At 45.3% G+C, this 57,671-nt stretch carries 54 protein-coding genes and 6 tRNA genes (2 of these 60 only partly in view); 45 read left to right on the forward strand and 15 right to left on the reverse strand.

What is annotated here, in order from left to right; translation table 11 throughout:
- The 5 genes from ACDE64_RS05870 to ACDE64_RS05890 all read right to left on the reverse strand — a co-directional run.
- Positions 1-1,264, reverse strand: partial view of an arabinan endo-1,5-alpha-L-arabinosidase gene (locus ACDE64_RS05870; RefSeq protein WP_411349323.1) — the 5' portion only. The gene continues 113 nt to the left of window position 1, outside the view; 1,264 of the gene's 1,377 nt are visible here — the first part of the coding sequence; the start codon lies at positions 1,262-1,264; the stop codon falls past the left edge of the window.
- The gene (locus ACDE64_RS05875; RefSeq protein ID WP_411349324.1) at positions 1,261-2,103 is read right to left on the reverse strand and encodes a carbohydrate ABC transporter permease; all 843 of its coding nucleotides are present in this window, start codon (positions 2,101-2,103) and stop codon (positions 1,261-1,263) included. The genes ACDE64_RS05870 and ACDE64_RS05875 overlap by 4 nt, the downstream gene beginning before the upstream one ends.
- Before the next feature lie 70 nt (positions 2,104-2,173).
- Entirely contained in the window at positions 2,174-3,112 is a 939-nt protein-coding gene (locus ACDE64_RS05880) for a carbohydrate ABC transporter permease (RefSeq protein WP_411345555.1), read from the reverse strand.
- A 247-nt stretch (positions 3,113-3,359) separates the two neighbouring features.
- On the reverse strand, positions 3,360-4,724 hold the full coding sequence (locus tag ACDE64_RS05885) for an ABC transporter substrate-binding protein (RefSeq protein WP_411349325.1): 1,365 nt from the start codon (positions 4,722-4,724) through the stop codon (positions 3,360-3,362).
- A gap of 132 nt (positions 4,725-4,856) precedes the next feature.
- Positions 4,857-6,371 (reverse strand): alpha-N-arabinofuranosidase, encoded by a 1,515-nt coding sequence (locus ACDE64_RS05890; RefSeq protein WP_411349326.1) that lies wholly within the window; start codon positions 6,369-6,371, stop codon positions 4,857-4,859.
- Positions 6,372-7,106: 735 nt separating this feature from the next.
- On the opposite strand from ACDE64_RS05890, the gene ACDE64_RS05895 reads away from it, so the two are divergent.
- The 5 genes from ACDE64_RS05895 to ACDE64_RS05915 all read left to right on the forward strand — a co-directional run bounded on the left by ACDE64_RS05895 (position 7,107) and on the right by ACDE64_RS05915 (position 12,549).
- The gene (locus tag ACDE64_RS05895; protein ID WP_411346715.1) at positions 7,107-7,592 is read left to right on the forward strand and encodes a Fur family transcriptional regulator; all 486 of its coding nucleotides are present in this window, start codon (positions 7,107-7,109) and stop codon (positions 7,590-7,592) included.
- A gap of 518 nt (positions 7,593-8,110) precedes the next feature.
- Complete coding sequence (alr, locus tag ACDE64_RS05900) at positions 8,111-9,292, forward strand: alanine racemase (protein ID WP_411349327.1); 1,182 nt, start codon at positions 8,111-8,113, stop codon at positions 9,290-9,292.
- A 224-nt stretch (positions 9,293-9,516) separates the two neighbouring features.
- Positions 9,517-9,798: a CopG family ribbon-helix-helix protein gene (locus tag ACDE64_RS05905; protein ID WP_411345562.1), complete on the forward strand. Its 282-nt coding sequence runs from the start codon at positions 9,517-9,519 to the stop codon at positions 9,796-9,798.
- A gap of 3 nt (positions 9,799-9,801) precedes the next feature.
- Complete coding sequence (locus ACDE64_RS05910) at positions 9,802-10,152, forward strand: type II toxin-antitoxin system PemK/MazF family toxin (protein ID WP_411345563.1); 351 nt, start codon at positions 9,802-9,804, stop codon at positions 10,150-10,152.
- 171 nt (positions 10,153-10,323) lie between these two features.
- Complete coding sequence (locus tag ACDE64_RS05915; RefSeq protein ID WP_411349328.1) at positions 10,324-12,549, forward strand: Tex family protein; 2,226 nt, start codon at positions 10,324-10,326, stop codon at positions 12,547-12,549.
- 356 nt (positions 12,550-12,905) lie between these two features.
- On the opposite strand, the gene ACDE64_RS05920 is transcribed toward ACDE64_RS05915, so the two are convergent.
- The gene (locus ACDE64_RS05920; RefSeq protein WP_411345565.1) at positions 12,906-13,271 is read right to left on the reverse strand and encodes a hydrolase/acyltransferase; all 366 of its coding nucleotides are present in this window, start codon (positions 13,269-13,271) and stop codon (positions 12,906-12,908) included.
- 218 nt (positions 13,272-13,489) lie between these two features.
- Here ACDE64_RS05920 and ACDE64_RS05925 point away from each other — a divergent pair, with 218 nt between their 5' ends.
- The 3 genes from ACDE64_RS05925 to ACDE64_RS05935 all read left to right on the forward strand — a co-directional run bounded on the left by ACDE64_RS05925 (position 13,490) and on the right by ACDE64_RS05935 (position 14,173).
- Positions 13,490-13,975, forward strand: a complete 486-nt coding sequence (locus ACDE64_RS05925) for a SprT family protein (RefSeq protein WP_411345566.1) — start codon at positions 13,490-13,492, stop codon at positions 13,973-13,975.
- A 24-nt stretch (positions 13,976-13,999) separates the two neighbouring features.
- Positions 14,000-14,075 (forward strand) — tRNA-Asn (locus tag ACDE64_RS05930).
- Between the two features lie 6 nt (positions 14,076-14,081).
- Positions 14,082-14,173 (forward strand) — tRNA-Ser (locus ACDE64_RS05935).
- Positions 14,174-14,452: 279 nt separating this feature from the next.
- Here ACDE64_RS05935 and ACDE64_RS05940 read toward each other — a convergent pair.
- Both ACDE64_RS05940 and ACDE64_RS05945 read right to left on the reverse strand, forming a co-directional pair.
- Positions 14,453-15,328, reverse strand: coding sequence for a Cof-type HAD-IIB family hydrolase (locus tag ACDE64_RS05940; RefSeq protein WP_411349330.1), 876 nt, complete (start codon positions 15,326-15,328; stop codon positions 14,453-14,455).
- Complete coding sequence (locus ACDE64_RS05945; protein WP_411345568.1) at positions 15,325-16,110, reverse strand: DeoR/GlpR family DNA-binding transcription regulator; 786 nt, start codon at positions 16,108-16,110, stop codon at positions 15,325-15,327. The genes ACDE64_RS05940 and ACDE64_RS05945 overlap by 4 nt, the downstream gene beginning before the upstream one ends.
- Positions 16,111-16,350: 240 nt before the next feature.
- Between ACDE64_RS05945 and ACDE64_RS05950 the strand changes: the two genes are divergently transcribed.
- The 3 genes from ACDE64_RS05950 (at position 16,351) to ACDE64_RS05960 (ending at position 16,614) form a co-directional block, all read left to right on the forward strand.
- Positions 16,351-16,422 (forward strand) — tRNA-Glu (locus ACDE64_RS05950).
- Positions 16,423-16,441: 19 nt separating this feature from the next.
- Positions 16,442-16,514 (forward strand) — tRNA-Lys (locus ACDE64_RS05955).
- Between the two features lie 17 nt (positions 16,515-16,531).
- Positions 16,532-16,614, forward strand: a tRNA-Leu gene (locus ACDE64_RS05960).
- A gap of 255 nt (positions 16,615-16,869) precedes the next feature.
- Here ACDE64_RS05960 and ACDE64_RS05965 read toward each other — a convergent pair.
- On the reverse strand, positions 16,870-17,073 hold the full coding sequence (locus ACDE64_RS05965) for a helix-turn-helix domain-containing protein (RefSeq protein ID WP_411345569.1): 204 nt from the start codon (positions 17,071-17,073) through the stop codon (positions 16,870-16,872).
- Between the two features lie 222 nt (positions 17,074-17,295).
- Here ACDE64_RS05965 and ACDE64_RS05970 point away from each other — a divergent pair, with 222 nt between their 5' ends.
- On the forward strand, positions 17,296-17,664 hold the full coding sequence (locus ACDE64_RS05970; RefSeq protein ID WP_411345570.1) for a helix-turn-helix domain-containing protein: 369 nt from the start codon (positions 17,296-17,298) through the stop codon (positions 17,662-17,664).
- Between the two features lie 103 nt (positions 17,665-17,767).
- Here ACDE64_RS05970 and ACDE64_RS05975 read toward each other — a convergent pair whose 3' ends face one another.
- The gene (locus ACDE64_RS05975) at positions 17,768-18,427 is read right to left on the reverse strand and encodes an urease accessory protein UreF (protein WP_411349331.1); all 660 of its coding nucleotides are present in this window, start codon (positions 18,425-18,427) and stop codon (positions 17,768-17,770) included.
- 501 nt (positions 18,428-18,928) lie between these two features.
- On the opposite strand from ACDE64_RS05975, the gene ACDE64_RS05980 reads away from it, so the two are divergent.
- Positions 18,929-19,011: transfer RNA gene (locus ACDE64_RS05980), tRNA-Leu, on the forward strand.
- A 66-nt stretch (positions 19,012-19,077) separates the two neighbouring features.
- Here ACDE64_RS05980 and ACDE64_RS05985 read toward each other — a convergent pair.
- The gene (locus ACDE64_RS05985) at positions 19,078-19,554 is read right to left on the reverse strand and encodes a glutathione peroxidase (protein WP_411349332.1); all 477 of its coding nucleotides are present in this window, start codon (positions 19,552-19,554) and stop codon (positions 19,078-19,080) included.
- 173 nt (positions 19,555-19,727) lie between these two features.
- Here ACDE64_RS05985 and ACDE64_RS05990 point away from each other — a divergent pair, with 173 nt between their 5' ends.
- From ACDE64_RS05990 to ACDE64_RS06000, 3 genes are all read left to right on the forward strand, one after another.
- Positions 19,728-20,156, forward strand: a complete 429-nt coding sequence (locus ACDE64_RS05990; RefSeq protein WP_411346716.1) for an organic hydroperoxide resistance protein — start codon at positions 19,728-19,730, stop codon at positions 20,154-20,156.
- A 399-nt stretch (positions 20,157-20,555) separates the two neighbouring features.
- A complete protein-coding gene (locus ACDE64_RS05995; protein ID WP_367054624.1) occupies positions 20,556-20,831 on the forward strand; it encodes a hypothetical protein in 276 nt (91 codons plus the stop codon).
- 131 nt (positions 20,832-20,962) lie between these two features.
- Positions 20,963-21,442, forward strand: coding sequence for a thiol-disulfide oxidoreductase DCC family protein (locus ACDE64_RS06000; RefSeq protein WP_411349334.1), 480 nt, complete (start codon positions 20,963-20,965; stop codon positions 21,440-21,442).
- A 191-nt stretch (positions 21,443-21,633) separates the two neighbouring features.
- Here the strand turns inward: ACDE64_RS06000 and ACDE64_RS06005 are convergent, their stop codons facing one another.
- On the reverse strand, positions 21,634-22,878 hold the full coding sequence (locus tag ACDE64_RS06005) for a hypothetical protein (protein WP_411349336.1): 1,245 nt from the start codon (positions 22,876-22,878) through the stop codon (positions 21,634-21,636).
- Between the two features lie 276 nt (positions 22,879-23,154).
- Here ACDE64_RS06005 and ACDE64_RS06010 point away from each other — a divergent pair, with 276 nt between their 5' ends.
- The 10 genes from ACDE64_RS06010 (at position 23,155) to ACDE64_RS06055 (ending at position 34,305) form a co-directional block, all read left to right on the forward strand.
- A complete protein-coding gene (locus ACDE64_RS06010) occupies positions 23,155-24,306 on the forward strand; it encodes a ParA family protein (RefSeq protein ID WP_411349337.1) in 1,152 nt (383 codons plus the stop codon).
- Positions 24,303-25,568 (forward strand): CpaF family protein, encoded by a 1,266-nt coding sequence (locus ACDE64_RS06015; RefSeq protein WP_411349338.1) that lies wholly within the window; start codon positions 24,303-24,305, stop codon positions 25,566-25,568. Before ACDE64_RS06010 ends, ACDE64_RS06015 begins: the two co-directional genes overlap by 4 nt.
- Positions 25,569-25,585: 17 nt before the next feature.
- Positions 25,586-26,446, forward strand: coding sequence for a type II secretion system F family protein (locus tag ACDE64_RS06020; protein WP_411350240.1), 861 nt, complete (start codon positions 25,586-25,588; stop codon positions 26,444-26,446).
- Between the two features lie 115 nt (positions 26,447-26,561).
- Complete coding sequence (locus tag ACDE64_RS06025; RefSeq protein ID WP_411349339.1) at positions 26,562-27,455, forward strand: type II secretion system F family protein; 894 nt, start codon at positions 26,562-26,564, stop codon at positions 27,453-27,455.
- A gap of 14 nt (positions 27,456-27,469) precedes the next feature.
- The gene (locus ACDE64_RS06030; protein WP_411345579.1) at positions 27,470-27,667 is read left to right on the forward strand and encodes a Flp1 family type IVb pilin; all 198 of its coding nucleotides are present in this window, start codon (positions 27,470-27,472) and stop codon (positions 27,665-27,667) included.
- On the forward strand, positions 27,648-28,334 hold the full coding sequence (locus ACDE64_RS06035; protein WP_411349340.1) for a TadE/TadG family type IV pilus assembly protein: 687 nt from the start codon (positions 27,648-27,650) through the stop codon (positions 28,332-28,334). Before ACDE64_RS06030 ends, ACDE64_RS06035 begins: the two co-directional genes overlap by 20 nt.
- 40 nt (positions 28,335-28,374) lie before the next feature.
- The gene (locus ACDE64_RS06040) at positions 28,375-30,711 is read left to right on the forward strand and encodes a hypothetical protein (RefSeq protein WP_411349341.1); all 2,337 of its coding nucleotides are present in this window, start codon (positions 28,375-28,377) and stop codon (positions 30,709-30,711) included.
- On the forward strand, positions 30,680-31,669 hold the full coding sequence (locus ACDE64_RS06045) for a TadE/TadG family type IV pilus assembly protein (RefSeq protein WP_411349343.1): 990 nt from the start codon (positions 30,680-30,682) through the stop codon (positions 31,667-31,669). The genes ACDE64_RS06040 and ACDE64_RS06045 overlap by 32 nt, the downstream gene beginning before the upstream one ends.
- Positions 31,670-31,730: 61 nt before the next feature.
- The gene (locus ACDE64_RS06050) at positions 31,731-32,243 is read left to right on the forward strand and encodes a prepilin peptidase (protein ID WP_411349344.1); all 513 of its coding nucleotides are present in this window, start codon (positions 31,731-31,733) and stop codon (positions 32,241-32,243) included.
- A gap of 46 nt (positions 32,244-32,289) precedes the next feature.
- Entirely contained in the window at positions 32,290-34,305 is a 2,016-nt protein-coding gene (locus ACDE64_RS06055) for a DUF6382 domain-containing protein (protein ID WP_411349345.1), read from the forward strand.
- Positions 34,306-34,601: 296 nt separating this feature from the next.
- On the opposite strand, the gene ACDE64_RS06060 is transcribed toward ACDE64_RS06055, so the two are convergent.
- Positions 34,602-35,531: a TIGR01777 family oxidoreductase gene (locus ACDE64_RS06060; protein ID WP_411345585.1), complete on the reverse strand. Its 930-nt coding sequence runs from the start codon at positions 35,529-35,531 to the stop codon at positions 34,602-34,604.
- Between the two features lie 436 nt (positions 35,532-35,967).
- Here ACDE64_RS06060 and ACDE64_RS06065 point away from each other — a divergent pair, with 436 nt between their 5' ends.
- On the forward strand, positions 35,968-37,086 hold the full coding sequence (locus tag ACDE64_RS06065) for a deoxyribonuclease IV (RefSeq protein ID WP_411345586.1): 1,119 nt from the start codon (positions 35,968-35,970) through the stop codon (positions 37,084-37,086).
- A 261-nt stretch (positions 37,087-37,347) separates the two neighbouring features.
- Positions 37,348-38,244 carry a formyltetrahydrofolate deformylase gene (purU, locus tag ACDE64_RS06070; RefSeq protein ID WP_411349346.1) on the forward strand — a complete coding sequence of 299 codons (897 nt, stop codon included), beginning with the start codon at positions 37,348-37,350 and terminating at the stop codon, positions 38,242-38,244.
- A 198-nt stretch (positions 38,245-38,442) separates the two neighbouring features.
- Here the strand turns inward: purU and ACDE64_RS06075 are convergent, their stop codons facing one another.
- Positions 38,443-38,874: a hypothetical protein gene (locus tag ACDE64_RS06075; RefSeq protein WP_411349347.1), complete on the reverse strand. Its 432-nt coding sequence runs from the start codon at positions 38,872-38,874 to the stop codon at positions 38,443-38,445.
- Between the two features lie 239 nt (positions 38,875-39,113).
- Between ACDE64_RS06075 and tkt the strand changes: the two genes are divergently transcribed.
- From tkt to ACDE64_RS06110, 7 genes are all read left to right on the forward strand, one after another.
- The gene (gene tkt / locus ACDE64_RS06080; RefSeq protein ID WP_411349348.1) at positions 39,114-41,171 is read left to right on the forward strand and encodes a transketolase; all 2,058 of its coding nucleotides are present in this window, start codon (positions 39,114-39,116) and stop codon (positions 41,169-41,171) included.
- Positions 41,172-41,375: 204 nt separating this feature from the next.
- Complete coding sequence (locus tag ACDE64_RS06085) at positions 41,376-41,687, forward strand: pyrimidine/purine nucleoside phosphorylase (protein ID WP_411349349.1); 312 nt, start codon at positions 41,376-41,378, stop codon at positions 41,685-41,687.
- A 285-nt stretch (positions 41,688-41,972) separates the two neighbouring features.
- Positions 41,973-43,328, forward strand: coding sequence for a glucose-6-phosphate isomerase (locus ACDE64_RS06090; protein ID WP_411349350.1), 1,356 nt, complete (start codon positions 41,973-41,975; stop codon positions 43,326-43,328).
- Positions 43,329-43,521: 193 nt separating this feature from the next.
- Positions 43,522-44,166, forward strand: coding sequence for a YigZ family protein (locus ACDE64_RS06095; RefSeq protein ID WP_411349351.1), 645 nt, complete (start codon positions 43,522-43,524; stop codon positions 44,164-44,166).
- 165 nt (positions 44,167-44,331) lie between these two features.
- On the forward strand, positions 44,332-44,913 hold the full coding sequence (locus ACDE64_RS06100) for a TetR/AcrR family transcriptional regulator (RefSeq protein ID WP_411349352.1): 582 nt from the start codon (positions 44,332-44,334) through the stop codon (positions 44,911-44,913).
- 784 nt (positions 44,914-45,697) lie between these two features.
- Positions 45,698-46,318, forward strand: a complete 621-nt coding sequence (locus ACDE64_RS06105) for a hypothetical protein (protein ID WP_411349353.1) — start codon at positions 45,698-45,700, stop codon at positions 46,316-46,318.
- A 24-nt stretch (positions 46,319-46,342) separates the two neighbouring features.
- Positions 46,343-46,744: a hypothetical protein gene (locus tag ACDE64_RS06110; protein ID WP_411349354.1), complete on the forward strand. Its 402-nt coding sequence runs from the start codon at positions 46,343-46,345 to the stop codon at positions 46,742-46,744.
- Between the two features lie 69 nt (positions 46,745-46,813).
- Here the strand turns inward: ACDE64_RS06110 and ACDE64_RS06115 are convergent, their stop codons facing one another.
- Positions 46,814-47,215 (reverse strand): secondary thiamine-phosphate synthase enzyme YjbQ, encoded by a 402-nt coding sequence (locus ACDE64_RS06115; protein WP_411345595.1) that lies wholly within the window; start codon positions 47,213-47,215, stop codon positions 46,814-46,816.
- 404 nt (positions 47,216-47,619) lie between these two features.
- Here ACDE64_RS06115 and cysT point away from each other — a divergent pair, with 404 nt between their 5' ends.
- The 10 genes from cysT to ACDE64_RS06165 form a co-directional block, all read left to right on the forward strand.
- On the forward strand, positions 47,620-48,438 hold the full coding sequence (gene cysT / locus ACDE64_RS06120) for a sulfate ABC transporter permease subunit CysT (RefSeq protein ID WP_411345596.1): 819 nt from the start codon (positions 47,620-47,622) through the stop codon (positions 48,436-48,438).
- The gene (locus ACDE64_RS06125) at positions 48,435-49,232 is read left to right on the forward strand and encodes a sulfate ABC transporter permease subunit (protein ID WP_411345597.1); all 798 of its coding nucleotides are present in this window, start codon (positions 48,435-48,437) and stop codon (positions 49,230-49,232) included. The genes cysT and ACDE64_RS06125 overlap by 4 nt, the downstream gene beginning before the upstream one ends.
- A gap of 1 nt (position 49,233) precedes the next feature.
- On the forward strand, positions 49,234-50,298 hold the full coding sequence (locus tag ACDE64_RS06130; protein ID WP_411349355.1) for a sulfate/molybdate ABC transporter ATP-binding protein: 1,065 nt from the start codon (positions 49,234-49,236) through the stop codon (positions 50,296-50,298).
- Between the two features lie 22 nt (positions 50,299-50,320).
- Positions 50,321-51,403, forward strand: a complete 1,083-nt coding sequence (locus ACDE64_RS06135) for a sulfate ABC transporter substrate-binding protein (protein WP_411349356.1) — start codon at positions 50,321-50,323, stop codon at positions 51,401-51,403.
- A 387-nt stretch (positions 51,404-51,790) separates the two neighbouring features.
- Complete coding sequence (locus tag ACDE64_RS06140) at positions 51,791-52,606, forward strand: MBL fold metallo-hydrolase (protein WP_411345600.1); 816 nt, start codon at positions 51,791-51,793, stop codon at positions 52,604-52,606.
- A gap of 315 nt (positions 52,607-52,921) precedes the next feature.
- Complete coding sequence (locus tag ACDE64_RS06145; protein ID WP_411345601.1) at positions 52,922-53,650, forward strand: amino acid ABC transporter ATP-binding protein; 729 nt, start codon at positions 52,922-52,924, stop codon at positions 53,648-53,650.
- 494 nt (positions 53,651-54,144) lie between these two features.
- On the forward strand, positions 54,145-54,990 hold the full coding sequence (locus tag ACDE64_RS06150) for a glutamate ABC transporter substrate-binding protein (RefSeq protein WP_411349357.1): 846 nt from the start codon (positions 54,145-54,147) through the stop codon (positions 54,988-54,990).
- A 115-nt stretch (positions 54,991-55,105) separates the two neighbouring features.
- Positions 55,106-55,759, forward strand: a complete 654-nt coding sequence (locus tag ACDE64_RS06155) for an amino acid ABC transporter permease (RefSeq protein ID WP_411345603.1) — start codon at positions 55,106-55,108, stop codon at positions 55,757-55,759.
- Positions 55,760-55,854: 95 nt separating this feature from the next.
- Positions 55,855-56,520, forward strand: coding sequence for an amino acid ABC transporter permease (locus ACDE64_RS06160; protein ID WP_411345604.1), 666 nt, complete (start codon positions 55,855-55,857; stop codon positions 56,518-56,520).
- Positions 56,521-56,618: 98 nt separating this feature from the next.
- On the forward strand, positions 56,619-57,671 hold the 5' portion of the coding sequence (locus tag ACDE64_RS06165) for an ATP-binding protein (RefSeq protein ID WP_411349358.1). Its footprint extends 339 nt past the window's final position; the window shows 1,053 of its 1,392 coding nt (coding positions 1-1,053); its start codon is at positions 56,619-56,621; the stop codon falls past the right edge of the window.

Consider the following 57,671-nt stretch of genomic DNA (forward strand, 5'->3'; position numbering starts at 1 on the left):
ATATCGTATGTCCGACCGGTACAAAGCCTGCTTGTCCGTCTTGAGCAGCTGCCGGCGCACTGTTCCATTCCAGCACGAGTGTACGTGCATCATCGAGAATCCATGTACCATGTCGCTTTCCAGCAGAAACAGTTCCATCACCGTTCAGGGTAAAAGCAACAGCTTGTGCCAGATCGGATTGCTGCGGGTCAAAGGTAATCCATTCCCAATGACCAATCAAGGCTGTTGCATCAAAATCCTGTTCCTGCTCGCCAGCATATCGCTCTGGGGAAACGACAGGCCAACCGTCTTCTGTCCACAGCATTTTTCGGATATGCAGATACGGCCAGCTTTTGTCCTGTTCACCGCGTGCGTGATGCACGATGTAATAATCATCTCCATCGCACAGCACGGAGTTATGCCCCGGTGCAATCCAGCCTTCGCCTTCGCTAAAGCGATAGCCACCAACGATTTTGCGTCCAATATCGTGCTGCGGGCGATAATCCAGATCACTCATCACTCGCCCATGCTGATCGATATAAGGCCCGTCAATATTGTCAGCCCGTGCCACGCGTACATTGTAATCCTTGAACAACGAGTCATACGATACAAACAAATAATACTGCTTAAACTCTGGATGATACACAATATACGGTCCTTCAACCGCACCATCCACCGTTTGTTTGTCACGTCGTGCCAGCAGCGTACCGAATCCCTCTACAGACGGCTTACCCGTCTGTTCATCCAGCGGCAAAATATGAATGCCGCCGAAGAACGAGCCGTATACCATCCATTGCTGACCATCAGCATCGCGCAACACTTGAGCGTCGATCGCATTGGGACCATCACCCGGCTCTGTGCGAATGACAGAACCACGGTCGATCCACGGACCTTCCGGTGAATCACTTTCCATCAATCCGATCATAGAGCGAGTACTGCCAAACGTAGAAGCCGAGTAATACATCCGATACAGATCGCCGACCTGCACGACATCTGGCGCCCATAGATTCACAGATTGTGCCCATTCAGCGGCGATTTCTGGAATACCCGGCAGCGCATAACCAACCCATTCCCAGTGAATCAGATCCTGAGAGCGACGTACCATCACGCCCGGTGTTAATTCACCGCCAACTCGCACATCGGTCGAATAAATATAATATCCGTCTTTCGTTTTTAAAATGCCCGGATCATGGGCGTTATTAATGTTCCAACGGGACTCATCATCCAGAATCGATTGATCATACAGCTTGTATGATGGTGGAGCAGAAGGAAACAAAATACTCATCCTTTCACTCCAGAAATCGCAACCGATTCGATAATTTGACGCTGGAAGATCAGGAAGATGATCAGAATCGGCAGCAACGATACAACAGATGCCGCCATGATCAGCGGATAGTCACTTTGAATCGCATAGCTGGCGTTAAAGTTAGCGATAACGAGCTGCAATGTTTGAATTTCCGGCGAGTTCAAATACAGAATCGGCGGCAAATAATCATTCCAGATTCCCATAAACCAGAGGATCAATTGGGCAGCAATCGCTGGTTTGATCAGCGGTACGATAATGCGTGCATAGATACCAAAGTAAGACGTGCCGTCAATTTTGGCGGCTTCAATGATCGCATTGGGAATGCTGTACAAATATTGACGTAGGAAGAAGATCATGATGATATTCCCGAACAATCCCGGTACGATCAGTGGCAGTAGCGTATCTACCCAGGTCCATTGCGAGAACATAATAAACTGCGAGATCATAACTGCCGGATATGGAATCATCATCGCGGACAGCAGCATCAGGAAGATGTGATTTTTGTAAGGAAAACGTAGTTTGGCAAACGAGAACGCCGCCAGACTGGATGTCAGCGTACCGACCACGGTCACACTGACAGCAACGATCAGACTATTGATAATCCCGTTCATCAATGGACCAGCTGTCCAGATTTCCGCGTATTTAACAAAATTGAATGTTTCCGGGATCCACTGTGGCGGCAGGGCGAAGACGGCTTCGCGATCCTTGAGCGAGGTGGAGATCATCCAGAGCAGCGGCAAAATCATAAAGACGGCACCGAGGCATAACGCGATAAAGATGATAACATTGGTTATTTTATGCTGTTTGCTGTATACCATGTGTACACACTCCTTCTCAATCCATGCTTGTGTTGTTTATGCCAGTAGCCTTGTATCTATACACTTCCAATCAATCCACATCAAAGGAAGAGCTTTCGTTCATTTTGAACTGTACTAGCGTAACGATGAAAATAAACAGTCCGAGTACAACCGCCATTGCGGAAGCGTAGCCCATTTGCAGATTTTCAAATGCTTTTTGCCAGATATAGAATACGACCGTTGCGGAGGAGTATTCTGGTCCACCGGTTGGTGTCATGATGTTGATTTCAGTAAAGATTTGCGATCCGCCGATGATGTTAGTCACGACGAGGAAGAACGTAACCGGACGTACCATAGGCCAGGTGATATGACGGAACATACTGAATCCGCTAGCACCATCCAGTTCGGCAGCTTCATAGTACGAACGCGATACACTTTGCAGTGCTGCCAAATACAGCAGCATGGAGTAACCAAGACCTTTCCAGATCGTCATCAGGATAATCGCTGGTTTTACGGTCGATGTGTTGGCAAGCCAGTTAGGGCCTTTGATGCCGAACAGCTCAAGGAATTGATTGACCAGACCGTAGTCACCGTTGTAAGCCCATTGCCACAGGATGGAGATAGCAGCGAGTGAAGAGATAACTGGTACATAATAAATCACGCGGAAAGCCGTTGTCCCCGGAATTTTGCGATTTAAACCAAGTGCAAGCAGCAGAGAGAGCAGCAGCCCGATCGGAATTCCGATCATCAGGAAAAATGTATTGTACATGGATGTATAGAAGAAGTTGTCGGTAAACAATACTTTATAGTTGTCCAGACCGATAAAGTTCATCTGACCCAATCCGTTCCAGTCGGTAAACGAACCATAAATTGAATATAGTGCCGGATACAGCGTGAACAGCAAGAAACCAATGACAGGCGGGAGGATAAACAGATAGCCGTAAATTTTTTCTTTGCGGTATAAACTGGAGCCTTTTTTCATCACACGAGTTTTGCTGCCTTCCTGAAACAGATCAGAAGTCGCTTTCATCAATTTCACCTCTACTATTCTGAAATATTATTTCCTCATGAGTCACCGTAGCGGAATACAAATGAGGTTAGCTTTCCGCCTTGCTCTAAGTATGTTGTCATAACCCGTTTTGCCGAAAACTAACGTCATGTGCACTCCTTGCACAACATAGTTGCGGATGATGTGTCACTTCAAATGACGGAAAGGAAAAGACGGTCATGCCTGCATGATGGAAGCTGCGCACGCACGGCATGACCGATGGAAATTATTACTTGCTTGCTTTTGCCTTAGCTTCTTTGGCTTTGGTTTCTGCGGCAACTGCTTGATCCAGCAATGCCTGCATTTTTGGTTGTTCTTGTTTCACGTAATCGGCAGCAGTTACTTTGCCGTCCAGTACAGGTTGCAAGTCGGTAAAGAACAGGTCATACCATTCTGCGTTGTACGTGTACTGTCCTGGCAGTGGTCTGCCGTACTCGTTGACGATTTGCAGGTATTCTTCTTTGTTTGCAGGCGGCTCGGATGTGTTGGATGCCCATTCTTTTGCCATGTCTTGCAAGTTCGGAATTTGTACGCCTGAATCGACGAGTGATTTTTGTCCTTCTGGTGAAGCGGACAGGTACGTTACCAATTTGGCAGCCAGCTCAGGCTTGGTCGTTTTGTTAGAAACGCCGATACCGAGACTTCCTACCCATGAAGCGGTTTTGCCAGTGGAACCGGCAGGGAATGGAATAATGTCATAGTCGAATTTCAATTCACGTTTGAATGTGCTCAGATCCCAAGGTGCTACCGGGAAGAAGGCAAGTTCGCCTCTCATCCAACGTTGGTACGTATCGAGTGTTTGGGCTTGTTCAATCGCTGGTGTGATTTTGTATTTGTTTTGCATATCAGCGAAGAATTGCAATGCTTCAACGAATTTTGGATCGTCGATTGTTACTTTCGTATGTGTGTTATCCAACCAGTCTGCACCGTTGCTCCATACGAATGGTTGCAATGTCCATTGTGCGTTCAGACCAGTACCGAATTGATCGAGTTTGCCGTCGCCATCAGTATCCTTAGTCAGCTGTTGGTTGACTTTGATAAACTGATCCCATGTATACGGTTTGTCTTTGTCAGGTATCGGGATTCCCGCAGCTTCGAACATCGTTTTGTTGTAGCCGAGTGCGAAGGGACCCAGATCTTTTGGCAGACCATAGATCGCGCCTTTGCCGACTTCGGTGCCATCATAACGGTACATGTTTACGCCGTCTGGCCACATGTTAGCAAGATCCACATTGTCTTTGTTCTCGATATACTGTGTAATATCAAGCAGAATATTGTTGTTCACATAAGCTTTCAGATCAGCTGGATTGTAGAAAAATACGTCCGGAATGCTGTTACCTGTGATCGCAGCTTGCAGCTTGGCAGCGTACTGATCGGGGTTTGTTTGAATGACTTTCACGCTTACACCAGGGTTATCCTTTTTGAATTGCTCAACGACAGCGGTATACGCTTTTTGCTCATCTGGTCCGCCGCGGAACATAAAGGTGAGCTGATTCGGATCGGAGCTTCCTCTGGTGCCGCCACAACCAGCTAGTGCTAGTGAGAACAGCAGCAGTGAGGCCAGAATGATAAAAGCACTTTTTTTGCGAAACATAAAACGACCTCCTCATAATTGGTGAATCATTCCGTACGATAGATCATTCATTGCAATAGGATAAATCAATCTAAATAAGCAAGATCAGGAAAAAAAGATAATGATAACGCATACATAACTGATCTGAAAGGATTAGGCTTTACGCAAACGAATCACATTCCACGATGCTTTTGGCAGACGGGCTGTTAGGATACCATCGTCCAATGTAGATTGACCACGGTTATGCGGTTTGACTTTTTCTTCGTCAGCCGTATTGACCGCTTTCAGATCATCATTTTCTAGTACGAGATATTCTTCAACCGTATAGCCTTCAAAGGAACATACATCAATCGTGACATCAAGCGCATCGGTCAGATGACGATTGACAGCAAAGATCGTCAGATAATCGTTCTCTTCATCATGCACAACCGCGCTGTCTAAGTAAGGCACATCCGTATAATCTTTGGCATCGTATGCCGGAGAATTGATTACCGGTTTGAGCGATACACCGCGTCCATAAACGGAAGCATGCATATAAGGATAGAAAATCGTCTGTCTCCACGAACGTCCGCCAGTTTCGGTCATAATCGGTGCGATGACGTTGACCAGCTGGGCGAGACATGCCATTTTGACACGATCCGCACGACGGAGGAAAGTAAGCAGCATACTGCCAACCAACAGCGCATCTTCAAAGTTATAAATGTCTTCCAGCTGCGGTGGTGCAATGCTCCAAGGGTCCATTTTGCTATCCGCTTCGTTGGAGTGATACCAGACATTCCATTCATCAAAGCTCAGATACATCGTTTTTTTGCTGCGCTTTTTCGCTTTGATATAGTCGCAGGTCGAGATAACAGTATGAATGAAATGATCCATATCGACCGAGCGTGCCAAATAGTTGGCAGGATCATTGTCCTGATTGCCATAATATTGGTGCAAGGAGATGTAATCGACTTCATCATACGTGTAATCCAGTGTAGTCGCTTCCCATTGTGGGAATGTTGCCATACCGGTGTTGGAACTGCCGCAGGCGACAAGTTCGATAGAAGAATCAACTTGGCGCATCGCTTTGGCTGTTTCCAGTGCGAGTTTGCCGTAATCTTCTGCGTTTTTATGTCCGATTTGCCAAGGACCGTCCATTTCATTGCCCAGACACCATGTTTTGATGTTATGTGGATCGGAGTAACCGTGCTGCTTGCGCAGATCGCTGTAATATGTACCGCCGGGATGATTGCAATATTCGAGCAGGTTGCGAGCTGCATCAATACCGCGTGTTCCGAGATTGACTGCCATCATAACGTCAGAGCCGATCTCTTTTGCCCATCTGGCAAATTCATTCGTTCCGACTTCATTTGGTTCTATCGTTCTCCATGCGAGTTCCATACGTTTCGGACGCGATTCTACCGGTCCGACGCCATCCTCCCATTTGTAACCGGATACAAAATTGCCACCCGGATAACGAATGATCGGCACCTGAAGCTCGCGGATCATTTGTTTTACATCGTCACGGTAGCCATGCTCGTCTGCCTGCGGATGGGAAGGATCATAAATGCCCCCATATACAGCGCGACCGAGATGTTCAATAAACGAGCCATAAATCCGTTTGTCCACTTCGGCAATGCGAAAAGATTTGTCAATAATCATGTTGGCTTTGATACTGGATTGCGACATGTCGTTCATCCTTTCATTTAACCTCATGCAATACTGGATGACTGAAGATCAAGGCTTGTTAGGGATATACAGTTTTTACATTCCGAATGTATCACACAATCATTTATCAGTCAATAATAATATTAATTATTAACATTTATATTAACTAAAAGTGAAATGTAAAGGATAGCATGTTAGATGCCGGGAAGAGGAGAGTAATTGGGAGTTTTTTGAAGGGACGACCATTGTATGGAAGGATGAATTAAACATAGCCGGAATTGCTTGTAACGTCTGTACGATAATATGGAAGAAGAATGAATAGTGTAAACCACGATTTGTAAAGTGAATTCCTTGCATCTGTATTAAAAAAATGACGTCTTAAAAACGAAACTTTTGCAGGAGAACGATTATTTTTCTTCTTTAAATAAGAGAAATCATATGGCAACGTTCCATATGCCTATTTACAAACAGATGATACTTTGGGTATTATAGACTTATAATTATTCTAAGTATAAATCTGATCATGAACACTTAGAATAAACACAGCCTTACGCCCTGTGCGTGAATATACAGATGCCCATCTTCATTTATAGTATAATTGTCAGACATGACCGATACGTCAGAATGGTAGTTTACTTGCCGGTACAATGACCTATCGTAAATAGAAACAATGAAATGACGAATATGGTGAATACACAATCAATCATTGGACGGACTGTGCAAAATAAACCGGAAGGTGTGAATAACATGATGATGCTGACGGAACAGATCGACCGGATTAAGGAACGTTTGAAATCCAAAGGTTATAAACTGACGCCACAGCGCGAGACGACAATCCGGGTATTGCTGGAACACCAAAAAGACCATTTGAGCGCAGAAGAAGTCTTTTTACTCGTAAAGGAGAGATTCCCGGAGATTGGTATGGCCACCGTCTACCGGGTACTCGATTTGCTTAATGAACTGCAAATCGTACAGAAGGTCAATTTTGGCGACGGTGCCGCTCGTTTCGATCTGCGTGCAGCCAATAGCCCTCATTTACACCATCATCTGATCTGCACACGCTGCGGGAATGTGGAAGAGATTATGGATGACTGGCTGCTGGCGCTGGAAAAACGAGTAGAGCGTGAATACGGCTTTACCGTTACCGATCATCGGCTTGATTTTCAAGGTGTATGCTCTGCCTGCCAAGCAAAAGAACGCGAAAAAAATAAAGGCGGTAAAAACTGCCAAGCAGTATCCTGAAAGTAAAGGTAGGAGCGCCGATTATATTGGCGCGACTTCCATAGGTACGTCATCAAAGAGCCTGTACAGGCTCTTTTTTGCTGTGGTGGTTACAATTTTCAGTTATATAGCCGACATATAGATGAAAAGACTATTTTTGACATGATAGATGATAGATCAATCATAAAATCAATTCTGCTCAAACGCTGGCACCGCAGCAGAGCCGCGAATGTGAATATTGCGGTACCATGGTCGCTTACAAATGATTTCAGGATACTTTAGCACTTTAATGTAAATTTCCTAAATTGCAAAATACCCGCTTCTATTCTGAAAGAAGCGGGTAAATACTACAAACAAGGCGAAACCGCACAGACATCTGCTGGACGGCTGTTCGCCTTTTCTAGGTGGAATTTGAAATGTAGTACCAATAACGGTTAAGCTTTTGTTGTAGGCTCTGATGCAATTGACAGGTATCCGACTTCCGCATTAACATAGTGATATTGCCCGGATGGGCAAAAACGGATAGAAGGTGACTGTAAGTGCAACAGCAATATCGACCAACAAGAGCCGAAATTAATCTGGATGCGTTGCGTATCAACTACGAGGCGTTCCGTCAAGCTTTACCGGATACGACTTTATTGATGCTTTGCGTCAAAGCGAGTGCCTATGGGCATGGAGCTGTCGAAGTATCCAGAGAGCTGGAACGACTTGGGGCAGATTATTTAAGCGTTGCGTTTCTGGATGAAGCGATTGAGCTGCGTCAGCATGGCATCAACCTGCCCATTCTCGTGCTTGGGTATACCGGGCCAGAAGCGGTGGCGGTCGCTTATGAGTATGACGTTACATTAAATGTATTTACGGAAGACGTGCTAGAAGCGATTGCCGGACTGTCTGTGGAACCTTCCGGACGCAAGCTCAAAGCTCATATCAAAATTGACAGTGGAATGGGACGACTGGGACTGTTTCCAGATGAAGCGCCTGCTTTTATCGCAAAAGCATTTCAGGTGCAGACGTTGGAAGTCGAAGGCATGTTTACCCATTTTGCTAGAGCAGATGAGCACAACAAAGATTATACACTGATGCAATACGAAAATTTTCAACGAGTGGACCGGGAATTGCGGAACATGGGTTATACTATCCCTGTAATACATACGGGGAACAGTGCTGCCGCGATGGACATGCCTGAATTATCTCCACAGATGATTCGGCTCGGAATTGCATTGTATGGGCTGTATCCTTCGACCGAAGTGAACCAGCAGGCGATAGAATTAGCCCCGGTCATGACACTTAAAACGGGAATATCGTATGTGAAGACACTGCCGACCGGTGCGGGTATCAGCTATGGCACTCGCTATTTTACCGACGAGCCGGAAGTCATCGCTACACTCCCAATCGGTTATGCCGACGGATATTCACGCTTAATGAGCGGAAAAGCCGAAGTGCTGATCCGCGGACGCCGTGTTCCAGTCGTTGGCACCATTTGTATGGATCAGTGTATGGTATCACTCAAATCTTTTGCTGATGAAGCAAAAGAAATCCAAATCGGCGATGAGGTTGTCTTAATCGGCCGTCAGCAGGATGAATTCATTCACGCTGATGTGCTTGCTTCTTGGCTCGGAACCATCAATTACGAAGTCGTCTGCATGATTGCTTCCAGAATACCACGCCTGTATTACCGCGATGGTATACCCGTTAGTCGCTGTAACCCCCTTCTAGGATAGAAAATATTTTTCGTCTAATGGAAGGAAACGGAAATTTCAGCGCGAATCTTACATAATGTGATGAAAAGTCTGTACGAGCGCCTTCATTGTGGTTTATAATGATGGCAGCAAAGTAGCCATATGCACTGTGCCTATGGTCAGACCATAAACTTGGATTCGCATTATGAAAATGCCGTTACACAGCTAAGGGGTATAGCTGAAAAGGTTTTGGGGGTGCTGGACAGTTGGACAACATGCAGAACGTGCAAGGGATTACGATCCATTTACCGGATCAGCTTTTGCAGGAAGTCGATGGGATCGCAGCTTTGGATAATTCCGACCGCAATGAGGTTATCAGAAAGGCAACGAAAGTGTATCTGACGGAGCGCAAGAAACGGATTGTCCGTGAATCGATGCAGCGTGGGTATATGGAAATGGCCAAGATCAATCTGAGAATCGCTTGTGAAGCATTCTATGCGGAGGAAGAAGCGGACATCACTCTGGACCGCTTAGTTAGCGGGGTGTAGACATTGATCGTAAAGCGTGGCGATGTATTTTTTGCAGATTTATCGCCCGTCGTCGGTTCTGAGCAGGGTGGCGTGAGACCGGTTCTGGTAATCCAGAATGATATCGGTAATCGCTTCAGTCCGACGGTCATTGTGGCGGCGATTACGGCGCAGATTCAAAAAGCCAAATTGCCGACGCACGTGGAGATCGACGCGAAGTCCCATGGGTTTGACCGGGATTCCGTCATTTTACTAGAGCAGATTCGTACCATTGATAAGCAGCGTTTGACTGACAAAATCACACATCTGGATGAGGAGACCATGCGTAGAGTGCATGATTCTCTCCAGATCAGTCTGGGCCTGATAGATTTCTAAAGGCTTATGGCGAGCAATTAGACCCGGTGGATGCACCGGGTTTTTTGCGTCTTCCCATGCAGGGTAACAGGAAGATAAGGTATGGTTTGAGATCATGCTCAACTTTTGAGATAATATATCTATTGAACACTTGGTTCTCCGCATGATCGGAGAGTGGAAAGAGGGATCAGATTGTCTGAACAAAACGTAATTAGTGAAGCACAGGCGAAAGTCAGTGAGCAGCAGGTTCGTGAACGGATTGTCCGGCAGATTGCCGACGAGCTGCACATTTCGCAAAAACAAATTCGTACAACCATCGATCTGCTGTCGGAAGGCAATACGATTCCGTTTATCGCCCGTTACCGTAAGGAAATGACTGGCGAATTGGATGAAAATCAACTGCGCGATATTGAAGAACGTCATCAATATTTGCGTAATTTGCAGGAGCGCAAGGAAGAAGTACTGCGTATTATTAGCGAGCAAGGCAAGCTGACAGAAGAGCTGGCTGCTAGCATTCAGAACGCTGCCAAATTGCAGGAAGTAGAAGATCTGTATCGTCCGTATCGACAAAAGCGCAAAACGCGCGCTAGTGTTGCCCGTGAGAAAGGTCTGGACCCGCTTGCAGAATGGATCATGAGCCAGCCCAAGGCGCCAGAAGCATTGGTGAAGGCTGCTGACTATATTGATGCTGACAAAGGCGTAAAAGACGCTTCACAGGCGTTACAGGGAGCTATGGATATTATCGCGGAAAACATCTCTGACGATGCTGCTATTCGTACATGGGTGCGTCGCTACACGATGGATCATGGACTGCTCGTAACCGAAGCGCGCAATGCGGATGAAGAATCCGTATACGAGATGTATTACAGCTATCGCGAGCTGGCGAAAAAAATGCCACCGCATCGTATTCTGGCAATCAATCGCGGAGAACGCGAAAATGTGCTGAAGGTACAGCTGGAAGTAGCGCCGGAATCTATTCACCGCTATATCGAAAAGCGGATCGTCAAGGGACCCTCTGCTGTGCAACAGCTGCTTGGACATGTAGTCGAAGATGCGTACAAACGTCTGATCGCACCTTCGATTGAGCGCGAAGTACGTACTGAATTGACTGAAAAAGGCGATGAGCAAGCGATCTCGATCTTTGCTGGCAATCTGCGTAACTTGCTGCTGCAAGCACCGATCAAAGAAACGCGCGTACTCGGCGTCGATCCAGCATTCCGTACCGGTTGCAAACTCGCTGCTGTCGACGAAACCGGCAAACTGCTGGAAGTAGCAGTGACCTATCCAACACCACCAGTGAACAAAAAGCGTGAAGCAGCAGATATTTTCCGCCGAATGATTGATCAGTACGAGGTAGAATTGATTGTCATCGGCAATGGTACTGCTTCCCGTGAAACAGAGCAGTTCGTCGCTGAGCTTATTCAGGAGATCAACGAGCGCAAGCTGGCTTACCTGATCGTCAGTGAAGCCGGAGCAAGTGTATATTCTGCATCCAAGCTGGCGCAAGAAGAGTTCCCAGATCTGGATGTGGCACAACGCAGTGCGGCTTCAATCGCCCGTCGTGTGCAAGACCCGCTCGCTGAACTGGTCAAAATCGATCCAAAAGCGATCGGCGTCGGTCAATATCAGCATGACGTATCGCAAAAAAATCTGGAAAACTCGCTCAAAGGCGTGGTTGAATCCGCAGTAAACCATGTCGGTGTCGATGTGAATACAGCGTCGCCATCGCTCTTGTCTTATGTGGCAGGGGTGAACGCGACGATTGCCAAAAACATCGTGAAATACCGCGAAGAGAACGGCCGCTTCACCAGTCGCAAGCAATTGCAAAAAGTACCGCGTCTTGGTGCCAAAACATTGCAGCAGTGCGTCGGTTTCCTGCGTATCAAAGGCGGCGACAATCCGCTTGATTATACCGGCATTCACCCGGAAACATACGATGCTACACTGAAGCTGCTACAATCACTGAATATCCAGCCAGAGCAACTGGGCAGCAGTGAAGCTGTATCTGCACTTGCGAGTGTGGACGCGGAGCAAACTGCCGCTGCACTGGACATCGGTGTACCAACGCTGCGCGATATTCTGGACAGTCTGCAACGTCCAGGTCGTGACCCGCGTGACGAGCTACCATTGCCGATTTTCCGTACCGACGTGCTGAAGATCGAAGATCTGACACCGGGTATGGAGCTGCAAGGGACGGTACGCAACGTGATCGACTTTGGTGCCTTTGTCGATATTGGTATCAAAAATGACGGTCTAGTGCACATCTCGCAGCTGAGCGAAGGATTTGTCAAACACCCGATGGACGTTGTTTCGGTCGGAGATAACGTAACGGTCTGGGTACTGAATGTTGATCTGAAAAAAGGCAGAGTCGGTCTGACCATGCGCAAATCGTCTGCCGGGCAAGCTTCAGGACAATAACAACCATAAACGTATAAGTACAGCGTACGTAGTAAGATTGTTTCGAGCGCCAAGAGTATGTCAAGTAACCGAAGCGCGAACAACACCATAAATCGTGCCCCGTACCCTATGTTATGGGTATTGTTGATTTCATCTAAGATATCCAATCGGCAAATATAAAAGGCTGCATCTCTTCATGAACAATCTCATGAAAGAATGCAGCCTTTTTGTTGCGCTACTGTAACGCATGTCTACAATTTGCACATACACATACACATACACATACACATACACATACACATACACATACACATACACATACACATACACATACATTATTGTCAGCAGGTAAACCATTTAGTTGTCAAATTGCAGTATTACACCTGCTGTTCTTCCCATTCCTCATACCACTGTTCCAATTGCGCCTGAAGCGCGCGGATTTCCGTTAGTAGCGAGATCAGCGGATACTCTTTTTCCTGCAACGAAGCAAACGATTGCTCCAGCGCATTGATATAATCCAATCCGCCAACAATGCTCGCTTCGTCCTGCAACAATTCGAGCTGACTGCATTCCGCTACCGCGCGTGGTAGAGCAGGTACATTGGTCGCTGTCAGTTTGCTGATTTCCTTATGTAAACGAAGATTCAGCGCACTCAATTGATACGCATAATCGGCAGGCATCTCCACATATTCGAGTTGTTGATCCTGCTGTAAAATAACATAACGCATACGAGATGTAGTCATTCGTAATTCTCCCCTGTATGAAATTGCTGCCGATGATGACAGCCTATCGTTACAATAAAACAGTGCCAAACTACAGTTTGTACTTGAAGTGTAATGCATAACAAAGTTAAAATTCAAGAGAAGATAACGATTTGCTTTGCTTTTCTGAAAGGAGCGCATTGCGAATACAAATCATCGTACATTCGGAACAATCATATCAAAGGAGCAGAGCGGGTTTCATGACTAACGAAGAGCTACAGGCATGGGTAGAGCAACTATCTCTTGAGCATTTTGACCGACCATTTCTGCATCATGCTGTATTCAACGGACGGCTCCGTACGACAGGTGGGCGCTATTTTCTGCGTAGCCACAATATCGAGATCAACCCGCACCAATTACAGGCATTTGGACGCGAGGAAGTAGAGAAGATTATCAAGCATGAGCTGTGCCATTATCATCTGCATATTACAGGACGTGGTTATCAGCATAAAGACCCGGAATTCAAATACTGGTTGCAGCGTGTCGGCGGCGGACGCTATTGTCAGATCCCGCCGGAGATGATGGGCGGCAAGCGTAAAGAGATGTACCGCTATCGATTGCTGTGCCGCGACTGCCAGACCCAATACTTGCGTAAACGCCGAATGGACCCGACACGATATCGCTGTGGCAAGTGTGGTGGGAAACTTACATTAGAGTCGCTTGACTTGCCACGGGAAACATGGTAATCTATTTTTTGTATTGATCAACGTTCCCTGATAGCTCAGTTGGTAGAGCACTCGACTGTTAATCGAGTTGTCACAGGTTCGAGTCCTGTTCGGGGAGCCATTTCTTGGAGAGATACCCAAGTGGCTATAAGGGGACCCTCTGCTAAGGGGTTAGACTGCGTAAGCGGTGCGAGGGTTCGAATCCCTCTCTCTCCGCCATATGAATTTTACGATTCATGTAGCAATATTAGCAGCATACATAAGCAGTAGAAGAGTCGACGATGTCGGCTCTTTTTTTGTTCATTTGTATGCTTGAATATAGACCATCGATACATCAAGGAATGAACACATAAATTTCCGCAAGCAGCCGTTAACTACATAAGCAAGAATATGAATTAGAATTGTAAGTCAACAGCCCCTTGATCTGTATAGAGCAGTACACAGATCAAGGGGCTGTTGTTGATTAGTTTATATTGATATTACTTACACCGTTTTCGTTCAAGACAATGGAACATTCAATCCAAGCGCTTTGTAAATGGCATGCGCCACACCGTCTTCTTCATTAGTGCGTGTCACTTCATCCGCAATCGCTTGTACTTCTGGTTCGGCATTGCCCATCGCCACGCCAAGCCCGGCGAGTTGGATCATGGATACATCGTTGAAGTTGTCACCGATTGCCATAGTCTGTTCCAACGGAATATTGTAATGCTCCGCTAGATGTTGAAGCGCTGTGCCTTTGGAAGCATTTTTATGTTCTAGCTCAAAGTTGAAATTACCGGATACGACCATCGTCATATCGTCGCGATTAGCAAAGTGCTGACGTCCAACTTCCAGTTTGGCAGGATCTATAGAGAGCGAGAGGATGTTGTAAAACTCTGCGTCTTGCGGAATATCTTGGTACGTATCAACACGAGTCATTTTCAAACGAGCGCCCATCGACTGCATTGCTTCTAGCATTTGCAAATAGGTCGGGTCCGGGTTAGTACTCAGCAGACGATCAACTTCAACTGCGAGCAGCTGATGACCACTACCGATCGTATAGATACCACGACTCGTATGCGCCTGATAGTAATAGTCATTGCTCTCCAGCCATTGTAGCACTTCCTCAGCCTGTTGACGCTCCAATGGCAGTGAGAACAGATGCTCGCGATGCTCATTATGGATAACCGAACCGTTCGAAGAGATAACCGGTGTCACCAGTTCAGCAGCATCAAGGAAGTTACGTACATTGTTGTGTTCACGTCCAGTTGCAATACTCACGATAATGCCTTCTTGCTGAGCAGCGAGAATGGCAGCTTTGTTCACTTCATTAATATAGCTGTGACCGCTTAATAATGTTCCATCCAGATCGATAGCGATTAATTTGATATTCATATTGTCAGCTCCTTTGTAAATAATGGATCAGCGACCCATAGTTCGACTTCATATTTATCCAGCAATTCTTGAATAGCAGGATCGGGCGAACGGTCGGTAATGATCAGATCGACTTCGGACAAATCGGCAAATTTATAAAAAAGCTCGCGTCCGAATTTGGAATGATCCGCTAGCACGACGACCATCTCTGCCTGCTGCATCATTTTATGCTTGATTCGTCCTTCTTCTACCGTCAGCGAAGTGAGTCCTTTGGCAGAAATACTGCCCACTCCGATAAACGCGCGTTCGGCAAAATAATGCGATAACGTCTCAACCGCAGCCGATCCGTAAACGTAACGATGCTGCGATTGCAGTTGCCCACCAAGCAAATGAACGGAAATGTCCTGCTTGTCGGATAGCACATCTGCTTGATTGATGGAATTGGTAATGACGGTACACCCAGGCGCGTCGATAAAGTCGGCACAGGCTTGTACCGTTGTAGAGGAATCGAGGATGATGCGTTCGCCGCCTTTGATCAGTTGCGCTGCACGATGTCCAATTTGCTTTTTCTCAGTCGAAACGGTATTTAACCGATCTTTGTAACTGGGAATAATAATCTTGCCGGTAGAGAGGAGGGCGCCGCCGCGGGTACGAATAATGGAGTTTTGTTCTTCTAATCGTACGAGATCACGACGAGCCGTATCCCGAGATACCTGAAACAATCGGCAAATATCCTCAATCGTAATCCGCCGATGTGCACTCAGATAATCCAGAATATGAAGCATGCGTTCTTCCTGATACATAATCCACAGTCTCCTTTAGATGCAATGCGTGATAAGTATCATCATTAAGTGTATATAAGTTATTATAAGTAAATGTAAGTTTAATAACAAGTGGAAGGATGTAAATGAAGGATAAATAAGGCAAACGATCAGCAAAATAATATACAATTAATCTTAAATCAGTTTTAAACCATTCTATAAAAAAATGCTTGCAATGTGACTCTGTACTTGATATAATCATTTTTGTTGCTGAGAAAATAAGGCCCGTTGGTCAAGGGGTTAAGACACCTCCCTTTCACGGAGGTAACAGGGGTTCGAATCCCCTACGGGTCATCCCTTATTACATTATTGAGAGCCATTAGCTCAGTTGGTAGAGCACCTGACTTTTAATCAGGGTGTCGAAGGTTCGAGTCCTTCATGGCTCACATTTATATTATGCCATGCGGTCGTGGTGGAATGGCAGACACGCTATCTTGAGGGGGTAGTGGGTGTATACCCGTGGAGGTTCGAGTCCTCTCGACCGCATTCAGAATGTACCAAAAAAGACCCTGTTGAAAAACAGGGTCTTTTTATTTGCATCTATAGCATAAAATGGAATAAAATGAATAAATAAGGCGATCTTGCACATAACGATGTTGAATTCCGTGACAAACCATACTATATTAGTAATCATAATTGTATTTTGTTTAAGCGGAACATCGATACATATCCAGGGTGCTCTGGTTGCTATCTTCACATCATCATATTGTTCTTGCTTTGTTTATGTATGCCATGTGCCGCTTATCTAAAATTCTCGGGAATGTCCAGCAGTTCGGCGACTTGTTTGCGGTATTTTGTCGCTTTGCGCGTTCCATTGATCAGGTTGGACAAACGCGATGGAGGAATCCCGTAACACTCACAAAACGTCTTTTGATCCATTTGTAACTCTGTCAGTCTCTGTTTGATAGCCCAGCCAAAAGAGGTAACAGGCTGCTTGCGGTTCAACAAATATCACCCCTTTGTTTGTAACAAGTGATGCTGTTTCTGTTATGCATGGACCGGTACCGGTTCCCTGTCCATGTGCATATGGTATAATGTTTCAGGAAAAGAAGTAAAAAAATGTCGTTAGACCAATTATATACTTAAATACGCTTTTTATCAACATTAAAATACTTATAAAAGTGTTGTTAAAAGATTTAGATGACATGGTCGGGGAGTGGAAATGATATGCAGTCGCAATCTATTTATGAACGCATCGAATTACTCATCAAAAATAAGGGTATTACCAAAAAGTCATTCTGCGAGCAATTGAAGATTAGTACAGGTAACTTCGGTGATTGGAAAAGAGGTAAATCCACACCGGGTACACATAAACTGATCGAGATTGCCGCTTATTTTGATGTCAGTTTGGACTGGCTTTTGACGGGCAAAGAGCGTTATGCCGAAACGGTTAACGAGCAAAATAGCCCGTATTTTTTTGAACTTATGGGGCAATTGAATTGCCAGGAAGAAGTGCTGGCAGATAAGGAAAAAGATTTCATCAAAGAATATATCGAATTTACCGTATACCGCAAAGCCAGACAGCAAGAGCAATAATTGTTGGATCACCGCAAACCGCAGACCGGAGCAGATAACAGAAAAAAGGCTGATTTCGTTCACCAGCAAGTAGGGTGAAGAATCAGCCTTTTTGGCAATCCTGTTAAGTAGTTTGAGCATTGTGTAGTGGAGAATCAGAGGTGATGTGGGATTGTATAGTCGTTCGCCAATGTGTATTCCAATCGTTTTCCATAGTTTGAGCCAATCGATCTGTTAGCAGACTGGCATCGCGGATACTTAATTGTAGCGGTGCCGCAGCCCGGCTCATACAGCAGGAGAGCAGGGTATAAAAGTAACATCCGACGGCTTGTTCGCGATCGATTCCCAATTGTACATTAATCCAGGCATGCAGTACGGTGAGCGATAATACTGCATGGTATTGCGTAATCGCTTGCTCCAGCATGGTGAATTCCATCCAAGGGTATAGATTACGCGCTAATTTTAGTAAGCGCTTACCTGTTTTTCTTGCTTCATCCATATCTTCGGGCAGGATGATCTGTTGAATAACCATTTTGTCTACTAGAGCAATCTGCCATATATCCTGTTTGGCTGCGGCGGCGTATACGCTATGAATAGCAGGCGCCTCCCACTGAAACAAATGCGGTTTCAATACACTGGTAATGTACGTTTCCAAATCGTCTACATTGCGAATCTGTCCCTGCTGCACATGATGCTCCAGATTATGCGCATGAGTGAAGCTAGCTGTCGGCAGTTTGGCATCCAGCAGCTGCACGTACGCAAGTAATTTCTGGCTACTGTTCATCTTTCATCAGCCTCCGTAAATGTAATCATGCTCTCTATATAGATGAATCTTGCTCAACGACGAACATTGCAGCAGTTTAAGTTATTTCAGATCCGACTGGTAACTGGATAAGGTACAGAGTAGTGCACAGCAATCATAAAAGGGATAGAAAAGTTACGTATTTTTAATATTTTGTTAATAATAATTACACGTTATACATATTTATGTCAATAAATTTAACTCATTATAATTAAAAATAAAATTTAAACGCGTTCAATGATGCTTTACTTACTCTGAATTTAATTATTGAGTCAATTTATATGACATATAATTTCGTTTTAAAAATAAGCGTTTACAATTATTTGGACAGGTGATATAGTATAAAAGTTGTTGCATCTACTTATGTACTTCGAAGGTATCGTCATATTGTGACCTCGCAATATACAAGATGGTATGAGAATAGATAGGGTATTACGAGCTAACATTCGTTAATCATTTGCAACAGCTTGAACGAAGTATTGCGCGGTCGTGGTGGAATGGCAGACACGCTATCTTGAGGGGGTAGTGGGTGTATACCCGTGGAGGTTCGAGTCCTCTCGACCGCATCCTTTATTTTTCATTGCATAACATAGCAAAAAGCCGGAGATGATCCGGCTTTTTTTATTTGCTTATTATAATTGCTTACGGATATCGTCTTCAATTTTGTCTGGTGTCGTTTGTGGGGAATAGCGCTTGATCGGATTGCCTTCAGCATCAATCAGAAATTTGGTAAAGTTCCATTTGATCGCTTTGGAGCCTAGAATGCCGGGCGCTTCTTCGCTTAAATATTTAAATAGAGGATGTGCAGCCGAGCCATTCACATTGATCTTCTCAAACATGGGAAAGCTAACGCCATAGTTTAATTGGCAAAATTCGGAGATTTCTTCGTTACTGCCAGGATCTTGACCGGCAAACTGATTGCTGGGAAACCCAAGGATTTCAAAATCTTCACCTTTGAACTTATCATACAGCTCTTGTAGTCCAGAAAATTGTGGCGTCAATCCGCATTTACTAGCCGTATTGACGATTAATAGGGTTTTGCCTTTGTACTGCTCCAGCGGAACTTCCTTGCCACCAATCGTTTTTGCATTGTAATCATAAACAGTCATCGGTTACACAGCCTCCTTTATGATATCGTGAAATCAATTTAATTTTAGGAAATTAAACTAATAAAGTCAATTTTAGCTTACCTATATAATTTGCTAATAAGCGTTTCATTCTAAGCGCAGTGCTTTACAAATATAGTGTTGGTTTAAAAAAGTTTTGGAAAAGGAGCTGAATGATTATGGCACTATATACAGCAACAGCAAAAGTTCATGGTGGACGTCAAGGTAAAGTTGAATCTAGCACAGGTGCACTGGACGTTAGTCTGGTGATGCCAAAAGAACTGGGTGGCGGTGGCGGTAACGGCACGAATCCAGAGGAACTGTTTGCAGCAGGTTATGGCGCATGTTATCAGAGCGCTCTTGCTAATGTGGCACGTCGCGAGAAAGTAAACGTAACAGATACACTCGTAACTAGCAACGTACTGATCGACAAAGATCCCGCAGATGACGGTTTCAAATTGTCAGTGCGTTTGGATATTAGCATTCCAGGACTGTCGCATGATGAAGCACTGGATATTGCTAAAAAAGCACATGAATTCTGCCCGTACTCCAAAGCAACCCGCGGCAATATCGATGTAGAATTGAATGTTGTGCAAAACGATTAAGGACATTTTGTGGTACGCTCACAATTTAAATGATTTGTGATCGATAATATTGCAACATGTTGTAAAGGAAATATAGTGCCAGCCCGTCCATGTTGGATAGGGGCTGGCTTTTTCATGTGATACTATTTTGTCCATAATGGATTAAGTATGGCGTACACGGGTAAGGTTTACATAACGGAATATACTGCTATGATAAATATGAATGTGTACGAGAAGATGTGCAGGAAAAGTGTATATTTCGGATAAGCTGGTGACAAATGGCGGAATAATACTTGGAGTCGCTCCGATTTCTGCTCCCCCGCAGCTCGTTGGAGTTGACACATACCATAAAATTCTTTAATATGTCATAGGTGATTTGTAATTTGCTACGAAATTTAAAGGATAACGGGTGATGATAATATGGCATATAGACCGACGATTAAAGCGTTGAAAAAAGCCGGTATCAATGAAAAAGAAGGACTGTACGAATTCACAGCAACACTGGCGGACGGAACGGAATGCCGCATGTTCTACAATCGTTTTCCCGAGTGGAAAATGACCAATATCAACCGCTTGTTGACCAAACCATGTCCTATATGCCGCAAAGACTTCATTTGCAACTGCTTCAGCGCATTTGCTGGCGAGATCGATCAACAGATTAAAGATCGCCAATTGATTGACGAAGCACTGGCATAAAAACGAGTTGTTGTAACGAGATAATTGCATCATGCAGAGCGCGGGGGATTCTCTTCGTGCTTTTTTGCTTTATATAAATATAATCGATTAAATAACAGAGGATTGTATAAACGGTAAGGAGAGTGACAATAATGGTAACTGCACATGCTCCGGTATCCAGACCAGGAGAACCGACGGAATTGACAGATGCCCAGATTGATCAGCTGCTTCAGGGAGAACATCCGATTGTTCTGGTAGATGGTGTTTGCCACTTCTGCCAGGGTGCGACCAAATTTATCATTAAGCGCGATCCCCAAGGGATCTTCCACTTTGCTTCTTTGCAGTCAGAAGTGGGGCAGAAATTGCTGCAAAAAGGCGGGCTGTCGACAACGTCGATGGACACGTTTGTGCTAGTGGAGCAAGGGAAGTTTTATACACGTTCTACAGCTGCACTTCGTATCGCCAAACGGCTGAAATTGGCTTGGAAACTGCTATATGCTTTTATAATCGTGCCAAAGGTACTACGGGATGGTGTATATAAATATGTGGCGCGTAACCGATATCGTTGGTTTGGCAAATCAGATCAGTGCATGCTGCCGACACCGGATATTCGTGCGAGGTTTGTAGAGTGACCAGATCATTGGACTGTTGGAGCAGACTCAGTACAATTTTGGTGACTGGTGACTGGTGACTGGTGACTGGTGACTGGTGACTGGTGACTGGTGACTGGTGACTGGTGACTGGTGATGTGAAATAAAAAATCCCGCTTTTCATGCCATGCTGTATCTGATGGCTGGAAAGCGGGATTTTGTTTGGTTGAATATTATTTTAGTTTGTATCGATTTAGCATATCATCGTTTACTGTATAAACGGTTTGATCTACATAATCGTAAGGAGTACCCAGATTGTTCGTATCGAAGGTTTGTACGATAGACAGATTGGTCGGATAAAGAACATAAGTCCGATCTGCCATATTGATCATCAGATTGCCGTCAGTGGTACGATCAAGCGATGTATAGTTGGCAGGATCCCCCTCCAGTGTTGCCGAAGCAATGGCTTTGCCGGAAGTGGTGTTGTAAAGCTTGAGTGTTTTGTTTTCATACGTGATATAGCCGGTGCCAGTGGATTGCGTAATAGAATCGCCAGGAATGACGCGTCCCCATAGCACTTTGCCACTTGGATCAAATGCAAACAGTTTATTGCCAGTTTGATCGATGTTGGCACGTACGAGTACTGTGCCATTTTTCAGTACAAACATAGAGTCGCTGCCATCGCCGTAGATGTTTGATTTTGCTGGGAATTGATATTTGTACAATCGTTTTAGTTCCAAGCCGTATACATCCATCTGCGGATTGGATACCATTTGCCAACCATTTTGATTTTTGGTCAGTTTGCTAGCTGCGACGAGAATCCGATCGCCTTCCGCATGCAAAATCGATCCTTGCACTGTTTGACTGTTTAATAGTTTGCCGTTTGTATCAAAGCGGCTGAGTGAGGAACGAATGATACCTTCAGAATTTACATTTCCGTTAGAGGTTACGAGCAGAGAACCATCCTTCATCATCGTAACACTACCAGATGCAGGGAGTGTTTTTTCCCAGTTCAATTTGCCGGAGGAGTGGAGAGAAAGTAGTTTATAGGTTCCGTCCGAGTAAGCGGCATAGATGTAAGCCGTCCCATAAGGCGCGTATACGATCTGGGTGGATAAGGTATATGGACCAGCTGATTCATGGAGTGAATAGCTCCACAGTGGCTTGCCGGTCGTCAGACTATATCCTTTGATAGTATCCAAATACCAGTTATTTTGTGTATTGCCAGTTGTGTTGGCAATATCTTGCTGTGTATGTACATAGACCAGCGATTTGGATGGGATCGCATGGACATCGACTGCTCGTACAGCAAGCGCATCGTCCATCTTATCTGTAAAAAGAGACGGTGATGTCCAGGATGGATTATTCAGCAGACGAATATCACTCGCTGCCGATGCAGGCAATGCCATTCCAATGCTAATGGCGCCTGCCAGCATAAGTGATGCCCACCGGTAATGAGGTTTTCGTGTTGGATTCATAGTAATTTCCGCCTTTCTATTTTGTAAAATATATCCTCTGATTGTTTAACCGGAATGACTACGGTCGCAACAGATGTAACTGTAATGTCATTTGTTTAGGAAAAATCATATCCTCATTTGCATAATAATCGTAAAAAATAGTATTGCAGACCTAGTACATCTATGCTATTCTTACGTTAAATATAGTTCTTGCAACGGAAGCACCGTTTAAGTACCGCACATGAAGTGCGTTATTTAAACGGTGCTTTTTTTTTGCATATAAAGGGGGAAAAGCCAATGGCTCCGGTACAGATTGTACTTTGTGTGGAGGACAGCGAGTACATTGAGCTGCTGCTGCGGTATGTTCGCACGAGTGAATATGCAGCTAAAGTACGGATTCGGGCATTCTCGGATCCAGCAACGTTTCTAGCTTATATGAAGGAAGGGCATCATCGCGGACTTGTAGCAGCGGAAGAATCCTTTTTACAATGCTGGCTAACGGATGGTAAATCTACAAGCAATCGCTGGGCGACACTGGGCGAATATGAAGAAAAGAACGAAGAGCGGCAAGTGATTGCTAAATATCAGCCGCTGCAACGGCTGTTGGAGCAGCTTTGCGAATGGAGTGGCAAAGCACCAGCAGAATGGCAGCGTGATACAGGCAAGACGATGATCACAACGCTCTATTCGACCTCGCCAGGTAGTGGCAAGTCCGTGACGGCGATGAATATGGCAAAGCAATATGGCATGAGGGGCGAATCGGTATTTTACCTGAATTTGGAGGCAGCTAGTAGTACGCATTGGCTGACGCTAGATCAGCAGTCCGATCCAAGCTACGCATTATCCAGATTGTTGTACGATCTTCAGGCAGCAGCGGAATCGAAACGACAACCGGAAGCATCGCCATCACAGTATGCAGTTAGAGCGGAAGAAATACGTGCGGATAGCTTCATACCACCGGACAATTTTAATGAATTGCTACATATGACAGAAGAAGAAACGGAAGTGTTAATTCGTTATATTGCTGACAGCGGCGAATATGATCACCTGATTATTGATGTGGAATCGGGTTGGAATGACCGCATTTCTGCTGCCTTGAAGCATAGTGAGCGTATCGTCTGGCTGTTGACTGACGATCTGCCATGTATGAACAAAACACTGCAATGGATGTCGTACTGGCAACAGTATCATAGCGAATGGTATGAACAGATTGGCGGTAAAGTCTCTTTTGTGATGAATCGCTATACAGGCGGTGTCATGAATCGGTTGCCCTTAGAAGGGATGGAGCTGGAAGGAACGCTTCCGTATGTTCCCTCATGGAAGCAGGTGAGCAGTAGTGAACTGTTATGGTGTTCCCCGATCTTTCAGCGCGATATTTTGAAATTGTGTCGGTTGGATCATACTCATGGCGAGCACAATCATCTGGTGGTTAACGGGGTGAGCTTGTGAGTGAGGATCTATTTATTTCACTACGCAATGAGGTGCGTTCCGGTCTGGATGTGATGTTCGCCATTGATGACGACGAATTGATGCGGCGTATTGAACAAAAGGTACTGGATCATCATCGGTATCCCGGGCTGACAGCAGGGGAACGGCGGCGACTCGTTCGTCAGGTATTTGATTCGTTTCGTGGACTGGATATTTTACAGCCATTGGTCGATGACCGGAGTGTGACAGAGATTATGATCAACAGTCATCAGGATATTTTTATCGAACGTAATGGTCAGGTGCTACGCAGTGATACGGTGTTTGAATCTCAGGAACGACTGGAGGACATTATCCAGAGCATTGTGTCAGGGGTCAATCGGGTAGTAAATGAGTCTTCGCCTATTGTGGATGCACGCTTAAAGGATGGCTCGCGGGTGAATGTGGTACTACCGCCAATTGCGCTGAAAGGACCGACGATGACCATTCGTAAATTTCCAGAGCAGCCATTAACGATGGATGATCTGGTACGAATTGGTGCGTTGGAGCCGATGGCGTCGGGTCTGCTGCAAACGCTGGTGCGTAGTAAATTTAATATTTTCATCAGCGGTGGAACAGGTTCGGGTAAGACGACTTTTCTTAATGCACTTTCGCAATATATTCCGCCGGACGACCGGGTGATTACGATTGAAGATTCTGCCGAGCTGCAAATCCGTACCGTGCCCAATCTAGTCTCAATGGAGACGCGCAATTCCAATACGGAAGGTAAGGGCGAGATTAGTATTCGCGACCTGATTCGTTCATCGCTGCGTATGCGTCCGAATCGTATTATCGTCGGTGAGGTGCGTGGGGCGGAAGCGCTCGATATGCTGCAAGCGATGAACACTGGTCACGATGGTAGTCTGTCGACCGGGCATGCTAATAGCGCGCGTGATATGCTCAGTCGTCTGGAAACGATGGTATTGAGCGGTGCAGATTTGCCAATTCAGGTAGTAAGGCAGCAAATTGGCTCGGCGATCGATATTTTCGTACATTTGTCCCGATTGCGTGATCGTTCGCGTCGTGTGGTGGAGATTTCGGAAGTACGCGGCATGATGGATGGTGAAGTGGTACTGAATCCTCTCTTTGTATTTGAAGAACAGGGAGAGCGGGAAGGGCGTATTATTGGGCAGCTTGTACCGACTGGCAATTTGCTTATTCATACAGATAAGCTGCGTGCAGCAGGGATTGAGGAGTGGCGCAGGCTAGCTGATATAGGGGCACAACCTTCGGCGATACAGGCATAAGGGAGAAGGAGATTATGATGATCAATACCAATAGCCGTATCGAGCGGCAACAGACCATTGTTGAACGTCCGGCTCGCTCATCATCTGGACAACAACATCCGCTATCACAGCCGCTATCGGTTCATGAGCAGAAGCTGCCTGATTATACGGTGTATCATTTGACGATATTACAACGAATTGTGTGCATGATCGTATGCGGTGCGGCTTTTGCCATGATTGGCTATCTGTTTTATCACCAGTGGATTGTCAGTGCTGTGTTTGCTGGCGTTGCTTGGTTTACGCCCAAGCTATTGCGTCGGCATCTGTTGGAGCGCAGACGGAGTGCACTGAGCTCCTATTTTAAACAAGCATTGTATTCATTATCATCATCGCTAGCTGCTGGACGCTCGGTCGAAAATGGATTTCGAGAAGCAGCACAGGATCTAATGATGTTATATCCAGATGGTGATAACGATATGATTCGCGAGTTGCATATTATTACGACACGGTTGGATTATGGGCAGCCGATTGAAGAAGCCTTGGCAGACTTTAGCAGTCGAGCGAATAATGAGGATATTTCCAATTTTGCTGATGTGTTTGCGACATGTAAGCGTACTGGTGGCGATCTGGTAGAAGTTATTCGTAAAACGTCATCTGTTATTGGGGAGAAGCTGGATATTCAGCAGGATATCGCCGTGATGATTGCGCAGAAGAAGATGGAATCGAATATTCTGATGGCGACACCATTTATCTTTTTGTTGTTTTTGAACTTTGCTGCTGGCGATTTTATGAAGCCATTGTATGAAAGTCCGATTGGTATTGTTGTAGCAACAGTTTGTCTGATCGCCCTAGGCGGTTGCTTCTTTCTCATTCGCAAGTTTATGAATATCAAAGTGTAGAGTGTGGAATAGAGAACATACGCATTCAATATTCAGGTTGAGGTCTGAACATAACAACATAACAACATAACAACAGAACAAGAGAACATACTCGTATGGATATGACTGAAAGGAGGTGAATCAACTGATTGGGGTGTGGCTGGAAGGATTGCTGGCGGCTTTTCTGCTTGTAGGTTGGGTTGTATTGCATCAGCAGGCAGAAGAACGTCATAAGCAGTTGGCTACTTTGCCATTTGAAGTGATCAAGTTGCGCAAGCTGCTGCCTGCGATGCTGGTACTGATTGAAAAAGCCAAATTTACGGCACGCTTTTCCAGTGCCTTTTACCGTGTGCAGAGTCTTGTGCAAAAAGGATTTGGGGTCCATTTGAGCGGAGAACGTTCTCTGCTGTATATCGCAGAGATGGCAGGGTATTGCTGGTTGTTATTGACCGGGGGATGTATAATGGCTGCCTTCAATGGTGGAAGTGTAACATGGTTAGGTTTTGGAGCTGGGCTGGCTATATTGCTACCGGTATCGTTGTTTCGTGATCTGCGCAAAAAAGTGCAGGAGCGTGAACAGGATATTTTGCTGGAGTTGCCCGAACTGCTGAACAAGATTGTATTGCTAGTCGGAGCTGGGGAAACCGCACAGCGAGCAATTATGCGCTGTGTACAGCGTAAGCAAGAAAGTGCAGCGGATCATCCGTTGTACCGCGAGATGATCCAGATGCTGAATGAATTGGAAAATGGCTATCCATTTCCGCAATCGCTGGAGGCATTCAGCAAACGTTGCGGTGTCCAAGAAGTATCGGTATTTACTACGACTGTGCTGCTTAACTTCCGCCGTGGGGGTGGCGAGTTTGGACTGGCATTGCGTGAATTATCCCGTACGCTATGGGACAAACGCAAAGCGGTTAGCCGCATGCGTGGAGAACAGGCTTCTTCCAAAATGGTAATGCCTATGGTCATGATTTTTGTAATAGTAATGATTTTGGTCGGTACGCCGGCATTTATGATGATGAATATGTAGGAGGATGATAAGCAATGACAACTATACTTAAACAATCCTGGAACGGGATGAGAAGCTTTTGGAAGCAAGAAGACGGAATCGGTACGCTGGAAATGGTATTGATTGTAGCAGTTATTATTATGATCGCATTGGCGTTTAAAGCAAAAATTGTGGCAGTCGTAAACGGCATGCTGGAATACATGGGACAAAAAAGTGAAGAATTCAAAAAGTAAGCATTATACACTCAAACAGAATTTTTGGAAAAATACACGTGGGAGCTTCACGATTGAAGCTTCCCTCGTATTTCCGATTATTCTGTTCACGACGTTGTTGCTGCTGTTTTTTTGCATGGTGCTGTACCAGAATACAATGCTCAAACAGGCGGCTTCCAAAACATCCGAACGTGCAGCCTACTCATGGGATAACAGCCACAAGGATGTTACTACCGGCGCTGTTCCCGAAGGGCAAAATGATGGTCTGTATTGGCGGCTTACGAGCGATGATATGTTGAGCAAGTTGTTTGGCTGGGCAGGATCGGCACAACCGACGGAGGTTTCCATTCCAGGAGGCAGCGGCGGATCGTTGCCCGAGCAAAAGCTATCTGCCGCTGCCTCCTGGGTTCCCGGTGAAATGAGTGGAAATATCAAATACGATAATGGCGTTTTAGTGCGTTCCATCGAAACTACATTGTCACGTCCAGTATCGTTTGCTCCATTGGAGCGTCAACTAGGGCATTCGCTTAGTCAGGAGATTAGTGCCGGAGCGGTTGTAGTAGAGCCAGTGGAGTTTATTCGCAATGTAGAACTGATGCGGTATTACGCAGCTAAGGCTTCTGGCAATTTTGGACCAGTTCTTGATCTGGGCAAAGCGGGAGCTATTGTACAATGGTTTGGTCAGTAAGACACAACTGACATTTGAAGGAACAAGCGGAGGGAGTACAGTGAACCAATCCAAAGCAGCACGGGTAATCCGCAGCTGGAAAAGACAATTATGGCAAAAGATAAACGATACACGCGGTGCAGTCACTATTTTTCTGATTGTAGTGCTTGCAGGTGTATTTACTTTTACAGCGGTATTTATCGATTATGCAAGAATTGCCGCCATGCAAGTACAGACGGAGCGCTTAACCCATGCACTGGTGCGTTCAGTAATGTCTGCATACGAGCCTGAATATCAGACCCATTATGGACTGTTTGCCTTTGGCGGCAGTGATGCCAATCAGCTGTTGGATACAGCGATAGCTGAAAATATGAATTACACCGATGTAGATAATCGCTTGAATCTGATCCCGTTACAGGTCAAGGATTCATCGATTGCGTTGAGCCGACCGCTTGGCAAATATGATGTATTTAACCAGCAAGTCCAAGAAGAAATGAAATATAAAGCACCGATTGATTTTACAGTTGAAGTTGTAGAAAAAATGCGCAGCATGTCTTCCATTATGAAAGAAACGACGCAGACAACCGAAGTGCTGAACAATGTGCGTGCGCCTTATGAACGACGTGAGAAAGCGATTGACGAATTATTGACATTGCAAAAAAACGCTGCCAAAGACGTACTGAAGCTTGCCAAAATGGTCATGTATCCAGCGGGAAACTCCATCGCGGACAAAAATGTAGGCTCGATCTCGTCACTTGCTGATATTGCTGCACAATTTGATAACTATACCGATCTGATCGCTGAAGACAAAAAGCGCAAAAAGAAAGATAAACCTGCGATCAATACGCAGAAAATATCCAAATACAAAAATAATGCAGCTTCTCTACTGGAAAAAATAATGCCTGAAGCACGTAAACTGATTACTACTCATAAAAGTACATACGATGAAGGTATGAAATTAATGGAAAAAATTCGTGAAGAGAATGGCAATATCAAAGAAGAAATTCGTAAAGCCAGAACACGTTCAGCTAACGGCTCTTATAACACGGTCAGTGGAACCAATACACCAGGCAGTACGTCCAGTAGCGCTAATTCGGCTGCCGAATCTCAAATTGCTGAGCTTCGCAAAAATCTGGATCAGCTTGTATTATCCGAGGAGTTGTTGAATCGTATGGATGCCGCTATTACTAGTCAACAATCCGATTATGGTGTGATCAAAACATCGTTAGAGTTTTCCGTTGGTGAAGCGCAGCAAGTAGTTAAACGCACATCAGGTAGTGCCGCAACGTTAAAATCAAAAACGATTGAAACGGCGCGATTGCTGGAACAATATTTGAACAATTATCGTGGTTTGGCAGATGCTCCATCTGGCAAAATGGGCAAAATCGAAAAAGATATTGCAGACGCGCGTAAAGGGACAGATACGGTAGCACAGGATGAAGCGAAGGCAAAACAATCAATGAAAAAGGCGACAGCTGTCATTAGTGCAATCGCCGCACTTGGAGCTGGAGCGCAAGCTTCCGGTGCAAGCTTTGACAAAGTAAATGAATATTATCAGTCCAATTTGAACTTTAATCAGGCGATCGCCGCTGCTGAGGAAAAAATGAAACAACTCAACGAAGATCCGTATGAGGAGAGTACTAGCTCCATGGGTGCGATGGATTTCATTTACGGTGGTATTGCCGATGTGTTGATGAAAAGCCGCAATGAGTTCTATATGAATGAATATGCGGTGCATTATTTTGAACCATTTGATGTCATGATGTGGGGCAACCTAGTGGAATCGGTGCAAAAACGAGATGCTTCACTGGCAGGCGATTTTCCAATCTCTGAGGTTATGGATCAACAATCGATTGAAGATGCGATGACACTATTAACTGTAGATAGTCAGCAACTCGAATATATCATTTACGGATATAATGGTCCGGTTGCCAATCTAACGGCGGCATATACGGAGATTTTCGGTATGCGAATGGCGATCCGTACCGCAGAAGGATTAGCCAAAAATGCCAGACTCGGTCATCCACTCGCCGTGCTTGCAGCCGGAATTGCTTATGGCGTAGAGATGGCACTCAAGGACATGATCGACCTATTTACGAAAGGATATACTGATCTGTCCGGCTATCTTAAAGTTCATTTTGAATACCGTGATTATTTACGATTGTTTTTGTTACAAACGAATAATGAGAAGAAAATGTCTAGAATGCTGGCGCTGATTCGCTATAATACCGACATCAATCCGCAGGAGCGTGATACATATGCATCAGCGCATATTCAGGCGGGAATGAGGATCTGGTTTTTGCCAGCGATTACCGGAATGCTGCAATCTGTGCAGACCGACAGTTCAGTGAAACAGGGTGTGTATTATGAAGATAAACAGGCAGACTTTAGCTACTGATAAGAATTTGTATCGCTCCGAACGTGGAAGCATCGTACTAGAAGCGGCAATGGTGCTGCCGATTTTCTTATTCGTTTCTGTCTTTCTGGTCTATATCGTGCAAATGACACTTATCTCTACATCGTTAAACAATGTATCCTCTGATACAGCGCGATATGTGAGTACGCATATGTATGTGGTCAAAGAAGCAGGTACTGCGATTGAAAATTCCAAATATATGCCGAAGATGAGCCTTACCGATCTGGCTGCCAAGTATGACTCGTTATTCCCTTCACCATTAGATGGCTGGATTCAAGATATGGCGAGTACAGGAGATACTAGACTGCGTCAATTGAAAAATCAAGCGTCAGCAGCGGTGCTGGATGCGGCGATTAAGCCGCTAATGAAGCAGGTAGCATCGGATAATGGACTGGACTTTGAACGCATTCATGTAACTGAGGTGACTGTGCCTGACATGTCAGGTGATCCGTATTTTGGGATTGAATTGAGTTATGAATTGCCTTTTAAAGTGCCGCTTGTATTTCGTCCCATTGTGCTGCAATCAAGAGCAACTGAACGGCTATGGATCGGTGACACGAATGAAAGTAACGGTGCTGCTAGTGATGAAAACAAAGAAGAGACAGGAGTACGCGTCGTTTCCGTCCCTCATCCTGCTCATCCCGAGTCATTGATTTCGATTGCGGCTACAGCTCCGCCCAATTCCAAAGTTCATCTGGAAGTTACTTATAAAAGCGGCAGCAGTACAGCACAAGGGCTTGGTGATGCCATAGCAGATGCAGATGGTAACATTATTTGGACATGGAAAATCCCGTCCTCCGCTACTGAAGGCTGGGCAACGTATGTACTCACCACAGAAGATGGCCAGAAAATCCGAGGGACATTTGAGATTGCTAATTATGATGGACGTCCAGTTATTTCCGGCATTCCGGGTACAGGCGCATATCCTACCGAACCGTAATCATTTTGCTTTGCCGCTAGCTATTGTATGTTCATATGAATGAAAAAGGGAGTCAAGCGTAATGGAAACTGTATTTATTGGCAGTGGCATTTTCATCTTGTGGGCTTTTTGGACAGATATTACCGCCCGCAAAATTCCCAATCTATTAAACCTATTATTTGTAATCAGTGGACTAGTTTATCATGTCATTTTAGGCAAAGGAGAAGGGATTCTATTTGCTGGTAAAGGGCTGTTGTTCGGATTCGGACTGATGCTGATATTACATCTATTTCGCGCGGTAGGTGCAGGCGATGTGAAGCTATTCGCTGGCATTGGAGTCTGGTTTGGCGCAGGCATGACAGTGCAGGTGATGATGTATTCGATTCTGTTTGCTGGTTTGATCGGATTGATGATTATGTTGTGGCGACGAGAGACAATAACACGTATGCGCAATGTACTATGGAAAATTACAGGAGCATTGCTATGGAAGCAAAAGCTGCGTCCTGATGATGTGGAGCATAAGCAGTACTTAACATTTCCATTTATGACAGCGGTGCTACCGGGCGTATTGTTCTGTTATTTATACGTGGGATAGAGGAAAGCCAGACGAAATGGCAATAGGGAAGGAAAGGATGAATCGTATGAGCACGACATTAACACAGGATTTTATTCAGGATGGTAAAACATTTATGGTGATCCATCGCGAAGCAGGTTTTCAGCATAGCGATTTGAGTCGCACCCAGAGTGGGATGATGCTATCCAGTCGCATCCACGGCATGCTGCAATTGCATTTGCACGAAGTGAATTTACAGGCACAGCTGCGCTACGATATTACTGGCAAGCGAATGCTGAAGCATTGTTTGCAAAGTGAGATGATCGGTATTGCTGAATATTTTGGATTGTTGTTACAGCTAGTATCGACGCTGGAGGAAAGCAGTCAGTATATGCTGTCATTGCCTAACTATGTGCTGGATGAGGATTATATGTTTATGGAAGGTTCGCTACAAGCAGGCAAATTATTTTTGACGTATATTCCATGCAGTGTCATGTTGACCGAAGAACCGGTACAGCAGCAGATTAGTAGACTCGCATCTCACTGGATGACAGCGGTTCGTGAATTAAGTGGCAATGATGTGCAACGGTTATTGCGTTATTGCCAGTCGGAAACTTTTACATTACAGGAACTAAAATATATGCTTATGGATCTACTAGCAGGTGGACAAGAGCAGCATAATCCATCTTCTCCAGATTCATCATTGAACATGCCACGACCGGGGGATCGAGATTGGTACGGCGGGTACGATACAGCTATCAATACCGGAAATCAGGAGAATAGTTTGGGAGGTCCCCCTTTTTCCATTCCGATCGATAAACATCAGGCGAATCATGCCAGACATGATACAGCACATTCTGCACCTCCACATTCTGTACAATCACCTGCTAAATCTGCTCAACCTGCTCATACTGAAACCAAACGTTCAGTACTATCATTTGGCAAAAAGAAAGAAGCTTCCGCAGCCAGTTTGAATATCCAGCCCGAAACAGGGAATATGGAAGTCGAACCGAACAAGCTTCCTTCTGCTTATCGAACCTATTTGTTGGCTGGCGGTGCGCTGCTGATCGCTATGATCTGGCGCTATGGTTATATGGAGCATCCCAATGACATGATGCTGTATGGATGTACTGCGTTGACACTGGCAACTTTTTTGACAATTTATATGATTGTAAAAGGTAAAATCACACTCGGTAAAACGAAAAAAAGTGCAGGACCTCCTGATGCTACGGTGCAACAAAAACCAGTAGTATCATTGTTTGGTAAGAAGCAGCATCATGATGACGTGCCACAGGAAGGATGGCGCTGGCAGCCAGCATTTGCTGGACAATCTGTAACTGCAATGTCTGGCGCAGGTGTAAGTGCTGGAAATGGCGTACACGCCTCAAATGCCTTAAATGCCGAAGTTGCTGGAATTACTGCAATTGCTAACAATGCTGTCTATTCATCCTCAATTCCTGTTGCTGGAACTACAAAGAGCAGTAATCAAAATCAAAACGTTCCTCATTCTTATACATCTTCTGATATAAGAGAATTTAGAAGTAGTAAAAATCAAAATTCGCATCAATATCAAAACCAGCAAAGTTTCGATCCAGCGGATATTCCAAACTATGTATCACAACCTTCATATGCAGCATACGATCCTCATCATCGCGAACATCAATCTGGATCGGACAGTTCTGCATACGCACATTCTATACAAATGAATAATATGCCTACTCAGAGCCTTTCATCGCATATGGCAACTGTATTACTGGACGATCTGGAACCTCAATCTACTGAAGAAAGCCCTGCTTTCCGGGGGTATTTGGAGCGTCGCGAAGCGAATGGCAATGCGATTGAATCTATTCGTCTTGGAGCAGGGAGTTTTATCATCGGACGAGCAGACGATGGAGTTCATTATCATGAACAATCAGTAGGAACATCTCGTAATCATGTTGAACTCGATGTACGTAAAGGAAAAGTCACGATCAAAGATCTAAGTTCACGCAATGGCACGATTTTGAATGGTGAAGCATTGATACCGTATAAAGCGTATCCTATTCAAAACGGCGATTCCTTTAAAGTAGCCAAAGCTGTGTATACACTACGTCTGGAAATGTAATACGGTAAACAGGTAATAAAATGCTGATAAGCAGTTGCATAAGCACACAAAAATCCGAATAATTGAACTCAAACTCAAACTCAAACTCAAACTCAAACTCGAATAAACAAATAAAACCGCTGTGTAATCAGTGAAAGGAGCATTAACTGGACACGTTGTGATGAGATTACAACATAGATCATAACACCCGGTAATTTGCATCGTTTTCCTTCTGATTCATCACAGCGGTTTTCAACTACATATTTTCTACCAATACATACTCTACTGACATTTGCTTCGTTACAATGTGTTAAGCATTAAGCATGCTCACTATTGGAAGCAGGCTGATGCTTGTCTTCCAGTTCAACAATTGCCGATTCCAGATCAGGATATACAAAGGTAAAGCCGTGATCCAGTGCCTTTTGCGGAATAACCCGCTGTCCTTGTAGCAAAATGCTAGCCATTTCACCAAGTGCAGAATAGATCATAATCGAAGGCACATGAAACCAATGCGGACGATTCAGCACTTTGGCAACGGTTTTACCAAATTCATTATACCGGACAGGTCCTGGACAGGAAGCGTTGATCGGACCTTCAATTTCTTTATTTTGAATACAGAAGTCGATCAACCGCACCATGTCGTCGATATGAATCCACGAAACCCATTGTTTGCCGGGACCAAGTTTGCCACCAGCGAACATTTTATATGGTAATGTCATCAGCGGATATGCACCGCCGTCTTTGCCCAGTACCAGACTAACGCGTAGCTTGATCAAACGTACGTCTTTGATACTTTCAGCAACAGCTTCCCATTGTTCCGCCAGACTGGATGGGAAATTCATTGTCCGCCGTTCGCTGCTTTCGTCAAACGTCTCCGTGTCTGATGTACCATAAATCGCCATTGCACTTGCCTGCACGACTACCTCAGGTTTGCGCTCCAACTTCTCAATCGCTTTGGAAACGATATTAACCGTACGCATCCTCGATTCGACCAGTTCCAGTTTGGTTTTGGTCGTCCAGCGCTGATTCAAAGATTCACCGGACAAATTAACGAGTGCATCGATTCCTTCCAGTTTCTCAGGATGCTGCTCCATATCGTCCCACGTTATATATTGAATCCGTCCAGCACCAGCTTGCTCTGGTGAAACTTTACGCGTTACTACAATCACTTCATGTCCTTCATCCAACCAGTATGGAATTAGATGTTTACCCACAAAACCCGTACCACCACAAATTGCAATCTTCATATCGATTCCTCCTCAGGTAAGTAGATCTCCATTTCAGATAAGAGTGTGTATCACAAGTGAGTTCATGTATCATCAAAAATATGTTTTACATATTTCACTATACCTGCTGTCAATGTCGAGCATATGTTCAAATGAAGATAGCCTGTAGAAAAGCCACTACACTGTTATTAACCAATTTAAAGGTATTTCTTCTATATAAAATCACATTCAAATTTAATCCATTGTTCATACCAACATTCTGGCTTTATTGAACTATCCGCGTTAAAATAGGTGAGATTCCTGTAGCGGAATTGCAGGTTACATTCTGAATCTACAGCTTATTGTTATGCCTGTATGTTCAAGTACAGAATGAACAATAGGTTTTCTTGTTTTGCACTATTCAAACGATTCAATAAGTATTAATTAAGCTGGCACAATTGACTGAGGAGGAAATGACTTGTTAAAAATAGGTTCTCACGTATCGTTTTCCAATAAAGGGTTACTTAGCGCAGCCAATGAAGCAGATGAATACGGCTCTAGCTCATTTATGATATATACCGGTGCACCCCAGAATACGCGCCGCAAGCCGATGGACACGATGTTTTTAGATGAAGGCAAAGCGAAAATGGAGCAAATGGGTGTAGAAGAAATCGTCGTACATGCTCCATATATTATCAATCTCGGTTCATACAAGGAACATACGTATGAGCTGGCTGTCAATTTCCTGCAAGAAGAAATTCACCGTACTCACGCAATCGGTGTACACAATATCGTGCTTCATCCCGGTGCTTTTACAGATATGGATGCAGAATATGGTATCGACCGTATTGCCAAAGGGTTGGAACAGGTGTTAGCTGGCGTGAAAGAAACAGATGTGAATATCGCGTTGGAAACGATGGCGGGCAAAGGAACAGAGATTGGTCGAAGTTTTGAGGAGATTGCTCGTATTATGGAGCGCGTACCGCATAACGATCGTCTAACCGTCTGCTTTGATACATGTCACACTCACGATGCTGGTTATGATCTGGTTAACGATCTGGATGGTGTGTTAGAGCAATTTGATCGGATTGTCGGCTTGGATCGTATCACTGTCGTTCACGTTAACGATAGCAAAAATCCAGTCGGTGCAGGAAAAGACCGACATACTCCACTAGGTAGCGGCTGGATTGGTTTTGAAGCGCTGAACAACCTAGTACACCATGAGAAGCTAACAGGACGTCCATTTATTCTGGAAACGCCTTGGATCGGTAAAGATGCGAAGAAACAAAATCCGATGTATGAAGTGGAAATTGCGTTGCTGCGCGGAGATGTAGCAGGACGTTTTGGCAATGAATTTGTAGAAGATGTGCAAAAGCTGCATCATTTCTTCGACGGTCAAGGCATTGATGCACGTCCGTATGTACTGGACACTTGGAACGTATTGAAAAGTGATGCGAAAGCCCGCAAAGCCGACCCGCGTGAGCCGCTGGAGCGATTGTATGATCTGATAGCAGCAGATGGACTGTTTGCAGCACTGAATGAGGAGCAGATCAACAAGCGTCTGATTGCATGGCTTGCAGGCAAGAACGCTCTGTAATGAATCTGTACATGACCTCCAACTATCAATACTGAGATCTTACCAATGAAATGATGGATATGTTCGATATTCTCTCTGTCCACCGGGCACAGACAGTTCGTCCAAACAAGCTTACATCTGAATCTACCTTTGTTATGACGTCGATAGCAGAAGTGTGATTGAACTATTTACAATATGCTGAATTTCACCTAGATTGTAAGATAAGATATTTTGTCATATCGAACGAAACTGCGCCATTGTTGAAGGAGGATCTTACGTCTCATGGAAGTACATGTAAAACAAAATCAATCCCCGCGTGAACCACAGCAGCATCGTGCACGCATGCTAATCTCGTGTCCCGATGGTCCGGGTATTGTCGCTACGGTGTCGCGCTTTTTGTATGAACACGGAGCCAATATTGTACAATCTGACCAGTATACGATGGACCCGGATGGCGGTATGTTTTTTATGCGTATCGAATTTGATCTACCAGAACTAGCAGCCAATCTGCAAGCGCTGGAAAACGACTTTTCCGATATTGCCAACCGTTTTGGCATGACCTGGAATATTAATCAGGTTAGTCGTAAAAAGCGTCTAGCGATCTTCGTATCCAAAGAAGATCATTGTCTGGTTGAACTGCTGTGGCACTGGCAAGCAGGCGATCTGGATGCTGAAATCGCGCTTGTTGTAAGCAATCACAATGATATGCGCAGTTATGTGGAATCGTTTGGCATTCCATTTCATCATATCCCGGTTACTGCCGATACGAAGCAGGAGGCGGAACGTCGTCAATTGGAAGTGATTGGTGCAGATATCGATGTGATCGTGCTTGCACGGTACATGCAGATCATTTCGCCAACCTTCATCGAACATTATCGTAACCGGATTATCAATATTCATCACTCGTTCTTACCAGCGTTTGTGGGCGGTAAGCCTTATGCGCAAGCATATGATCGCGGCGTGAAAATCATTGGTGCGACAGCTCACTATGTTACGGAGGAGCTGGATGGCGGTCCGATCATCGAGCAGGATGTACAGCGTGTGAGCCATAGCGACAATGTGAATGAATTGAAACGCATCGGTCGTACAATTGAACGTGTTGTACTGGCTCGTGCTGTGCAATGGCATGTGGAAGACCGTATTCTGGTTCATCAGAACAAGACGGTTGTGTTTAATTGATTTGACTTCTTATTCGTATGAATGTGATGTATAGTATCGAATAAATCATACGGATTTTGCTTATAAAGAAACGCCACTCTAGCATTTAGAGTGGCATTTTTTATTAGTATGATCAACGACTAGCAATCTAAGACTCAGTCGTTAATATGATGCAAAAGGCTGTTATTTTTAACGCACTGTTTATATTCAAGTGATATTTTAAAATAATGAACGCTGACGTATCTGCCATCTACCAACCATACCTAGCACCAGCCCATATAGCAGATGCCCAATCAGCCAATACATATACGCCTGCCCATCATTCACTGCCGGTACACGATCCGACATCATCGCCAGCGGGAAAAATAACAGCGATGATGCCACACCAAGTGCCAGTCCCGCCAGCCAAGGATGATGCCAGCGCGAAATCCATAATCGGAACAATACGCCCAATACCAGCGCCACGACAAGATGCATGGCAAACTCCAACCATTCCGGTAATACATCCGGCAACACCGGAACAAAATCAACATTCAGCAATAATGTATACACAAGCGCTCCCGTTCCATACTGAATCCATTTCAGAACCAGTCCGAGAATGATGCCGCTCACCAATCCGGCAAGCAAACCCTGTTGGATGATCTTACGCAAAATACAGTCCTCCTCTTTTCGTACAGGTGATATTGGGTATAAATACAGTGGAACAAAATAACGATATGGCAAACTGTCGAAACTAGTGTTACAATGGACAAAGGGTAATAAGTCAAATTGAAAGACTCAAGGGGAATCATTTCATTTGGAATATTCGTACTCCTGAAATCGACAACCTTGTTTCAAATGAGATACAACCTGGGCACCTCGCTTTACCAAGAAGAATGAGGAGGATTAACATGACTGACAAGAAACAAGAGCAGGAACAGAGCATTAACAAATCCGAAAACTCCAAAGTGGACAATCTGTCGATTTCCACAATTCGTACGCTTTCTATCGATGCAATCGAAAAAGCAAATTCCGGACACCCTGGTATGCCAATGGGCTCCGCTCCAATGGGCTATCAACTGTTCGCCAAAACTATGACACATAACCCGGCTAACCCAACTTGGGTCAACCGCGATCGTTTTGTGCTGTCCGCAGGTCACGGCTCCATGCTATTGTACAGCCTGTTGCACCTGTCCGGCTACGGTCTGGAAATGGATGAAATCAAACAATTCCGTCAATGGGGTAGCAAAACTCCAGGTCACCCGGAGTTTGGTCACACTGTAGGTGTTGATGCAACAACCGGTCCTCTGGGTCAAGGTGTAGCGATGGCAGTTGGTATGGCAATCGCAGAATCCCATCTGGCGGCAACTTATAATAAAGGCAATGCTAACGTAATCGATCATTTCACCTATGCGATCTGTGGCGATGGCGACATGATGGAAGGCGTAGCCAGTGAAGCTGCTTCTATGGCAGGTCACATGCAACTGGGCAAACTGATTATGCTGTACGATTCCAACGATATTACGCTGGATGGTAAAGCAAATCTGTCCTTCTCCGAAAACGTAGAAGACCGTTACAAAGCTTATGGCTGGCAAGTACTGCGCGTCGAAGACGGTAACGATCTGCCTGCAATCGAAGCTGCATTGGCAGAAGCGAAAGCAGATACGTCCCGTCCAACACTAATCGAAGTGAAGACAGTTATCGGTTACGGTAGCCCGAACAAACAAGGTATCGGCGGTCACGGCGGTACGCACGGTTCCCCACTGGGTTCCGCAGAAGCGAAACTGACCAAAGCAGCTTACGAGTGGACATACGAAGAAGACTTCTACGTACCAGACGAAGTTCGTGAACACTTTGCCAAAGTAAAAGAACGCGGCGTAGAAGCGAACAAAGCATGGGACGAGCTGTTCGCCCAATACAAACAAGAAAATCCAGAACTGGCTGCTCAATTTGAGTCTGCATTCTCCGGTAATCTGGCAGATGGCTGGGATAAAGAACTGCCATTCTACAGCACCGAAGATAAAGCGGTATCGACTCGTGTTGCTTCCGGTAATGCACTGAACGGTCTGATCAATGGTGTTCCTCAGCTGGCAGGCGGCTCTGCCGACCTGGAAAGCTCCACGATGACTCACCTGAAAGGTCTGGACAACTTCACACCGGAAACACGCGCTGGACGCAACATCTACTTCGGCGTACGCGAATTTGCAATGGCTGGCGCAATGAACGGTATTGCATTGCATGGCGGTATCAAAGTATTCGGCGGTACGTTCTTCGTATTCACCGACTACCTGCGTCCGGCTGTACGTCTGGCTTCCCTGATGGGTCTGCCTGTAACGTATGTACTGACTCACGATAGTATCGCTGTTGGTGAAGATGGCCCTACGCATGAGCCGATCGAACAACTGGCTTCCCTGCGCATTATCCCGGGTCTGACTACAATCCGTCCTGCGGATGGTAACGAGACTTCGGCTGCATGGGCACACGCAGTTGAGAACAAAGGCGGTCCAATCGCTCTCGTACTGACTCGTCAAAACCTGCCAATCCTGCCAGGTACAGTAGATGGCGTACGCGAAAACATCAAAAAAGGTGCTTATGTCGTATCCGATGCAAAAGCGGGTCAACCGGTCGCTCAACTGATCGCTACAGGTTCCGAAGTACAACTGGCTGTAAAAGCACAAGAAGCACTGGCTTCCGAAGGTATCGAAGTTCGTGTCATCAGCATGCCAAGCTGGGAGCTGTTCGAGAAACAGGATCAAGCATATCGCGATTCCGTCCTGTTGCCTGATGTAAAACCTCGTCTGGCAATCGAAATGGCACAAACCTTTGGCTGGGAACGTTATGTTGGCGACAAAGGCGCAATCCTGGGTATCACTACATTTGGTGCATCCGCTCCTGGCGATCGCGTAATCGCTGAGTACGGCTTCACTGTTGACAATGTAGTCCAAAAAGTTAAAGGACTGCTGTCCTAATTTCATAAATCACATGGCAATGTGTATTGCCGTACAGCAAAATACCTTGTTATGGACAGAAAAGGTGCAGAGGTGGCCCCGCGCCGCCCTGCGCTTTTTTCTGATATGTTCATAGTGGTGGTGGAGTATCGATATGAACTGCGATACAAGATATACGTCGATACCAAACGATTATTATCAAGCAAACGGGGAGCGGAATGATCAATGAGCCAACTGGAAAATGTAACGGTAGTCAAGCAAGCGAATGTATATTATGACGGTAAAGTGACCAGCCGCATCGTGCTGCTGCCAGACGGTAGTAAACTGACCCTCGGCATCATGCTACCAGGATCGTACGAATTTGGCACAGACAGTCATGAAACGATGGAGATTCTGGCAGGAAAACTGTCCGTTCTGCTGCCAGGCAGTGAAGAATGGCTGCATATCGACGGTCAGGCGACATTTGAAGTACCGGCAAATTCCAGTTTTAAGTTGGAAATTAGCACGGTTACAGATTACTGCTGCTCCTACGCGTAATGTCATAACAGTCACGTTTTTGATTGCTGCAAGACCGGGTAAAGATATAGGTATGGTCAAAAGCTAGTGTTGGCGATATATGCAAAGTCATTTCGTCTTCTTTGGCAATCGCGGTATACTTACGTCATCAACTGACAGCCCGTGGCAGATCGCTTGCATTGCGAGTATGATGACGTCATACTTAAACACGGGTAAGCCTGATCGGTATAGAGAATATGTGCCGGCAGGATGTTGGATACAGAAACTATGTGTATCATGAATTCATTTTGGGAGGGTAACGATATTATGTCTAAAAAAGTGAAATTTGATTACAGCAAAGCTCTTTCTTTTGTCGCTCAACATGAAGTGGATTATTTTGCCGAGCCGATTCGTCTCGCACATGAACAACTGCACAACGGTACAGGCGCAGGTTCCGACTATCTGGGCTGGATCGACCTGCCAACCAACTATGACAAAGAAGAATTCGCCCGCATCCAAAAAGCGGCTGAAAAAATCAAAAGCGACTCCGAAGTCCTGATCGTTATCGGTATCGGTGGTTCGTATCTGGGCGCGCGCGCAGCGATTGAGATGCTAACGCATTCCTTCTACAATGTACTGCCAAAAGACAAACGCAAAACGCCTGAAATCTACTTTGCTGGTAACAACATCAGCTCTACCTATGTGAATCACCTGCTGCAAGCAATTGAAGGCAAAGACTTCTCCGTGAATGTAATCTCCAAATCCGGTACAACAACTGAACCTGCGATTGCATTCCGCATTTTCCGTGCCGAGCTGGAGAAAAAATACGGCAAAGAAGAAGCGAAAAAACGCATCTATGCAACAACGGACCGTGCTAGAGGCGCATTGAAAACACTGGCAGATGCGGAAGGCTATGAAAGCTTTATTATTCCTGATGATGTTGGTGGACGTTATTCTGTTCTGACACCAGTAGGATTGCTGCCAATCGCTGCTGCGGGCGTAGACATCCAAGAAATCATGGACGGCGCTGCCGCCGCTGCCAAAGAATACAGCAACCCGAATGTTGCTGAAAACGAAAGCTACCAGTATGCAGCAGTTCGTAACGCTCTGCATCGTAAAGGTAAAGCAATCGAAATTCTGGTGAACTACGAGCCATCCCTGCATTTCGTATCCGAATGGTGGAAACAACTGTACGGCGAAAGCGAAGGCAAAGACTTCAAAGGCATCTTCCCAGCAGCTGTTGATTTCTCGACCGATCTGCACTCCATGGGTCAATTCATCCAAGATGGTAGCCGTAACATCTTCGAAACTGTAATTCAGGTGGAAGAAGTGGCAAGCCATATTACGATTGAAAAAGACGAAGATGATCTGGATGGTTTGAACTTCTTGGCTGGTAAAACACTGGATTTCGTCAACAAAAAAGCATTCCAAGGTACACTACTTGCGCATACAGACGGTCAAGTACCGAATCTGATCGTGAACATCCCGGATCAAACGCCATTCTCGTTTGGCTACCTCGTATACTTCTTCGAGAAAGCTTGCGGAATTAGCGGCTATCTGTCCGGCGTGAATCCGTTTGACCAAGAAGGCGTAGAAGCATACAAAAAGAATATGTTCGCGCTGCTGGGCAAACCGGGCTTTGAGAAACAAAAAGAAGAGCTGGAAGCACGTCTGTCTGAATAAGCGTGTAAACTTTCTTCGCATCTCTGCAAAAGAAGCTGATTGAAAAGTCTTTTCGAGTAAGCTACTTTTGATGTAAAATAGGATAAACTTCATGGAGAAAGCAGTTCTCTGGCCGAAGGGTCAGGGGGCTGCTTTCTTGATACCTAAATATGGTGTATGATATCTTTAGTAACTCGCATAGGAAAGGGACATCATGACAACGGATAAGCCGGAACGCTACAAAACGATAAAAGAAACTGGAGCCAAAGAAATTGTGATTAAAAAGTCACGTTTTATTGGTCACTCCAAACCGGTGGCAACCGAAGAAGAAGCGCTCGCCTTTATCGAGAGCATCAAAAAGCAGCATTGGAACGCCACTCATAACTGTTCTGCCTATCTGATCGGCTCGCGCGGCGAGATACAACGTCAGTCTGATGACGGAGAGCCAAGCGGTACGGCGGGCAAGCCTATTTTGGAGGTGATCAAAAACCAAGGATTGCAGGATATCGCCATCGTGGTCACCCGTTATTTTGGTGGGATTATGCTAGGAGCGGGCGGGCTCATTCGTGCCTATACGGACGGAGCAGTAGCTGCTATCGAAGCCGGACAGTCGATCACGAATGTGCTTCACGAGGAAGTACAGGTGGAGATTGAGTATACATGGCTGGGCAAATTGGAGAACGAATTGCGCAATCGCGGTATCCGCATGGGCGAGACAGAATTTACCGACAAAGTAATTTTACATTGTTTGCCGATTGCGAGTGAGGCAGAGGCATTTCAGGCGTGGATGACCGATCTGACCCAGGGACAGGCGGAGATCATGCTAGGAGAGCAGCTATATTATATTGAACAAGAGTAAGACGATGACATATTCCATACAGGGAATGCGGTGGACGGAAGATCGGCATGCCATTGGGGTTGGCAATCCGATCTAGGAGCAGATACAATCATCTGTTCATGGTGTAGACCGTTACACAGTCGCAAACCCGTTAGGCCAAATGCTTGCTTGAAGGGGAATCACACTATGGCGCGTAGAGCGGTTGAGCAGGAGTTATCAAGAGAGAGGATTTTGGAGGCAGCCAGGCATCTGTTTGTGACCAAAGGGTACCGCGCTATCTCAATGCGTAGTATCGGTCAGCATCTCGGATACAGCCATGGTTCGCTGTATTATCATTTCAAAGAAAAAGCAGAGCTGTTTTATGCCATTGTGATGGAGGATTTTGACCATCTCTGTCAGTTGCTGATTCAGGTCAAAGAAGCGCCAGAAGTAGGCGATCATAATCGAGTGGAACGTTTGCTGCTCGAATTTATCCGTTTTGGGCTGAATAATGCCCACCAGTATGAAATTATGTTTATGATCCGCGATGAGGAGCTGTTGAGCTATTGTCGTGCTGAACAATCGCGATGTTTTGAGGTGTTTGCCTCAATCGTGCGTCAGCAGATGGAGCTGAACGAGCATTCGCTAGAAGCAATGCATACCGTACCGCTGAGTTTGTTTTTATCGATCCTTGGCTTTATTTCGTATTACATTCAGGATCGTGTGAGCTTTGAGGAAGTGGAAGCGGCAGCAGTGGCGCATGTGAAGACATTGTGCCGGGTACTGTAACGAAACAGATAGTCCTAGCTGATACGGATGATAAAAGTGATTATACTGAGGTGCAACACCGTATCATGGACATAACCGAATACTGGAGCAAAGGATGAAGTACGTGCGTCTATATGCTTTAAGGCTTTCCCCTGTCAAAACGTTGAATCCCTATAGCGGGAACAGACAGGGAAAGCATCTGCCCTTGGGCGATCATACATGGGAACATAATCAAAGGCGGCTTACCTGATACAGAATCATCAGGAAGCCGCCTTTTGGTTTTATTCAAAAGTGCTGTATAACCTATGGTGCTAGTTGAAAAATAAAAATAGCCTTTTCCCAGAAAAACGTCCGAAATGAAAGTGACCAAACCCCATTTTGGAAGGTGGATTCCTGTGCAAAGACATCTTTATTGCACACAAAAACCACAGTCGTTACAAAGCCGATTTTTCGCTATCTTGCGTATCGTTCAGCGTGTACTTCAGAGCATTTCTCCCTTTCTTAAACGAAAACATAGTCATTTGCTTCATCAAAGTGATTCTCATATTCTTTCTCTTCATCTGCTCGGAAAATGGCTAGGATTTACGTCGGAACAAGCATGGCATCGTTTCGTGCAGGGCAATCTAGGTCCGATGATAGGCATGATCCAAGATTAAATCGAACTAGCATTACGGGTCATATATAATATAAATATATTGAAATAAAATTTTTTTAATATAAAAAAATACATAATTGAAATAAAAAGGATGTGGAGATATGATAGTAAAAGTTGGCCGACTAAAATAAAATACAGAGGTGCAAGCTAATGCAAACATCGATTAAAACTTTAAAAATCTTAATATCTTTTGTATTACTGTTTAATTTTATTTTATTTCCGTCCTTGTCAAATGCGCAGCCCAGTGCAACTAATATTAAAAGTGAAGAGTATTCGAATTACATAGATAAACTATATGAACAATATGAGGATAATATACCATTAGAACAAAGTGATTATGCAATAGCTGAATTAGATGATGCGAATGTGAAGCCGTCTATAGTAGGTCCAATTATTGGACATATTGTTCGCTTTACAATGCAACAGTTGGCACAAAGAGCAACTGCTGCTGTAGTTCATACAACAGCCCGAAATGTTGTCACATCTGTAAGTATCCATGCTATTCGTGAAGCGATTAATGATGGTATAACTACTGCAATGATTGATAATTTGCTTGATGGTAAGGCTTCAGGTATGAGAGCTGTAGAAAAATATGTAGACATTCAGACAGGTGCACGTATTGTTCATGACCCTAATAACAAACTAATAGCAGTATTAAGTAGCGATGAAAATCAAGTTATTACTGTGTACAATGATAATGGTAAGAATACAATTGATCATCGAGTAAATATAACGAAGCGTTGGTTTAAATCGGTATGGAGTTTCAAATAATAAGTACTAACAGAAAGGAGCACTATGGCTATTCTTAAAGATGCAAAGCAAAATGGTAATTATGTAGAGTTGAGCATCAAACGTCATATTCCAGGTGAAAGCGAAGGTTCTCGTATGTATTTTCAATACGTAGAGTTGAATCGAATGCAGTATGAGTTGGAATTTGGTTGGACCAATATGGTTGTCGAAAGTTATATTGAGGCAACTTCACAATTTCCATTACCACAGTTACATGGTCTGTATTCTTCATTCGAAAAACATTTGTATGAGCTGAGTTGGATAAACATGGATATGTCTAATGATCAATATAAGTTACATTTTTATGGATCAGATCAAGATTTTGAATTGATTGCTTTAGCCGAGGATATTAGAACGTTCGGTAATGATTTAAATGCTGAATGGCAACATATCATTTCTATCTCATAAATGAATGAAAAAAGACACGCGTTCTGTACATCAATAGAATACGTGTCTTTTTCTTATATGCTTTTCGTCTTAACCTGCCATGATTTTAATCAAATATTGACGTTGACGCGGGCCATCGAATTCGCAGAAATAGATGCCTTGCCAGCGACCGAGCAGCAGTTTCCCGTCTTGAATGATTACGGTTTGGGAAGGTCCGGTAGTGATCGATTTGAGGTGGGAGGCGGTATTGCCTTCCATATGGCGATACTTCGGATGCTCCCATGGATACACTTCATCCAGACGCATCAATACATCATGTTTAACATCAGGATCGGCATTTTCGTTAATGGCGATGCCTGCGGTCGTATGTGGGCAATAGATTAGAACGGTTCCTTCTTGTACACCGCTACGGCCGACTACTGCTGCGACCTCGCGTGTAATATCTCTCATTTCGTCGCGTTTCCCAGTAGAAAGTTGCATCGTTTCTAGCATGACTATCCCTCTTTCGCTACTTTTTTTCAGTGTGGTGATTACACTGGCGCTACATGTACATAAATGATGATAAACAGGTACATAAAACACAATTTCTGTCTGTATATTACCCGATTCTAGAGTAAAGTATGCCATTTTAACACAAAGAAGCGGTCATTGAACTGTAACCAAACATAATCCCAGAGCCTATTTACAATGCTTATTAAAACGCGTAAAAAGGGCAGTATAACGGTCTTTTCAGTCATAAAAGTGTCAAAATTCCGTCCTGCTCACAAGACTATTAATCATTTTGACAAAAAGTATAGCAATTGTTGACGCTAATGTGTCCATTTTGCTAAAGTATGGCTAAGATTTAAATCCAAGTATACAAATAGGAATAAGGGAACAGGCAAAGGAGTCATAGCGTGAATAACACAATTATTCGACACAAAGGATGGACCTGGGGCTTTCGTTCAACCGTTCTACTTTACTTTTTGATCTTGATCGTGCTGCCGATTGCAGGCGTATATGTTAATTCCTTATCTGATGGCTGGGCGGCTTTTTTGGAAAATATCAGTGATCCAATTGCATGGAAAGCAGTGCTACTGACGCTGAAATTGGCGCTCATATCGACGGCGATCAATGCGGTAATCGGTACGATGGCAGCATGGGTGCTGGTTCGATATGATTTTCCCGGTAAATCGCTGCTGAACAGTATGGTCGATCTGCCATTTGCATTGCCAACAGCGGTAGGAGGTCTGATGATTCTCGTACTGCTTGGTCCGCGTAGTCTAGTCGGTCAGGCGGCATCATCGCTCGGGTTGGATCTGGTATTTCATCAACCTGCGATTATTGTGGCAATGGTGTTTGTTACCTTTCCATTTGTGATTCGGGCGATTCAGCCGCTACTGGAGGAGCTGGATACGTCGGCAGAGGAAGCATCGTATACGCTAGGTGCGTCCAAAGCGCGTACGTTTTTCAATGTCATTTTACCAGCGATGCTGCCGGGAATTTTGAGTGGTGGCATGCTGGCATTTTCCAGAGCGCTTGCCGAATTTGGAGCGGTTGTGCTAGTAGCTGGTAATATCCCTGGACGCACGCTAACGGCGTCCGTATACATTTTTAGTGAAGTGGAGAGCGATAACGAAGCAGGCGCAGCGGCGGTATCAATTATGCTGTTAACGCTATCCTTCCTTATTCTGTGGCTGATTAATCTGGTACAGACAAGGAGGGTCGCTAAATGAGACGATTATGGATTACGCTCACCTGGCTTGTGTTTAGCATTCTGATTCTGATTCCACTGATCGTGCTAGCAACTGGCGCATTCAGCGAAGGAGCAGGTGGATTCATCGACGCCCTAAGCCGTCCAGAGGCGCTACATGCGCTCAAGATGACCGGGTTGATTGTGCTGGTCGTGACGCTGCTAAACGGATTGTTCGGCATTATGATGGGTATTTATCTCGTGCGAGCCAACTGGCTGAGTTTGCGGCTACGGCAGCTATTTAACAGTATTGTCGATCTACCATACGCAGTGTCGCCAGTCATCGGTGGTCTGATGATCGTACTGCTGCTGGGACCGGATACGGTCGTGGGTGCTTTTTTTGAACAGATCGGCTTTAAGATTGTGTATGCTTTTCCGGGTATGGTTATCGCGACGCTGTTTGTTACGTTTCCACTAATGGTGCGTGAGGTGATGCCCGTATTGCAGGAAATTGGCACCGATCAGGAGCAGGCGGCATCTACACTAGGCGCGTATAGCTGGAAAACGTTCTGGCAGGTGACGTGGCCGTCGATTCGCTGGGCGGTCATTTATGGGACGATATTGACGGTAGCGCGCTCGTTGGGGGAATTCGGCGCGGTGCTGGTCGTATCAGGCAATATCATTAACAAGACACAAACGGCGACAACGCTAGTGTATCAAGATATGGAAAACTTTAACGTGACTGCTGCCAACGGCGTGGCACTGGTGCTGGCGGTATTCTCCATCGCTCTGCTGCTACTGATGGAACGCGCGAAGAAACGAAAGGAAGTGCACTGACATGCATATCGAGGTCCGGCATTTGGATAAGCATTTTGGCAAATTTCATGCGGTAAAGGATGTTAGCTTCTCCATCGAAAAAGGTCATCTGATCGGATTGCTCGGTCCGAGTGGTGGCGGTAAAACATCGATTCTGCGCATTTTGGCAGGATTGGAATCACCGGACAGCGGGGAGATTATATTCCACGGCAAGCAGGTGAATAATCTGCCACCGCAAGAGCGCGAAATCGGCTTTGTATTTCAAAACTATGCATTGTTCAAGCATATGACGGTATTTGACAATATCGCTTTTGGATTAAAAGTGAAAAAGCTGAAGAAGCCTGCGATTCGTGCGCGGGTACAGGAACTGGTGGAGCTGACAGGTTTGTCTGGCTTTGAACATCGGTATCCGCATCAGTTGTCTGGCGGGCAACGGCAGCGTGTAGCCTTTGCACGCGCGCTAGCACCGGAGCCACAGCTGTTACTGTTGGATGAGCCGTTTGCCGCGATTGATGCCAAGATTCGGCAAGAGCTGCGTACATGGCTGCGTGAACTGATTGAGCGCGTTGGCATTACGTCAATCTTCGTTACGCATGATCAGGATGAAGCGATTGAAGTGGCAGACGAGATTATGATTATCAATGGCGGACGTGTTGAGCAGAAGGGCACTCCGTGGGATATTTACAAACAGCCATCGACCCCGTTTGTCGCTTCCTTTGTCGGGGAGTCAACGACGGTGGACGATATTACGCAGCTCAAGGGCTTTGATCATCAGGTCAATAACAATGTAGCACGTGCACTGATTCGTCCCGAATACATCGAGGTTGGTTCGGCAAGCGAATTCCGTCTGCTATCGGCGACCGAGCAAGGTGTTGTTCGCCATATGCACTTCCGTGGTAGTCAGTGGATGGTAGAGGTGGAGGTCGGTTCGAATCGTTTGATCACCTATCGCTCCTTGGAAAAGGAAACGCTGGAAGTAGGACAAGATGTGCATGTGCTCATCCACCGTGCATATTTGTTTAACGATCAGGAGAGTTGGATCGCGGAAAATTCACTCAAAACAGACAATGTATCCATGTTTATCTAGAAAGCCAGAGGAGGAATCCGGCATGCAATCAACAGGAGCAGGCAAAAGCCGGCGTGCTCACATCAGTGGACTGCTGGCAGCAATTCTACTGCTCAGTGTACTGCTATCCGCCTGCGGCAATAGTGATGCCAATCAGCAACAAGCTTCCGCATCGTCATCGTCAGATGGGGATGTGACGCTGGTGATCGGTGCGTATAGTGTCGCCAAGGATGCGGTCGGCGAGATTTTGCCCAAGTTTCAGACGTACTGGAAAGAGAAAACCGGGCAGAATGTGAATTTTCAAGAATCCTATGAAGCGTCGGGTACACAGGCACGTGCCATCGCTGGTGGATTTGAAGCGGATGTAGCAATCCTGTCACTGGAAGGTGATATCGACAAGCTGGTCAAAGCTGGTCTGGTCAAGGATAGCTGGCAGGATGAGCCGTATCATGGTATGATCACACGCTCGGTTGTTGTACTCGGTACGCGCAAAGGGAATCCACTCGGCATTCATAGCTTTCAAGATTTGACCCGATCGGGTGTAAAAGTGTTGTATCCAAATCCGAAAACGTCGGGTGGAGCGCAGTGGGATATTAATGCCATTTACGGTGCAGGGCTTAAGCAATCGGAACGTACCGAAGGCAAAAAAGATCCAGCTGCCGCCAAAGCCTTTTTGGCAGCGGTGCATCAGAATATCGAATCATTGGACAAAAGCGGTCGTGCATCGATGGCGGCATTTGAATATGGTGTTGGCGACGTGATCGTCACATACGAGAATGAATTGCTGGCACGAATGGCAAAAGGCGCGCAATACGATCTGGTAATTCCCGACGATACGATTCAGATCGAGAATCCAGCAGCGGTTGTTGATTCGTATGTAGATAAGCATGGCACACGCAAAGTAGCCGAAGCTTTTCTAAATTATCTGTATACGCCAGAAGCACAGGAGATCTTTGCCAAGCATGGTTTCCGTCCGGTCGATGAGAATGTGTTCAAAACACATGCTGCCGAGTACCCTATTCCATCTGGTTTGTTCGATATTAACTATCTGGGCGGCTGGGATGAGGTGCGCAGCACACTATATTCCAAACGCGGCATCTGGTATCAGGTACTGGCAGGCATATAATAAGATAGTTATTCAGGCTGAAAACAATCACACGCAGAAACATCTTTGATAGACAGTATACGATCAGGTATACAGTCGAAAAGGTATTAACTGATGAATATGCTACTAAGCTGATTCACATTCCGCCCGATAATGACGTATACCTGATAATGAGGGGAAAAGCACATTTTGTCGCTTTTCCCTTATTTTATTAGATTGTTCAAAAAAACAATGGTTCAAATTGTTTATTTATTATGGGAACTTCGTTTGATTGGATATCGAAAGTGACAGGAAAATGGTATACTTTAACGTATCATCACATGGATATAAATAACTATACTCATATAAACAGCCTGAATTTTCCTGTTCGCAATTACGGCACCATCAGGCGCAAGGAGAGAATACTGAATGAACGGACGCATAGTGGACCGACTGACTTTTTTGGGCACCGGAGATGCGATGGGAGTTCCCAGAGTGTACTGCGATTGCGAAGTATGTGAAGAAGCGAGGAGTGGCGGCAGTAACCGCAGATTACGTTCCTCTGTATTGATCGAAAGTATGGAAGGAGACTTCCTAATCGATTGCGGACCCGACTGGCGTTTGCAGATGGAAATGATTAATCGGCGCGCGGATATTGCCAATATTGTAATTACACATGCGCATTTTGATCATATCGCGGGTTTGCCGGAATGGGCGGATGTCTGCCGCTGGCAAAAGATCGAAGGGCGCGTATTTGCCCCGCAGGAAGTGCTAGATCTTATTCAGCGCCAGTATCCGTGGATCGTCAATCATCTGGAGCTTGTCGCTAATGATGAAGGTATGGTACTGAGCGGCTGGAATATCCAACCGTGGAAAGTTCATCATGGGCACAATGGATATTCTTACGCATATCGTTTGGAGAAGCAAGATTTTAGCTGGGTGTATTGCCCAGATGCCATCGGCATGACCGAGGAACAGAAGCGTCCACTGGACCGTCTGGATCTGCTGGTGCTTGGAACAAGCTTTGTGCATGAAGAAGCTGTGTACGAATCGCGTTCGGTCTATGATATGAAAGAAGCAGCGGAATTAATTGATGAAGTCGCTCCTATTCAGACAATCTTTACACATATGTCACATGGAGTAGATGTGCGTCAGAAGCTAGAGTTGCCTGTCGGTACGAGTACAGCGCGTACAGGTATGACGGTTGATCTGGGTAATTATTCAGCGCTGTTGTCTGACGAATAAGAGATCAGTATAATCTGGCTAATCAAATTAATCATTATCATAACTGCGAAAAACAGCGTAAAACCAAGAAAAACGTCGTTTTTTACGCTCCTTCCTACTTGAATCTATAAGATGAATGTGTAAACCGGTATCATTGGATACCGGTTTATTTGCATTATCCTGATCATTATTTATAGTAATCGCGGAATTTGTACAGAGATGCAGTAGGATTATGTAGTTTTACGTAGTCGGCTTTTACTATTATAGAAAATGTCATTATTTCTAACAACGATTGCTTAAAAATGGTTGTTTGATACATATGAAAGGAGGAAAAGGATGATTACCTTCCATGAAGTTAACAAATTCTATGGTGACTTTCAAGTATTGACTGGTATTAATCTCCATGTCGAATCAGGTGAGGTTGTTGTTGTACTGGGTCCATCCGGTTCAGGTAAAAGTACGATGCTACGCTGTATTAACCGCTTGGAAGAAACGAGCAGCGGACAATTGACGGTTAATGGTGTTCGCGTCGACGAACGCAAAACCGATCTGAACAAGTTGCGTCGTAATATCGGTATGGTCTTCCAGCACTTCAATCTCTACCCGCATAAAAAAGTGATTGATAACATCACTCTGGCTCCAATCAAGGCACTCGGCGTATCCAAATCCGAAGCCCACGATACCGCCATGCATTACCTGGAAAAAGTCGGCATCGCTGATAAGGCACAATCCTATCCTTCCCAACTGTCTGGCGGTCAACAGCAACGTGTTGCCATCGCTCGCGGACTGGCAATGAAACCGCAAATTATGCTATTCGACGAACCAACCTCTGCCCTTGACCCCGAAATGGTCGGCGAAGTGCTGGACGTTATGAAAAATCTCGCTCGTGAAGGCATGACGATGGTCGTTGTCACCCACGAAATGGGCTTCGCCCGCGAAGTCGCTGACCGCGTCGTATTTATGGATCAGGGCAAAATTATCGAAGAAGCACCGCCAGAACAATTCTTCTCCGCCCCAGCCGAAGAACGCGCCCAATTGTTCCTAAGCCGCCTGTTAAACCATTAATATTCCAATCGCGTAAACAGTCAATTTTACTATGGCAATGAATATCATGGATACAGACAGGTATATCGTAAGAAAACGTTACAGATCGATATTCAAAATCTGTAACTCTCAGCCTAACCATACATCCAACCATCGTAAAACCATAATGAAGCAAACAGAACAATTCAAAACAACGCTCCACCAGTCAACACTCTACCAATCAACAATGAAAGTGGCAGTTACATAAAGCCCTTCCAACTGCTACCTTCCCAACTATGTGCTTTTCGGAAGGGTGGACTTAGCAGCACGGAGCGGCGGAAAAGGAATTGTCGTGGAGCAGCGAAGCGGTCTCATTTACGATCGGCTATCGACTGCTGAAGGCAGTCATTCCAGATAGCTGATCGTAACGGAGAGCGAAACGACAATCCTTTTCCAAAGCGGACCCTGCCAGAACACCCCATTTCCGAAAACGCACCAAACAAATCCAAATCCAAACCATTAAGGAGACCAATCCCATGAACAAAAAAAGATTCTCTTTTCTGTTAATCTGCATGATCTCCCTCGTTACTGTACTCGTCGCATGTAGCACAACGACGGCACCATCTGCTAGCAACGGAGCGAGCGGTAGTGCTGACAGTGCTAGTTCCCAACTTGATCAAATCAAACAACGCGACAAGCTGGTCGTCGGCGTGAAGTATGACACCAAGTTGTTCGGTCTGAAAGACCCAGCATCCGGTGATGTACAAGGCTTTGACGTCGATATGGCACACGCACTGGCGAAAAGCATTCTCGGTGACGAAAGCAAAGTTGAGCTGAAAGAAGTAACGTCCAAAACACGTATTCCGATGCTGAATAACGGCGATGTGGATATGGTTATCGCGACGATGACGATTACCGACGAGCGGAAAAAAGAAGTCGATTTCTCTGATGTCTACTTCCAAGCGGGTCAATCGCTGCTCGTGAAAAAAGGTAGCCCGATTACAGGGATTCAGGATGTAACAGCGGACACTACAATTCTGGCAGCCAAAGGCGCAACGTCCATCAAAAATATCGAAGCAAAAGTACCGGGTGTGAAAGTACTGGAATACGATAACTATCAAGATGCGTTTAACGCATTGAAAGCTGGTCAGGGCGATGCACTGACAACAGATGATGCAATTCTGTACGGTATGGCTGCACAAGATCCGAACTACGAAGTCGTGGGCGAGCCATTTACAGATGAGCCATACGGTATCGCTGTGAAAAAAGGGCAAACAGCTCTGGTTGAAGCGATCAACAAAGGTCTGACTGATATGAAAGCAGACGGTTCTTATGACGAAACCTACAAAAAATGGATCGGTAAAGAGCCGACTAGCAAATAATACAGCGTTTGGAGCGGTAGTGTATTGAACCTGAAACGCACGATTTGAACAATGATCAATACAGAAAGGGTGGGCTGCCACGCCCATCCTTTTTACTTCAAAGGAGGGATAAAGGATGATCGATTTCTCGATCCTGACGGATTATTTTCCCTATTATATGGAGGGTTTTCTGAATACGATCAAGGCGAGTGTGATTGCACTGATCGCGAGCTTTGTACTCGGAACCATTTTGGCGATATTCCGCATTACGGGTATCAAGCCATTGCAGTGGATCGGAACAGCGTATGTTGAGTTTGTACGTAATATTCCGCTGCTGATTATCGTCTTTTTCTTCTGGTATGCGTTGCCTACGTTTGGCATGCGGCTGGATGGATTTCAGGCTGGAACGGTCGGCTTGTCCGTCTATACGGCTGCATTTATCGCAGAAGCGATTCGTGCGGGGATTCAATCCGTACCGAAAGGGCAGATGGAGGCAGCACGTTCGTCAGGCATGGGATATGTACAGTCGATGATTCATGTCATTTTGCCACAAGCGATCAAGCTTGTCATTCCACCGCTGAGTAACCAGTTTATCAATTTGATCAAAAACTCGTCCGTGCTGACTGTGGTAGCTGGACTGGATCTGATGTACTTTGCTGATAAAGTGAATGGCGATTCGTATGCGACGGTAAGTGCGTATATTTTTGCTGGTATGTTTTATCTGATTTTGACGTTGCCGATGAGTTACGGTTCCTACATACTGGAGCGCAAACTGGCGAAAAGCTCGTAAATCTTCCCCGTGTTTCTACCTGTATAAGTACGGAAACGTAAAGGTGAGAATGCAACGGTATATCGGGAAGTATGCTGGAATGAAGGAGGGATACTATGGATTTTGCAGGTGCATATTCATCTGATAACCTGCGCTTTTTGATGGACGGGTTGAAGATGACATTATACGTCGCTTTCTGGGCGATTATACTAAGCTTTGTGATCGGCTGTGTGATCGGCGTGATTCGGTATATGAAAATTCCAGTGCTATCGCAGGTGCTGGCAGTCATCGTCGAAGTACTGCGCAATCTGCCGCTGCTGCTGATTATCTTTTTCGTGCAGTTTGCTGTACCGCAGATTCCGATCTTCGGTTTGCAGTTTAAGTTTTCGATTCCGGCAGGTGCAATTATCGCTTTGACGTTATTTGAAGCGGCGATGATCTCCGAAGTCGTACGTGCTGGTCTGAAGTCGATTCCAAAAGGTCAGATCGAGGCAGCACGTTCGTCAGGTCTCGGTTCGGTGCAAACGTTGTGGCATATCGTATTGCCGCAAGGATTACGCCGGATGGTGCCACCGCTAGTAAGTCAGTTCATTTCCTTGCTCAAAGATACATCGCTTGCGGTTATCGTGGCACTGGCAGAGCTGATGCACAATGCGCAGATCATTATTGGTCAAAGCCCAAACTATTCGATCCCAATTTTGCTGCTTGTCGCCATGATCTACTTTGTTGTAAATTATACATTGTCGATCATCTCCAAACGGTTGGAGACGAAAACAGCCTAAATTGCACAATACGCAGCCGGTTTCCGGAAGGAGACCGGCTTTTGGTATATAAACAGACAGGTGTTTTTACGATGAAAACAGCATGAGAGGGAATTTTTATGGTAACATATAAACAATTTCAAAAATCGGCAGAGACTATATTGCCGCATACCGAGGAACGTCAATCCCGTTTTCGTCGTAAAGGGGCTGAGGGGCGAATGCCTGCTCTTTTCAGAAATGAGAAAATCCAGATGCTTGTTGTGGCGCTCGGAACGGCGGCGGCTGGTGAATTCAAAATCAATCCGGTGCCGGGCGATCTGTTTCGGATCGGGCTAGGTGGTAGCGCGTTTTTGTTGTTTTTGCTACTGATGAACCGATTGCCTTATATTCGTACCGGCATCTATACGGCGGTAACGGTCATTGTATTTCGGATCTTGTTGGATCATCTGTTTTTGCCAGTTGCACCGGGCTGGCTGGATAGTCTGCGTGTTCATACGTCAGGCGGCTTGTATTATTTGACCTTTTCGGCGGGGATGTATCTGATTCAGAATCAGCTGGAGCGTATGAATCTGCTGCTGCTTGGTGTGGTAGCAACATGTATTGATTTTAGCTCCAATACGGTAGAGATGATTTTGCGCTGGCTGCTGAATGGATCGGATATTTTTAATCCGGCAACTTGGGGGTATATTGCACTGGTGGCGGGGCTGCGGGGCTTCTTTGTGACCGGGTTGTACAGCAGTATTGCAGTCAGCCAGATTAGAGCTTTGTCATTAGAGCAGAACAAGCGGATGGAGCAGATGCTATCGGTGAATTCCGGGCTGTATGGCGAAGTGTTTTATTTGCGGAAATCGATGGATACGATTGAGCGTGTGACGAGCAGCAGCTACCGGCTCTATACCGATCTGAAAAAGGCGGAATTGAAAGATTTCAGTCAACGTCAGCTCGCTATTACCCAGGAAATACATGAGGTGAAAAAGGACTCACAGCGTGTTGCAGCAGGGCTGCTCAAGCTATTCGATCAGGATGCACAGACGCTACTGGCGATGTCGGAGATTCTGGATTATGCCATTCGTGGCAATCGCAAATACGCATCCATGATGCAAAAGCAAATCGTCATTAGCGCACATCTGGAACAGGATTTTATGACAGCTGACTATATTCCACTGCTGACA

Origin of the sequence: Paenibacillus sp. WLX2291 (genome assembly GCF_046603665.1) — a bacterium.
In the GTDB taxonomy this organism is placed as follows: domain Bacteria; phylum Bacillota; class Bacilli; order Paenibacillales; family Paenibacillaceae; genus Saccharibacillus.

Coding starts and splice junctions, on each gene's coding strand:
- purU (WP_411349346.1), top strand. CDS start 37,348: ATGGAAGTACATGTAAAACAAAATCAATCCCCGCGTGAACCACAGCAG.
- ACDE64_RS05875 (WP_411349324.1), bottom strand. CDS start 2,103: ATGGTATACAGCAAACAGCATAAAATAACCAATGTTATCATCTTTATC.
- ACDE64_RS06155 (WP_411345603.1), top strand. CDS start 55,106: ATGATCGATTTCTCGATCCTGACGGATTATTTTCCCTATTATATGGAG.
- ACDE64_RS06000 (WP_411349334.1), top strand. CDS start 20,963: ATGGTAACTGCACATGCTCCGGTATCCAGACCAGGAGAACCGACGGAA.
- ACDE64_RS06125 (WP_411345597.1), top strand. CDS start 48,435: ATGAGACGATTATGGATTACGCTCACCTGGCTTGTGTTTAGCATTCTG.
- ACDE64_RS06110 (WP_411349354.1), top strand. CDS start 46,343: ATGGCTATTCTTAAAGATGCAAAGCAAAATGGTAATTATGTAGAGTTG.
- ACDE64_RS06150 (WP_411349357.1), top strand. CDS start 54,145: ATGAACAAAAAAAGATTCTCTTTTCTGTTAATCTGCATGATCTCCCTC.
- ACDE64_RS06030 (WP_411345579.1), top strand. CDS start 27,470: ATGACAACTATACTTAAACAATCCTGGAACGGGATGAGAAGCTTTTGG.
- ACDE64_RS06005 (WP_411349336.1), bottom strand. CDS start 22,878: ATGAATCCAACACGAAAACCTCATTACCGGTGGGCATCACTTATGCTG.
- ACDE64_RS05985 (WP_411349332.1), bottom strand. CDS start 19,554: ATGACTGTTTATGATTACAATGCAAAAACGATTGGTGGCAAGGAAGTT.
- ACDE64_RS05920 (WP_411345565.1), bottom strand. CDS start 13,271: ATGACTACATCTCGTATGCGTTATGTTATTTTACAGCAGGATCAACAA.
- ACDE64_RS06090 (WP_411349350.1), top strand. CDS start 41,973: ATGTCTAAAAAAGTGAAATTTGATTACAGCAAAGCTCTTTCTTTTGTC.
- ACDE64_RS05885 (WP_411349325.1), bottom strand. CDS start 4,724: ATGTTTCGCAAAAAAAGTGCTTTTATCATTCTGGCCTCACTGCTGCTG.
- ACDE64_RS06115 (WP_411345595.1), bottom strand. CDS start 47,215: ATGCTAGAAACGATGCAACTTTCTACTGGGAAACGCGACGAAATGAGA.
- ACDE64_RS06050 (WP_411349344.1), top strand. CDS start 31,731: ATGGAAACTGTATTTATTGGCAGTGGCATTTTCATCTTGTGGGCTTTT.
- ACDE64_RS06095 (WP_411349351.1), top strand. CDS start 43,522: ATGACAACGGATAAGCCGGAACGCTACAAAACGATAAAAGAAACTGGA.
- ACDE64_RS06130 (WP_411349355.1), top strand. CDS start 49,234: ATGCATATCGAGGTCCGGCATTTGGATAAGCATTTTGGCAAATTTCAT.
- ACDE64_RS06145 (WP_411345601.1), top strand. CDS start 52,922: ATGATTACCTTCCATGAAGTTAACAAATTCTATGGTGACTTTCAAGTA.
- ACDE64_RS06060 (WP_411345585.1), bottom strand. CDS start 35,531: ATGAAGATTGCAATTTGTGGTGGTACGGGTTTTGTGGGTAAACATCTA.
- ACDE64_RS05970 (WP_411345570.1), top strand. CDS start 17,296: ATGCAGTCGCAATCTATTTATGAACGCATCGAATTACTCATCAAAAAT.
- ACDE64_RS06105 (WP_411349353.1), top strand. CDS start 45,698: ATGCAAACATCGATTAAAACTTTAAAAATCTTAATATCTTTTGTATTA.
- ACDE64_RS06100 (WP_411349352.1), top strand. CDS start 44,332: ATGGCGCGTAGAGCGGTTGAGCAGGAGTTATCAAGAGAGAGGATTTTG.
- ACDE64_RS05880 (WP_411345555.1), bottom strand. CDS start 3,112: ATGAAAGCGACTTCTGATCTGTTTCAGGAAGGCAGCAAAACTCGTGTG.
- ACDE64_RS06010 (WP_411349337.1), top strand. CDS start 23,155: ATGGCTCCGGTACAGATTGTACTTTGTGTGGAGGACAGCGAGTACATT.
- ACDE64_RS05890 (WP_411349326.1), bottom strand. CDS start 6,371: ATGTCGCAATCCAGTATCAAAGCCAACATGATTATTGACAAATCTTTT.
- ACDE64_RS05925 (WP_411345566.1), top strand. CDS start 13,490: ATGACTAACGAAGAGCTACAGGCATGGGTAGAGCAACTATCTCTTGAG.
- ACDE64_RS06055 (WP_411349345.1), top strand. CDS start 32,290: ATGAGCACGACATTAACACAGGATTTTATTCAGGATGGTAAAACATTT.
- tkt (WP_411349348.1), top strand. CDS start 39,114: ATGACTGACAAGAAACAAGAGCAGGAACAGAGCATTAACAAATCCGAA.
- ACDE64_RS05975 (WP_411349331.1), bottom strand. CDS start 18,427: ATGAACAGTAGCCAGAAATTACTTGCGTACGTGCAGCTGCTGGATGCC.
- ACDE64_RS06085 (WP_411349349.1), top strand. CDS start 41,376: ATGAGCCAACTGGAAAATGTAACGGTAGTCAAGCAAGCGAATGTATAT.
- ACDE64_RS06140 (WP_411345600.1), top strand. CDS start 51,791: ATGAACGGACGCATAGTGGACCGACTGACTTTTTTGGGCACCGGAGAT.
- ACDE64_RS06160 (WP_411345604.1), top strand. CDS start 55,855: ATGGATTTTGCAGGTGCATATTCATCTGATAACCTGCGCTTTTTGATG.
- ACDE64_RS05940 (WP_411349330.1), bottom strand. CDS start 15,328: ATGAATATCAAATTAATCGCTATCGATCTGGATGGAACATTATTAAGC.
- ACDE64_RS05945 (WP_411345568.1), bottom strand. CDS start 16,110: ATGTATCAGGAAGAACGCATGCTTCATATTCTGGATTATCTGAGTGCA.
- ACDE64_RS06135 (WP_411349356.1), top strand. CDS start 50,321: ATGCAATCAACAGGAGCAGGCAAAAGCCGGCGTGCTCACATCAGTGGA.
- ACDE64_RS06045 (WP_411349343.1), top strand. CDS start 30,680: ATGAAGATAAACAGGCAGACTTTAGCTACTGATAAGAATTTGTATCGC.
- ACDE64_RS05995 (WP_367054624.1), top strand. CDS start 20,556: ATGGCATATAGACCGACGATTAAAGCGTTGAAAAAAGCCGGTATCAAT.
- ACDE64_RS06020 (WP_411350240.1), top strand. CDS start 25,586: ATGATCAATACCAATAGCCGTATCGAGCGGCAACAGACCATTGTTGAA.